Here is a 55689-nt window from a genome sequence, read left to right on the forward strand (position 1 = left end):
TGGCTCCACACCTACAATCACCACCGCGGACACACCGCACTCGCAGGCCAACCACCCGCCAGCCGCGTCCCCAACCTCACAGGGCAATACACCTAGGTGGCAGGCGGGAATGCCGGACGGCAGGATGGGCGTTCGTCGGAGCACAAGGATCCGGGAGGTTGGCATGTACGGCGATGAGGCGACGGTGGAGCGGTTGCTCACCGGGCTCGGGGACACCTGGGCGGTCGTGGGGCTGTCGAACAACGAGCGGCGGCCGGCGTTCGGCGTCGCGCGGGTGCTCCAGCGGTTCGGGAAGCGGATCGTGCCCGTGCACCCGAAGGCCGAGACCGTGCACGGCGAGACCGGCTACGCGCGCCTCGCCGACATCCCGTTCCCGGTCGACGTGGTGGACGTCTTCGTGAACAGCGAGCTGGCCGGCGCGGTGGCCGACGAGGCGGTGGGGATCGGGGCCAAGGGGGTGTGGTTCCAACTCGACGTGGTCGACGAGGCCGCCTACGAGCGCACCAGTGCGGCCGGCCTCGAGATGGTGATGGACCGCTGCCCGGCGATCGAGCTGCGGAACCCGAGGTACCAGGGGTGAGCGAAACTCCGTTGTGGGGCCGGAGCGCCGGGGGTTAGGGTCCTCGGGTGACTGCCGGGTCGGCCATGGGCCATGAGCGAGTGGGGCACCCGGCCACGGCGTGACCCCGGGGTGGGCACGAGGCCCGCCGTTCTCCGTCGAGTGTCAGTCAGCGGGCGGATCGCGTCGCGCGCCGCCGCCATCGACCACCTCGTCGGCCACCCACAACGGAGAACGAAACCCAGCATGCCCACGGACTTCAACCAGCGCGTCATCGAGGAGTTCCGCGCCAACGGCGGACGCGTCGGCGGCCCCTTCGAGGGTGCCCGCCTCCTCCTGCTCACCACCACCGGGGCCCGCTCCGGCGCCCGGCACACCACGCCGCTCGGCTATCTGCCGGACGGCGGGGAGCGGATCCTGGTGATCGCCTCGGCCGCCGGGGCGCCCCGCCATCCCGGCTGGTACCACAACCTGCTCGCCGACCCGCTCGTCACCGTCGAGGACGGGGTGTTCACCTACCAGGCCGAGGCCACCGTGCTGGCCGGCGCCGAGCGCGACCTGGTCTTCGCCCGCGCGGTGGAGGCCGATCCCGGGTGGGCCGAGTACCAGGCCGGGACCAGCCGGGTGCTGCCCGTCGTCGCCCTGCGTCCGACGGGCGCCGCGACCCCGGGCGGCGGTTCGGTCGGCGAGGGCCTGCGCCTGGTCCACGACGCGTTCCGCCGCGAACTCGCCCTGATCCGCCGGGAGATCGCCGAGTCCGAGGCGGCGGGGGTCGGTACCGGCGCCGGCCTCGGCGCGCAACTGCGCGTCAACTGCCTGACGTTCTGCCAGGGGCTCCGCGTCCACCACTCCGCCGAGGACCGCGGGATGTTCCCGCACTTCGAGCGGGTGCGCCCCGATCTCGCGCCGGCGCTGGCCCGGCTGCGGGCCGAACACCAGCGGATCGCGGCGCTGGTCGACGAGTTGCGGCGGGTGGTCTCGGCCGAACGTCCTGAGCCCGGACGCGCGCTGGCCGAGGTGGACCGGCTGGTCGCCGAGCTGGAGGCGCATCTCGCCTTCGAGGAGGCGGAGTTGATACCGCTGCTCGACGGGTGAGGTGATCGGCACGCCCGGGTCGGGCGTCGCGAGGCGACGCCCGACCCGGTGCCGGTGCCGGTGCCGGTGCCGGTGCCGGTGCCGGTGCCGGTCAGGACTCTTCGAGGACGGAGAGGAAGTTGCCCGCCGGATCGCGGAACCAGGCGATGGGCGGGCCGCCCTGGCCCCGGTGGATGCCCTTGGCGTCCGCGCCCTCGTACCGCTCGAAGGTGATCCCGCGCTCGGCGAGCTGGTCGACGGCCGCCTCGAGGTCGTCGACCGGGAAGTTGAGCAGGGTGCAGGAGGCCGGGGTGTGCTGGGGCTTCGGGTAGGCGAGGACGTCCCGGCCGCCGGCGATGTGGAGGACGAGCATGCCGTTCTCCTCCGAGACGTCGAGCCCCAGGGTGTCCCCGTAGAAGCTCCTGGCCCGGCCGATGTCGTCCACCGAGAACCCGCTGAACGCCTTGGTGTTCCTGAACATGCTGTCCCTCCCGGGAGGTCGCGCCGACGATGGTGTCGGAATTCGGAATGGGGACCGGCCGCGGGCCCGGATGTCATCGGTCCTGGGGCCGATCGGGCGGCGGGGGTCCACCGGACGGCCCCGCCGTTGCGCCTTGGGCCGAAGGACAGATGCTGATAATCCTTCTCGAATGACGCAGACCACCCGGGAGTCGCGCAACCGCTACGTGGATCTGGTGCGGATCACCGCGGTGTGCTTCGTGTGCGTCGGCCACTGGCTGGTGACCGACATCAGCTACCGCGGCGGGCGTCTGCACGGCGTCGACGCCCTCGACCAGGTGCCCTGGACGCACTGGCTGACCCTGATCTTCCAGGTGATGCCGCCGATCTTCCTGGCCGGCGGCTACGCCAACGCCGTCTCCTGGTCGGCCCACCGGCGGCGGGACGCCTGCGGCGGCTGGCTCGGCGAGCGGGCCCGCGGTCTCCTGGTGCCGACGGCGGTCTACGTGGCGGCGGCCACGGTGGCCGTGTCGGTCTGCCTCGTCGTCGGCGTCGACTCGCGGGTGCTCTCCGACCTGGGCTGGGCGATGGCGCTGCACCTGTGGTTCCTGCCGCTCTACCTGCTGCTGTTGGCGTTGACGCCACCGCTGCACGCGCTGCACCGGCGTCTGGGGCTCTGGCTGGTCGCGCTCTTCGTGGGGGTCGCGGCGGTGGTGAACGTGCTGGTGCTCGTCCCAGGACTGCCGATCGTGGGGTGGCTCAACTACCTGCTGGTGTGGGGTGGGATGTATCTGCTGGGCTTCGCCTGGCACGACGGGGAGCTGGGCGGGATCCGCCCGTGGCTGATGGTGGTGGGCGGGGCGGTGGCCTGGGTGCTGCTGGTGACGCTCGGCCCCTTCCCGGTGTCGCTGATCGGGGTGCCGGGGGCGCGGATCGAGAACGCCTCGCCGCCCTCGATGGCGCTGTACGCGCACGCGATCACGGTGATCGGGCTGCTGGTGGCGGCCGAGGGCCCGGTGAACCGGTGGCTGCGCGACCCGCGCCGCTGGCGCCGGGTGTCGGGCGCCAACAAGGCCGCGATGTTGCTCTACCTCTGGCACATGGCGCCGGCGATGGCGGCGGCCGCCGTGATCTATCCGCTCGGCCTGTTCCCCGAGGAGTCGGCGGGCTCGGGCGCCTGGTGGCTGCTGCGCGCCGCCTGGGTGGGGGTGCTGTGGGTGCTGCTCGTGCCGCTGGTGCTGGCGGTGGGGCTGCTGCCGCGGCCGCCGTCCCGGGCGGCGCGCGGCGCCTGGACGACCGGTCCCTGGCTGCTGCTCGTGGTGGGGCTGGGCGCGGCCGGTTTCGCGCTGGCCAGGATCGCGGTGCGGGGCTTCGCGCCTTCCGGCTGGCTGCCCTGGCCGATCCTGCTCTGCTTCCTGGCCGGCCTGCTGCTGGTGGTGGCCGCCTGCGGCCGGCGGCGGGACGTCGGCACCGCCGCCGCCCGGGGGTAGTCAGCCCTCGTTCGGGGCGGTGGCGCGGATCTGCGCGGCCGTCTCGCCCGCGGCGGCCAACCGGTCGGTGGCCAGCCGGAGTTGCTTGCCGGCGACCGCGGTGTCGACCTCGGGCACGCTGACCGAGATCAGGAAGGCCAGGGTGGCCTCCAGGGCCTGCGCGGTCTCGCCGGCCAGCCGCCAGATCTCGCCGACCCCGCCCTCGCCCACCGCCTCGCGCATCGCGGTGCCCAGCGGGGTGACGCCGTGGGCGAGCCGGATGGCCCGGTAGTGGGACATGATCAGCCGCTCCAGGACCACCTGGCCGCCGTCGGGCCCCGCGAGGTCGGGGAGCGCGGGCAGCGCGATCCGGCCGTCGACGGTCTCCTCGTTCCGCACCCGCACCTCCGTCGCCTCGAGCAGCAGGCGGGCCAGGTCGGGGGGCGAGGCGAGGCCGGCGTCGACGGGGAAGCCGAGTGCGGTCAGGGCGGCCGAGTAACGCTCGGCGTCCGTAGGCGAGTTCGCGGGGTCAGCTGGGGTCATCCGACATGCGTATCACGGTTCGCGGCCCGAGGGTTCGCCGGGCCAGGCCCGGCGAACCCCCGCTTGCTCATGGGGTGTCGGCTACTCGACCTCGGTCCAGGTGAAGGCGACCTCGTCGCCCGCGTCCAGCACGTACTGGCAGCCGCCGACCAGGGTGGCGACGCCGTTGACGGAGATCTCGTAGAAGTGGTCGGCGTCCTGGGTGAAGCCGTCGACGGAGGTGACCAGGTAGTCCTCGAAGGAGGCGTACCAGACGCCGTCCCAGTCGAAGCCGTTCGCGTCGGCGGCGTCGTCCAGGGCCGCGGTCGGGGTGGCGCCGGGCGCCGGGTTGGCGCCGAGGTTGGTGCCGTCGCAGAGGCGGGCCCCGCCGGTGAGCGGAGTGACGGTGTGACCCGTGGTGGTCACGTCGCCGTCGAAGATGACGCCGGCCGGCCCGGTGAGGGTGAGGCTCACGGTGACCGGGGCGGCCGCCGCCCGGCCGTCGGCGGCCGCGGTGGCGGACGGGGCGACGGCGAGCGCGGTGGCCAGTCCCGCGGTGGCGGCGAGGGCGAGGACGCGTCTGCGGCGGGTGGTGGTCGGGGCGATGGACATGCGTGACCCTCCTGGCTGGGGTTCCGTGGGTGACGGGTGGACCTGGATGGTGGTCGGCTCAGGTCGTGGTGCGGCGGCGGCGCGCGATCAGGTAGGCGGCGCAGCCGGTGAGCAGCAGTACGGCGGTGGCGGCCAGCATCGGCCGGGTGCCCGAGGAGCCGGTGGAGGCGAGGTTGCCGTCCGGCCCGAGGCCGCCGGAGCCGGTGGCCGTGGTGCTCGTGGTGCCGGTGGAGGTCGGGCCGCCGGTGGTGCCCGTGGACGTGGTGGCGCCGTCCGTCGTGGTGCCGTCCGCGGTGCCGCCGTCACTGGTGGCGCCGTCGGTGGCGCCCGAGGTGCCCGCGGTGTTCGCGCCGTCGGCCGAGGCGCCGTCGCTGGCGTCGCCGCTCGCCGCGCCGTCCGAGGTCACGCCCGCGTCCGCGCCGTCGGTGTCGGAACCGTCCACGTCGGAACCGTCGGCGTCAGAACCGTCGGTGTCGGAACCGTCCACCGCGCCGCCCGGCTGGCCGGTTGTCGCGTCGGGCCCACCGTCGTCCGGGGCGCAGTCGATGGGGCGGGGCTCGGGCGTCGCCGCGCCGGTGCCGTCGATGTCGCCGAGCGGCAGGCCGGCCAGCGCGGGTATCGCCTGGGCCGTGGCGCGCAGCGCCAGGCCGTTGGCGACGGGCTCCAGGTAGCCGACGGCGCCGCGGTCGGCGGCCGCGCCGGCGCAGCCGACCTGACGGGTGCGCAGCCAGTCGACGCCGCGGTCGGCCGCCGCGTCGCGGTCGCCGGCGTACAGGGCCTGGACGGCCAGGGCCGTGGAGTTGGAGTTGGGGGCGCTGGTGGTGTCGTAGGCGAAGCCGCCGTCCTCGCGCTGCCGGCTCTCCAGCCAGTCAAGGGCGGGTTCCGCGTCGGCGGTGCGGCCCACGGCCAGCAGCGCCTGCACGGCCATGCCGGTGCTGTCGGTGTCCGAGGTGCAGCGGTCGGGGTTGCGGCGCAGCGAGAGCGGGTAGCCGCCGTCGGCGCAGCGGGTGGAGGCGAGGAACTCGACCGCGGCGTCCGGCACGTCGTCGGTGCGTTCCAGGGCCAGCACGGCGAGGGACTGGGTGAACTGGTTCGACATGTCGCCGGCCGCGCCCGCGTCGGTGAAGCGGCCGGTGTCCTGGAGGCGGCCGAGCAGCGCGCCGGTCAGGTCCTGGCCGCCGAAGTCGCCGGGGTCGCGGCCCTCGATGGCCGCGACCAGCGCGAGCTTGGCGGCGCCGCCGGCGAAGACGGTGCCCTCGGTGCCCCGGGTGACGTAGTCGGCGGCGTTGTCGGCCAGCCAGTCGGTGGCCAGCTCCGCGGTGTCGCCCGCGGTGCCGGTCGCGGCCAGGCCCATGACGATGTCGGCGGTCAGGCCCTGGTCGCCGCTGGCGTGGGTGCCCTCGGTGAGCCTGCCGACGGTCCAGGTCGCCGCGGCGGCGGCCGGGTCGCGCAGCTCGGGGGGCGCGTCGGCGGCCGCGCCGCCGGTGGGCAGCGTCAGGGCGGCCGCCAGGAGCGCGCCGGCCAGCGCGACCCTGGTCGCCTGTCTCCTCGCCATCGGGCTTGTCTGGCTCATCGGGTGAATGCTCCTTCTTGCTGTTCTCGGTGCGGTCCTGAGGCGGACGCGGCTGCGGGTCGGAAGGTGACGGGGGCGTCGAACGCGGCCCGGCGGGCGGCGCGGCGCAGGGTGGTGAGCACGGCGGGGCCGAGCACGGTGACGGCCACGAGGTTGGTGAGGGCGCGTCCGGTGTCCCAGCCGAAGGTGGAGGTCGCCAGGGTGTAGAGGACGAAGGTGTGCAGGTTCTCCGGCGTCCCGGCCTCGGGGTCGATGGACAGCTGGGTGTCGGGTCCTGTGGCGTAGGGCCAGAACCAGAGGTTCATCATCAGCCCGTAGACGTAGGCGGCGAGCATCCCGTAGCCGGCGAGCAGCGCGATCTCGACCCGGCCCGTGGCGCGGCGCGGCAGCAGCCCGGCGCCGAGCCCGACCCAGCCGGCGGCCATCATCTGGAACGGCAGCCACGGGCCGACGCCGGCGGTGAGCAGCGCGGAGGCGAAGAGCGAGACCGCGCCGAGGGCGAAGCCGAAGCCGGGGCCGAAGACCCGGCCGGCGAGGATGAGCACGAAGAACACGGTCTCGATGCCGGCGGTGCCGGCGCCCAGCGGGCGGAGCGCCGCGTTGACCGCGGCCAGCACGCCGAGCAGGGCCAGGGTCTTCGGGTCGATGCCGCCCTCGGACATCTCGGCGAGCACCACGGCGAGGACGACCGGCAGCAGCAGCACGAAGAGCAGCGGCGCGTGGCCGGCGTGCGCCATGGCCTGCGGTTCGGGCGGGGAGAGCAGCGGCCAGCAGAACATGGCGAGCCCGATCAGGCTGGCCAGCGCGAGGACGGCTGCGGCGCGCGGGCCGACGCGCAGCGCGGTGGCGCGCCGCGGCGGTGTGGCGCTCGGACGGGTCATCCGGCGGCCTCCTGGAGGGTGAGCGCGCGGGCGACCTGCTCGGGGGTGAGCCAGGGTTCCGGGCGCAGGATCTTGGCGACCTGGGGTGCGAAGGCGGGCGAGGCGCAGACGACGTCGGCGGTGGGGCCGTCTGCCACCAGCTCGCCCTCGCCGAGCACGGTGACCCGGTCGGCGGTGGCCGCGACGAACTCCACGTCGTGGGTGGCGATGAGCACCGAGCGGCCGTCGGCCGCGAGTTCCCGCACCACCCGGCCGAAGTGCCGCTTGGCGTGGTAGTCGAGGCCCCTGGTGGGTTCGTCGAGGAGCATCACCCGGGGCGCCGCGGTGAGTTGGACGGCCAGCACCAGGGCGAGGCGCTGGCCCTCCGAGAGGTCGCGCGGGTGCCGGTCGTCGGGGATGCCGGGCGCCAGCCGGTCGAGCAGCGCGCGGCAGGTGCCGGCGTCGGCGGTGGACTCGCGGTCGGCCTGGGCGCACTCGGCGGCCACGGTCTGGAGGTAGAGCAGGTCGGCGGCGCTCTGCGGGACGAGGCCGACGAGTTCCCTGGCGCGCCGTGCGGTGGCCTCGCCCGGGTCGGCGCCGGCCACGGTGACGGTGCCGGAGCGCCGTGGTCCCGAGCCCTGGAGGGCCCAGAGCAGCGAGGACTTGCCCGAGCCGTTGCGGCCCATCAGCGCGGCCACCTCGCCTGGGCGCAGGTCGAGGTCGACCTCGCGGACGGCGACCGAGGACCCGTAGGTGACGGTGATCCGCCGGGCCGCCAGGGCGGGGGTCAGGTCGTCGGGGGCCGGGTCGGGCTCGGCCGGGCGGTGGCCCTCGAGACGGCGGCGCAGCTCGGGGGCGTGCCGGCGGGCGTCGCGGACCGAGAGGGGCAGCGGTCGCCAGCCGGCGACGCGGCCCAACTGGACGACGGGCGGCGCGACGTCGGAGTCGGTCATCAGCTCGGCCGGTTCGCCGTCGCGCACGGCGCCTTCGCCGGTGAGGTGGAGCAGCCGGTCCGCGTACTGGAGCACCCGCTCCATCCGGTGCTCGGCGATCAGCACCGTCGTCCCGAGGTCGTGCACCAGCCGCAGCACGGCGGCCAGCACCTCCTCGGCGGCGGTCGGGTCGAGCGCCGAGGTGGGCTCGTCGAGCACCAGGACGGCGGGGTGGGGGGTGAGGACCGCGCCGATGGCCACCCGCTGCTGCTGGCCGCCGGAGAGGGTGCGCAGCGGCCGGTGCCGGAGCTCGGCGATGCCCAGCAGGTCGAGGGTCTCCTCGACGCGCTTCCGCATGGTGCCGGGGTCGATGGCCAACTGCTCCATGCCGTAGGCGAGTTCCTCCTCGACGGTGTCGGTGACGAAGCCGGCGAGCGGGTCCTGGCCGACGACGCCGACGAGGTGGGCGAACTCCTGCGGCGCGGCGGCGTCGGTGCGCTGCCCGGCCACGGTGACGGTGCCGCGCAGGGTGCCGCCGGTGAAGCGGGGCACCAGGCCGTTGACGGCGCCGAGCAGCGTCGACTTGCCGGTGCCGGTGCGGCCGGTGACCAGGCAGAGCTCGCCCTCGCCGATGTCGAGTTCGACGTCGCGCAGGGTCGGGCGCTCGGCGTCCGGGTAGGTGAAGGTCACCTCGTGGAACGTGATCACGCCGGGGCCTTTCCGGTCTGCGCCAGGGAACGCGGGAGGGGTGGGGCCGGGGGCGGGGGCGGGGGCGGGGGCGGGGCGAGCACGGCGGGCAGCAGGCCGGCGAGCACGGCGAGGACCGGGAGGGCCGAGACCTCGGGCCAGGAGAGCGGGGAGAGCGACGGGTAGAGGTTGGCCGGGTCCACCCTGGACGACAGGTACATCCCCGCGGCCGTCGCCAACCCGGCCGCGGCGGTGAGGAGTTCGCCGGCGCGCCAGCGGTCGGGCCGGTAGCTGCTGCGGCGCACCCGGCGGCCGCCGAGCAGGAAGCCGAGGACCGCGACGCCGACGCCGGCCAGCAGCAGCGGCACCCCGAGGTAGCGCGGGGCCGAGCTGTCGAGCAGCCCGTAGAGGCCGGCGCTGATGCCCAGCAGGCCGGCGATCACCAGGGTGCCGACGAACAGCCTGGCGCGGGCCGGCACGCCGCCGGTGCGGCCGTAGCCCCGGGAGGCCATGGCGGCGGCGAGGGCCAGCGAGCGGCTGAGGGCGTCCTCGAGCACCGGGATCACGATGCCGCGCAGCGCCGCCGTGCCCCGCTCCCCCGCGCCGCGCAGCCGCCTGGCGCGCCGCACCCGCTGCACGCTCTCGACGAGTTGGGGGGCGACGGAGAGGGCGACGACCACCGAGGTGCCGATCTCGTACAGGGCGCCGGGCAGGGTCTTGAGCAGGCGCTTGGGGTTGGCGAGCGCGTTGGCGGCGCCGACGCAGATCACCATGGTGGCCAGTTGCAGCCCGTCGTAGACGCCGCCGAGCACCTCCTCGGCGCTGACCGGGCCGAGCAGCCGGATCCCTGCGGCGGCCTCCGGCAGGGGGATCTCGGGCAGCGTGAACAGGACGGTGTCGCCCTGCCCGCCGCCGAACACGATGCGGAACAGCACCCGGATGACGACGATGAAGGCGCCGAAGAGCAGGTACATCCGGAACGACAGGGCCCACGGCGCGTCGGTGCGCCGCCGCACCACCACGTAGCCGGCGACGGCGAGCACCAGGGCGAGCAGCACCGGGTTGGTGGTGCGGCTCGCGGCGATCGCGAGGCCGAGGGCCCAGAGCCACCAGGCACCGGGGTGCAGCGCGCGGGGCAGGGGGTTGACGGCGCGGTCCAGGACCCCCGCGCTCACGCGTCGCCGGCCGATCGGGCGGCGCGCCGCCGGCGCCAGGCGGTCAGTCCCGCGGCGCCGGCCAGGGCCGCGATCAGCCCGAGTGCGGCCACGGTGGAGACGGAGGGGCCCGATGACCGGTCGGCGGCGCGCTGCTCCTCGAACTCCGCGTCCTCGCCGCTCCAGTCGGCGTCCTCGGTGGGGGTGGGCCCGGGTTCGGCGTCGGCACCCTCCTCGCCGTCCGCGGTCCCCGGCTCGCCCGCCTCGTCGGTCGGTCGTTCCTCCTCGCCGGGCTCGGTGCCGTCCTGGTCCGCCTCTGGCGGGGTGGCGTCGTCGCCGGGTCCGGCGGACGCGCCGGGGTCGCCCGGGTCGGGCTGGCCGCCGGCCGAGGCGGCGCCGCCGTCCTGGCCGCCGGTTCCGCCGTCGACCGAACCGCCGTCGGTGCCACCGGAGTCGCCGGAACCGCCGGAACCACCGGAACCGCTGGAGCCGCCGCCCGACGAGCCGCCGCCGCCGGACGCGGTGCCGCTCGTCGAGCCGCTGCCGTCGCCCCCGTTGCCGCCGTTCGCGCCGCCGTTCGCGCCGCCGTCGTCAGCCGCGGGGCGCTGGGGCGCGACGCCCGGCACCGGGGACTCGCCGGTCTCCCGGTCGAGGGAGAACGACCAGCCCTCGAAGCTGCCCTCCGGCGGGGTGCGGTAGGTCGCCCCCAGTTGGCTGTAGGTCCACGAACCGCCGTTGTCCGCGTGCCAGTAGGACCAGTAGGCGGAGGCCGGCGGGGTGTCCACGCAGGGCTCGCTCTCCGGTGCGGGGCGGTTGTTGATCCGGCAGACGAACGAGTCGCCCCAGCGGCTCGTGCCGTTCACCTGGAAGCCCGCGTCGCGCAGCGCGGCGAGGCCGTCGGCCTGGCCGCCCGGCGCGCAGCGCACCACCCGGCCGCCGCCGAGCTCACGGAAGTCGACCACCACGGTCACGCCACCGGCGTCGGGACAGAATCCGGCGGTGCCGGCGAGCGAGGGCGCCGCGGCGCGGGCGCCGGCGGGCAGAAACGCCGTCAACAGGGCGAGCAGCGCGCCGAGAACGGCTGCGCGAACTCCGGCGCGGGGCATCGGGTCCCTTTCGGTGAGAGGCCGTCACGGCCTCCCTCACGGAACCGACGCACGGCGAACGGCGGGGCCGCGAGCGCGCATCTGGGCTCCACGCTGCGGACCGTGACAGTGAGAAGCAGTCCGCGTGCACGCCGAGCGATCCGACTCACGGCGCGCGGGGTGCCGTTCACGGTTGCAGGTCAGTGCCGGAATTCCACCGGCTTCCCTCGGTTGTGCACGCATTCGGTTGTCCATCCGCTCCAGGGCGGAATCGTCCCTCAGGATACGGCGGATTCGCACCCCTGACCAGCCGTGTGCGGGTGTTCTGCGCCTCACCCCGCCCCGCCGTGCCTCAGCGGCCGAGGTCCTCCAGGACGACGGCGCCGGGGAGTTGGAGGAACGCCTTGCCAGGGACGATCAGCTTGCCGCGGCGCCGGCCGCTGCCGACCAGGACGTGGGGCAGCGCGGTCACGGCCGCGTCGATCAGCAGCGGCCAGTCGGCGGGCAGGCCGACGGGGGTGATGCCGCCGTACTCCATGCCGGTCTCGCCGACCGCGACGTCGTGCGGCGCGAAGGACGCCTTGCGGGCGCCGAGTTGGCGGCGCACCGCGCCGTTGACGTCCACCCGGGTGGTGGAGAGGACCAGGCAGGCGGCGAGGGTGCTCTCGCCCGCGCGCTTGCCGTTGACGACGACGCAGTTGGCGGAGGCGTCCAACAGGTCGCGGCCGTACGTCTCGACGAAGACGGCGGTGTCGGCCTTCTCCGGGTCGGTGTCGACGTAGAGCAGCTCCTCGGCCGGCACCGGCCCGCCCCAGTGCCTGACGGCCGCCGCGACGGGCTCGGTCAGCAGGTCGAGGGAGTCGGGGGCGGGGCGGACGTCGTCGAAGTCACCGATGGGGGCGCGCATGGGCCGCACGCTACCGCACGGGGCCGGCGCCTCCGGGCTCAGTGGGAGTAGCCGGGGACGGAGATGGCCATGGTCATGTCGACCGGCTCGGCGCCTTCGTTCCGGTAGCCGTGCGGGACGTGGGACTCGAAGGAGGCGGAGGCGCCGGTGGGCACCTCGTGGTCGGCGCCGTCCACCGGAGGGTCAGCACGCCGGCGGTGACGTGCACCAGTTCCGTGGTGCCGGCCGGGTGCGGGTCGGAGTCGCTGCCCTCGCCCGGCATCAGCCGCCAGCGCCGGAGTTCGAGCGGCCCCGGCGCCTCGGTGCCGGCCAGCAGGGTGCTGTGACTGCCGGCCTCGGTGGACCAGAGCCGGACCGCCCGGTCGGCGGGGACCAGCCGCACCTTGGGGGCCTGGTCGAAGTCGAGCCCACCTTCACGACGGTGCCCACGCCGGGGTTGGTCCTCGCCTGCTCGATCTGGATGAGCATGCCGCGGCTGATGCCGGCGCGGGCGGCCAGGGCGTCCAGGGTGAGCCCGCGCTCGGTGCGCAGTCACCTGAGGTTGCGGGCTGCTCGCACGACGCGTCCCGGCGCTCACGGTCACGGTGGTCTCGCAGTCGCTCGCGGTCGTGGTGCTCGGGGTGATCGTCGTGGCCACCTCGGCCTGGACGGAGTTCGGCTGGCGGCTCTGGTTCGCGGTGGCGGCCGGTCTGATCGGCCCGCTGGTGCTGCTCTGCTTCTACCGGGCCCTGGCGCAGGGGCCGATGGGCGTGGTGTCCCCGCTGGCCGCCACGGCGGTCGTGGTGGCGTTCGCCGGCGTGGCGCTGGCCAGCGGGCCGCAGCTGCGCGGCGCCCCCGTCCAACGGGAGACGATGCCGCTGACGCTGGTGGCCGCGCTCGGCTTCGGCGCGGTGCTGGCGCTGATCTCGGCGGCGTCGACGACGCTGACCGGGCTGTTCCTCGCGCTCTTCGTCCAGCGCCTCCGCAACGCGCTGGCCGGCGGCACCGCCCTCTGGGTCGCCGCGCGGCGCGGCTCACCGACCCTGCCCCCCGAGGGGGCGCGGGCGGTCACGGCCGCGCTGCCCGCGCTGCTCTTCGTGGGGCTCGCCGACGTGGCGGCCAACGCCACCTACACGCTGGCCACCCGGATCGGGCCGGTGACGGTGGCCGCGATGCTGGCCTCGCTCTATCCGGTGGTGACGGCACTCGCCGCCTGCGGAATGCTCCGCGAACGCCTGCGCGCCGTCCAGGCGGCCGGCGCGGGCCTGGCGATGACGGGCACCCTGCTGCTGGCCGCCGGCTAACCGGCCACGGCCGGCGGGTCGTTCGGGCGCAGCGTCCACACCACCGTCATCTCGCCGGTGACGGCGCCGTCCGCCCGGGTGATGGCGATGGCGATGGGGAACTCGGGCCGCTGCCCGGCGTCGAGTTCGGCGACGACGTCGGCGGCGGGCCGGCCCAGGGTGGCGACGGCGGTGACCTGCCCCCTGGCCACCTTCCGGAACGCGATGTCGGCCCTGACCGGCAGCGGCACCGCGCGCGACAGCTGCGCGCCGAAGGCCGCCAGGACGACGGCGCCGCTGGCGGACTCGGCCAGCGTGAACATGGCGCCGGCGTGCGGGCCACCGAGGTGGTTGGCGTACTCCGGCTGGTCCGGCAGCCGGAGCACGGCGCGCTCCGGCGTGACCTCGTCGTACTGGAGGTTGAGCGTCCGGACCATGGGCACCGTGGCGGTGAGTAGTTCGGCGATGGACGGCTCGGCGGCGGGCGTGGCGTCAGTCATACCGCGAGGTTACCAGCGGGTAATGAAGCCGGGGAAGGGCCGCGGGACGCCCTCAGGCCAGGTCGAAGGCGCCGGCCGGCGGGCGGGGCGAGGGGATGCCGGCGTCGGCCGTCACGGGGGCGGTGTCGCCGATCAGCCGGGTGAGTTCGGCGCCGTGCACCACCCGGGCCGGGAACGGGTCGGCGGCGGCCAGCCGGGTCAACTCGGCTACCGGCAACGGGGCCCGGGAGGCGACGAGGACCAGGTTGCCGAAGCGCCGGCCACGCAGCACGGCGGGCTCGGCGATCAGGCACAGCTCGGCGAAGTGGAGGCGGAGCGTGGCCAGCCGGGCGCGCGTGAAGTCGAGCGGCGCGGCGTCGGCCAGATTGGCCGCGTAGACGCCGCCGGGACGCAACACCCTGGCCGCCTCGGCGACATGGCCGGCGCCCGTGAGGTGGGCGGGGATCGCGGAGCCGCGGAAGACGTCGGCCACGACGACGTCCGTGCCGGCCGAGGGCGCCGCGGCGAGCAGCGCGCCGGCGTCGCCGACGGTCACCTCGATGCCCGAGCCGGCCGCCGTCGGCAGCCGCTCCGCGACCAGTTCGACCAGGCCCCGGTCGACCTCGGCCACCCGCTGCCGCGAGCCGGGGCGCCGAAAGGCCGCGTACCTGGGCAGGGTGAGCGCCCCGCCGCCCAGGTGCACCAGGTCGAGCGGGACGCCGGGCGGCGCCGCGGTGTCCAGCACGTGCGCGAGCCGCCTGGCGTACTCGAACTCCAGGTGGCCGGGATCGTCCAGGTCGAGGTGGGACTGGGGCGCGCCGTCGACCGTGAGCAACCAGGCGCGCGGCCGGTCCAGGTCGGGCAGCAGCCGGGCGGTGCCCAGGTCGACGGCCCTGACCACGGGCGTCGACTCGTCGGGGGCGGGCTCGTCGTGCACCGTCCCATTGTGGCGCGTCGGCCAGGGGGCGTGTGCCCTGGCCGACGCGCCGCCGGCGTCAGTCCGCCACGACGGCGGTGACGGTGCCGGCGCCGACGGTCCTGCCGCCCTCGCGGACGGCGAAGCCGAGGCCGACCTCCAACGGCACCGGGTGGCCGAGTTCGACGCGGATGGTGACGGTGTCGCCGGGCAGCGCCACCGCGCCGCCGACCAGCGCGATGTCGCCGACCACGTCCGCGGTCCTGAGGTAGAACTGCGGCCGGTAGCCGGTGGCGACCGCGGTGCGCCGGCCGCCCTCGGCCGCCGACAGCAGGTACACCTCGGCGGTGAAGACGGACCGCGGGGTGACGCTGCCCGGGTGGGCCACCACGTGCCCGCGGCGCACCGCGTCCCTCGGCACGCCGCGCAGCAGCAGCGCCACGTTGTCCCCGGCCTGGGCCTCGGCCATCGGCTTGCCGAAGGTCTCGAGGCCGGTGACCACGGTCTCGGTGTCCGCGCCGAACACCGCCACCCGGTCGCCGACCCGCACCGTGCCGCGCTCGACCGCGCCGGTGACGACCGTGCCGCGGCCGGTGATGGTGAGGACGTTCTCCACCGGCAGCAGGAACGGGGCGTCGAGATAGCGCTCCGGCACCGGGACGTAGGTGTCCACGGCGTCGAGCAGCGCCTCGATGGCCGCGGTCCAGCGCGGCTCGCCGTTCAGCGCGCCGAGCCCGGAGACCCGGACCACCGGGAGCAGGTCCCCCGGGTAGCCCTGCTTGGTCAGCAGCTCGCGGACCTCGAGCTCGACCAGGTCCGTCAGCTCGTCGTCACCGGCGTCGGCCTTGTTGAGGGCCACCACGATGTGTTCGACGCCGACCTGGCGGGCCAGCAGCACGTGCTCCGCGGTCTGCGGCATCACGCCGTCGAGCGCCGAGACGACCAGGATCGCCCCGTCGAGCTGGGCCGCGCCGGTGATCATGTTCTTGACGTAGTCGGCGTGGCCTGGCATGTCGACGTGCGCGTAGTGCCGGGTCCCGGTCTCGTACTCGACGTGCGCGATGGTGATGGTGATGCCGCGGGCCGCCTCTTCGGGGGCCTTGTCGATGCGGTCGAAGGGCACGAAGGAGCCGGTGCCGCGGTCGCTGAGCACCTTGGTGATGGCGGCGGTCAGGGTGGTCTTGCCGTGGTCGACGTGGCCCATGGTGCCGATGTTGAGATGCGGTTTGGTGCGCGTGTACGCCTGCTTGGGCATGGCGGGGTGCTTCCTCGCTGCTGGGTGCGGGTCCCGGGGCGGGCCGTGGGGCCCGGGGCCGGGACGCGGACCCCGTGGTTCACCGGCCGACCCTCCCCCTGCGGGGCCCGCGGTGTTGTCCGGGAAGGGTCAGCTTCGGGCGCCGTCGGCGGTGGCCCGGCAGGGCGCTGCGAGGAGCGGGGCAGCCTTCGGCGCGTCCGCCTGGGCGGACGGCGCGGATGCGAAGGCGAGCCGGAACATGGGCACCATGATCGGGCCGGTGGGGGGTCGCCGTCGAACGGTTTTCGGCGGCCCGAGTTACGGCGCACCCGAGGCTCTGGCTTAGAGTGCCGTCTTGAACGAGGTGGGGCGGCCGTTCGCCGCTCGCGCTCACCTGTGGCGCGTTCCTCGTCTCACCACTCTTCCCCGTCCTTCCTCACGCCCCGGGATGTCGCAGAGTCCATGTCTTGGTTCGAATCGATCATCCTCGGGCTCGTCCAGGGGCTGACGGAGTTCCTTCCGATCTCGTCCAGCGCCCACCTGCGGCTGACCGCCGTCGCCTTCGACTGGCCCGACCCGGGCGCCGCGTTCACCGCGGTCACCCAGATCGGCACCGAGGCCGCGGTGCTCATCTACTTCCGGCACGACATCGTGCGCATCGTCTCGGCCTGGGCACGGTCGCTGACCGACAAGGCGATGCGTTCCGACCCCGACGCGCGGATGGGGTGGCTGGTCATCATCGGCTCCATCCCGATCGGCGTGCTCGGCCTGACGCTGCAGGACGCCATCGACGGCCCGTTCCGCGACCTGAGGCTGATCGCGGTGAACCTCATCGTGCTCGGCGTGATACTCGGCGTCGCCGACCGGCTGGCGGCACGCGACGCCACGGGCGGCAAGCACCGGGCGATCCGGGAGCGCAAGTCGCTCGACCAGCTGAGCGTCAGGGACGGCCTGCTCTTCGGGTTCGCCCAGGCGATGGCACTGGTGCCCGGCGTCTCCAGGTCCGGCGCGACCATCACCGGCGGTCTGTTCCTCGGCTACCGGCGCGAGGCGGCGGCCCGCTACTCCTTCCTGCTCGCCATCCCCGCGGTGATCGCGTCCGGCGGCTACGAGCTGACCTCGATCGGCGAGGAGGGGTCGCACGTCTCCTGGGGGCCGACGATCCTGGCCACGGTGGTGGCCTTCCTGATCGGGTACGCGATCATCGCCTGGTTCATGAAGTGGATCAGCACCCGCAGCTTCATGCCGTTCGTCTGGTACCGCATCGCCATCGGGCTCGTGCTGCTCGGGCTGATCTTCTTCGGGGTGGTCGACCCGGAGGCCGGCGCGGACATCGGTTCTGGCGACGACGTCAGCACCTCGGAGGAGGGCTGACCGCATGACCGACCCGGTCGCGTCGGTCTCCGAGTCCTGGGCCCGCATCGACGGCTGGCTGGCCGCCAACGCGCCGGCCAGCCTGGCCCGGCTCCGCCCGGGCGCCGACCCAGCCGCGCTGGCCGCCGCCGAGGCGGCGCTCGGCAGACCGCTGCCCGCCGACCTGGCCGCCTCGCTGGCCTGCCACGACGGCAGCGAGCCGGACTCGCGGCTGCTGCCACACCTCGTCGACCTGCTGTCGGCCGCGGGGGTCGTCGAGCAGTGGGAGCTGTGGAACGACGTGATGACGGAGTTCGACGAGGGCGAGGAACCCTGGGGGGTGCTCTCCGGCGAGACCCACTGGCACCGGCTCTGGGTCCCCGTCACCATCTTCCAGGGGGACCTCGAGGTCATCGACATGCGGCCGGGCCCGGGACAGGGCCGGCTTGGTTCGAGCCCCCACGACGGCCCCGGCCACTTCGGGGACGGGGCCTGGCCGTCGCTCGCCGCCTATCTGGCGGCGGTCGCCGACGTGCTGACCACCGGCCGGATGCCGGCCCCGGCCCCGTTCGACGCCCCGCACGTCAACGCCGCCGGCGAGCTGGAGTGGGGCTAGCCCCAGGACGCCAGGCCCAGGGCGCTCCTCCCCCAGGCGGCTAGTCGTGGCCGAGCGCGGCCCGCACCACCCGTTCGCACAGCTCGTGGGAGCGCAGCGCGTCGCGGGCGCTGAGGGTGCGCCCGGCGCGCACCGCGTCGAGGAAGCCGACGGCCGCCTGTTCGATGCCGCGCTGCCGGGCGACCGGCACCCAGTCGCCACGGCGTCGGACGCTCGGCTGGCCCTTGTGGTCGGTGATCTCGGCGAGGTTGCGGATCTCCCGCTTGCTGTCCTGTCCCGAGATCTCCAGGATCTCCTCGGCCGATCCCGACACCCGGTTCATCACGCCGAGCGCGGTGAACCCGTCGCCGGCCAGCTGGAGCACCACGTGGTGCAGCAGTCCTTGGCGCGTCCGGGTGGAGACGTCGACCCGGTCGACGTCCCCCGGCACCAGGAAGCGCAGGGTGTCCACGACATGGATGAAGTCGTCGAAGACGGTGCGGCGCGGATCCTCTGGCAGTGACCTGCGGTGTTTCTGCAGCACGATCAGGTCGCGCGGATGCTCGAGGCAGTGGGCGTAGGCGGGGGCGTGGCGGCGGTTGAAGCCGACGGCCAGCGGGACGCCGCGCTGCTCGGCCAGCTCCACCAGGCGCTGGGCGGCGCCGAGTTCCGAGGCCAGCGGTTTGTCGACATAGGTGGGTATCCCGGCGGTGAGCAGCCGGCTGACGATCGCGGGGTGGGCCGCCGTCGGGGCATGCACGAAGGCGGCGTCCGGGCGGGCGGCGATCAGCCCGTCGAGGTCGGGGTGGCAGTGCTCGGGCGGCACCCGGTGGGCGTGGGCGATCCGTTCCAGGGTGGCGGGGCTGCGGGTGTGCAGCAGCGGCCGCACCCCTGGTTGGGTGGTGATCACCGGCAGGTACGCCTTCTGGGCGATGTCGCCGAGACCGATCACGCCGACCTTCACTCGTGGCCCCCTGGTGTCCTCGCGGTGGTCGCGGGCCGGGATCGCCGCCCGCCGGTCGCTGACCGGCAGCATAGGCGGGGCGTCGCGCGCCGCGGTCGGCGGCCGCCGGTCAGCGGTAGCGGTCGGCCAGCTCGTGGACGGCGGCCACGAGGGCGGCGCGCAGCTCGGGCGGGCCGAGCACCTCCGCGTCGGCGCCGAGGCGGAGCAGGTCGGCGACGGCGATCGGCGTGTTCTCCACGGGCAGGGTCACCTCCGCCCAGCCGTCCGGCTGGGGATCGCCCGCCTCCCCTGCGGCCCTGGCGCCGGCGGTGCCGAACATCATCGGCAGCAGCGCGCGGCCGCGCGGGGAGACCCGGAGCCGCGCCTCGCCCTGGTAGCGGGCGGCCTCCAGGGCCCGGGCCGAGACGGCCCAGTAGTCGGCCAGGTCGAAGCCGGCCGGCCGCTCGGCGGGCCCGTCGAGCGGCTCGACGGCGAGCAGCCTGGAGACCCGGTAGGTGCGCGGCGCGCCGTCGGCGGCGGCCACCAGGTACCAGATGCCGCCCTTGAGCACCAGGCCGAGCGGGTCGAGGTCCCGCCGCACCTCGCCGCGCCAGCGGCGGTAGCTGACCCGGAGCCGGCCGGCCTCCCAGACGGCGGTGGCGACCTGGGCGAGGAAGGGCACCGGGTCGGCGTCGCGGAACCAGCCTGGCGCGTCCAGGTGGAAGCGCTCCTGGATCCGGCGGGCCCGGTCGCCGAGTTCGGCGGGGAGCGCGGCGGCCAGCTTGAGCGAGGCCGTGGCCAGGTCGGCGCCGAGGCCGAGGTCGGCCGCGGCGGCCGGCATGCCGGCGAGGGCGAGCGACTCGGCCTCGTCGCCGGTGAGGCCGGTGAGCCGGGTGCGGTAGCCGCCGAGCAGCCGGAAGCCGCCGGCCGGGCCGCGGTCGGCGTAGACCGGGACGCCGGACGCCGCCAGCGCCTCGATGTCGCGGTAGACGGTGCGGACCGAGACCTCGAGCTCGGCGGCGAGCTGCGGGGCGGTGAGCCGGCCGCGGTTCTGCAGCAGGAGCAGGGTCTGGAGGAGCCGGTCGGCACGCATGCCCCCATTGTGCCGCCGTACCTGACAGAAGGTGTCAGGTACGGCGTTCAGAGTGGGGCCCGCACCACGTCAGACCTATCGAGGAGCACCTCATGACCAGCACGACCACCTCGGACGCCGGCACCTTCACCTACCGGGACTGGCAGGAGAGCGTGGTGGCGGGCGACGAGGGCGGGGCCAGGCTGGCCAGGGCCACCGTCGTCAACACCTTCTCCGGCGCGATCGAGGCCGCGGCCACCGCCTGCGCCTACGCGATCACCTACGCCACCGGCGGCACCGGCTCGTTCACCGGCTTCGAGCGGATCGAGGGCGCGGTGGACGGGCGCTCCGGCACCTTCACGCTGCGGGAGTGGGGCACCTTCGACGGGGAGCTCGGCCGGGTGCACTGCTCGTTCGAGGTCGTCGCCGGCTCGGGCACCGGCGAACTCGCCGGGCTGCGCGGCACCGGTGGCTTCGTCACGGAGCCCGGCCGGACGACCTTCCCCTACTCCTTCGAGCACGAGCTGGCCTGAACGGGCGGGCGCGCTCCCCGTCCGTCACTTCCCGAGGTCGGGGATCCGCCAGTCGATCGGCTCGTGGCCCTGGGCGGCGATCGCCGCGTCGATCTGGGTGAAGGGCTTGGAGCCGAAGAACTTCTTGGCCGAGAGCGGCGAGGGGTGCGCGCCCTCCACCACCGCGTGCCGCTCGGTGTCGATCAGCGGCAGCTTCTTGCGGGCGTGGGCGCCCCAGAGCACGAACACCGCCGGATCCTGGCGGCTCACCACGGCGCGGATCACCGCGTCGGTGAACTGCTCCCAGCCCTTCCCCTTGTGGGAGTTGGGCTCGGCCTCCCGGACGGTGAGCACCGCGTTGAGCAGCAGCACGCCCTGCTCGGCCCACGGCATCAGGTAGCCGTTGTCCGGGACCGGGAGGCCGAGTTCGGCGTGCAGTTCCTTGTAGATGTTGCGCAGCGAGGGCGGGACGCGGACGCCGGGGCGCACGGAGAAGCAGAGGCCGTGGCCCTGGCCGGCGCCGTGGTACGGGTCCTGGCCGAGGACCAGGACCTTGACCCGGTCGAAGGGGGTGGCGGCCAGAGCCGCGAACACCTCGTCGCGCGGCGGGTACACCGGCCCCTTCGCCCGCTCCTCCTCGACGAACTCGGTGAGCTCCTTGAAGTAGGGCTTGTCGAGCTCCTCGCCGAGAACGCCCTGCCAGGACTCGGGCAGCATGCCGGTCACGTCGTCAACCTCCGAGGGTTCGCGATCAGTTGTCGCCTGAAACGTACCGGCAGCCACTGACAGCGGGCACCTCGGTCCAGCCCCTAGGGCCTGTCTTTTGGGTCTTCGTGGATCAGGCCGCGGCGTCAGATGCGGTGCATCGCAAGGCGCCGGATCGCAGCTCATACTTGGCCGTATTCGCGCGATTCGGTAACGCAGCGAGGTGCCGTAGCTGGCGTCGCGGCCCCACGAAGATCCGGAAGACAGGCCCTAGTCCAGCGGGCCGCCGGCCACGTAGAGCACCTGCCCGGAGACGAAGCCGGCGGCGTCGCCGGTGAGGTAGGCGATGGCGCCCGCGACGTCCTCGGGGCGGCCGACGCGGCGCACCGGGATCGACTCGGCGGCGGCCCGCTGGAAGTCCTCGAAGCCCATGCCGACGCGGGCGGCGGTCTGGGCGGTCATGTCGGTGACGATGAAGCCGGGGGCGACCGCGTTGGCGGTCACGCCGAACTTGCCGAGCTCCAGGGCGAGGGTCTTGGTGAAGCCCTGCAGACCGGCCTTGGCCGCCGAGTAGTTGGCCTGCCCCCGGTTGCCCTGCGCGGAGCTGGACGACAGGCTGACGACGCGTCCGAAGCCGGCGTCCACCATGTGCTTCTGGCAGGCGCGGGACATCAGGAAGGCACCGCGCAGGTGGACGTTCATCACCGTGTCCCAGTCCGCCTCGCTCATCTTGAACAGCAGGTTGTCGCGGAGCACGCCGGCGTTGTTGACCAGGATCACCGGCGGGCCGAGCTCCTCGGCGACCCGGGCGACGGCGCGTTCCACGGCGGTCGCGTCGGCGACGTCGCAGCCGACGGCGAGCGCCCGGCCGCCGGCCGCGGTGATCTCGGCGACGGTGCCGGCGCAGCTCTCCTCGGCGAGGTCGAGCACGGCGACCGCCCGGCCCTCGGCGGCGAGCCGGACGGCGGTGGCGGCGCCGATCCCCCGGGCCGCCCCGGTGACGATGGCGACGCGCTGCTCGGTGGTGGACATGCTGGCTTCTCCTCGCCGTCGAGTGTGCCGACCGGTGCTACTCGTTGGTAACGAGCGCACGGGCGACGGTAGAAGGGGGCGAACCCACTGTCAACGCACCAGCACGTCGAGCAGTCGGTCGAGTTCGGCGACCGGGTCGGCGGTGAGCCCGGAGTGCACGGGGCCCGGCTGGACGACGGTACTGCGCGGCGCGATCAGCCAGCGGAACCGCCGGCCCACGTCGTCACCGGCGGCCTGTCCGGCGCCCGGGCCGCCGTGGCAGACGCGCTCGGCGGCGCGCAGCGCGGCCCGCACGCCGGCCACGTCGGCGCCGGGGTCGAGGGCGTGCAGCCGCTCGGTGTCCAGGTGGACGCGGGCGCCGAGGAAGGAGCCGGCCCGGCAGTAGAGGACCACGCCGGCGTTCATGGTCTCGCCGCGCTCCATCCGCGGCACGACGCGCAGCAGGGCGTACTCGAAGACGTCGCGCCCTTCGTGTGGTGCGCTGCTCATCGGGCGGCTCCGCTGGGCTGGTCGGGACGGCGGGGCTGGTCGGGACGGCCGGTGAGCCAGCCGGGGGCCTGGGAGGGGCGGTCGGCGGTGGGGGCGCCGACCGAGACCCGCTCGCCGATGGTGGCGGCGCGGTCGGCCAGGAGGTCGGCGTAGGCGGCGCGCAGTTCGTCGGGGGTGGCGAAGCCGGGCTCGTCGGCCAGCCACTCGTCGGGCACCTGGGCGAGCACCTCGGCGAGCAGGGCGGGGGTGACCCGCGGGGCCAACTCGGCGGCGGCTGCGGGCACGTCGGGGCCGAAGGGCGCGAGCGCGTGGTCGGAGGCGTCGTAGCCGCGGGCCGCCGAGGCGGCCGCCGTCGGCCAGTTGTGGTGCCAGATCAGCGCGGCGCCGTGGTCGATCAGCCAGAGGTCCCCGTGCCAGACCAGCAGGTTGGGGTTGCGCCAGGACCGGTCGACGTTGTTGACCAGCGCGTCGAACCAGACGATCCGGCCGGCCTGGGCGGCGTCCACCCGGTAGGCCAGCGGGTCGAAGCCGATGGAACCCGGCAGGTAGTCCATGCCGAGGTTGAGCCCGCCGCTGGCCTTGAGCAGCTCCTGCACCTCCTGGTCGGGCTCGCCGCGGCCGATGACGGGGTCGAGCCGGATCCGGATCAGCTCGGGCACCCGCAGCCCGAGGCGGCGGGCGAGTTCGCCGCAGATCACCTCGGCGACCAGGGACTTGCGGCCCTGACCCGCGCCGGTGAACTTCATCACATAGGTGCCGAGATCGTCGGCCTCGACGATGCCGGGCAGCGAACCCCCCTCCCTGAGGGGGGTCACATACCGGATCGCGCAGGTTTCGCGCAGCATTCCCCCAGGTTATCCGCCACCGGCCCGTCCACCCGCTCCCGCGATACCGCTCCCCGGGGGCTCCAACTCCTCGAACAGCGAACCCATCCACCGGTATTGACGATCATCATGCACCAATTGCATGCTGCTTGCAGAATGTGGAGGCAAGCCCGCTTCCGCACCCTCGTCCGGCAACTCTGGTGGCAAGTCTTGGCGCACATAGCCGACATACGAGCCTTCGTCCTCAAACTCTCGCATGATCAGGTCTACCTGGGGCGCCTGACGGACGGCAGCGAACTCACCGACGACCGCGGCTATGTGGTGCGCGCCCCGTGGCGCAGCCTCTATTCCTCCCGCTTCGAGACGCTGCTGGTCAGGATCACGGCCTCGGACGGGACGATCGGCTGGGGCGAGGCCCTGGCGCCGGTCGGCCCAGAGGTGCCCGCCACGATCGTCGCGAAGCTGCTGCGGCCCTCGCTGCTTGGCGCGCCGGTCGGAGCGGTGCGGCCGGCGTGGCACCGACTGCGCGACCTGATGCGGGAGCGCGGCCACCTGACGGGACACCAGGCGGACGCGTTGGCCGCGGTCGACATCGCGCTGTGGGACCTGGCCGGCCGCCGCGCGAAGCTGCCCGTCGCCGAGCTCCTGGGTGGGGCCTTCCGCACCACCGTGCCCGCCTATGTCTCCGGGCTGCCGGTGGAGACGAACGCCGAGCGCGCCGCCCTGGCGGCAAACTGGGCGGCACAGGGCGTCTCGCTGATCAAACTGCACCTGGGACAGGGGATCGACGCCGACCTGGACGCCGTGGACACCGTGCTCGCCGCCGACGACCGGTTGCGGGTGGCCGTGGACGCGCACTGGGCGTACTCCTTCCCTGAGGCGGCGCGACTCGGCGAAGCCCTGGGCCGGCGGGGCCGGGTGGCGTTCCTCGAGGCGCCGCTCGCGCCGGAGGACGTCGAGGGGCACCGGGAGCTGCAGCGCAGGCTCGGCCTGCCCGTCGCCGTCGGCGAAACCCTGCGCACCGCCTACGAGTTCCGGCACTGGCTGGAGCGCCGCTCGCTCCAGCTCGCCCAGCCCGACGTGGCCAGGACCGGCCTGACGGAGGCGGTGTCGATCGCCGAACTCGCCGCGGCCCACCATGTGCCGGTGGCGCCACACCACTCCGTCGGCCTTGGCGTCGCCACCGCCGCCGGGCTGCACCTGGCGGCCGCGTTGCCCGCCATGCCGCACTTCGAGTTCCAGCCCACGACGTGGCGTGCGGCGAACCGCACGCTGCGCACCGAACTCACGGGCGGGCCCGGCGCTGGCCTTTCCCTGCCGCCCGGCCCGGGGCTCGGGATCGAGGTCGACGAGGAGTTCGTGTTCCACCACGCCGAGGAGGTCATGTGAGCAACCCCGTTCGCGGTCTGGTGCCGATTCTGGCCACGCCGTTCCACCCCGACGGCACCCTGGACCGGCCGTCGCTGCGCGCACTCACCAGGTTCCAGCTCGACAGCGGCGCGGACGGGGTGGCGGTGTTCGGAATGGCCAGCGAGGGCTTCGCCCTCACCGCGGCCGACCGGGACGCCATCCTCACGGATGTGACGGACGTGACGGCGGGCGCGGTGCCCGTGGTCGCGGGGATCAGCCCGACCAGCCTCGCCACCGCGCTCGAGCAGGCCGAGCAGGCGGTGCGAGGGGGCGCCGGCGCGCTGATGGTGCTGCCGCCCTACCTGGCCAAGCCCACTCCGGCGCAACTCCTGGAGTTCTACGGGGTCCTCGGGGAGCGCACCGGTGTCTCGGTGATGGTGCAGGACGCCGCCGCGACCACGGGTGTCGCCCTTCCCACGCCGCTGCTCGCGGAGATCGGGGCCCTGCCGGGCGTGGACTCGGTGAAGGTGGAGGCTCCTCCCACCCCGCTCAAGACGGAGGCCGTGGTCGCGGCCGCACCGGCCGGGTTCGAGGTGCTCGGCGGGCAGAACGCCCTGTTCCTGCTCGACGAGCTGGCCGCCGGGGCGGTGGGCACCATGCCGGCCTGCGAGTTCACCGATCTGCTGCGCACGGTGCTCGACGACTGGGAGAAGGGGCACGTCGAACGGGCGCACGCCGCTTTCGAGCGTCTGCTTCCGCTCATCCGCTTCGGCATGCAGCCCGGCCTCGCCTGGGCGGTGCACAAGGAGGTGCTGGTCCACCGGGGCGTCATCGCCTCCGCCGCGGTCCGGCTGCCGGCCGCCGCCCTGCCGGAGTCCACACGGACCAGGCTGCGGGGGATCCTGCGACGGCTGGGGATGGCCACGTCGGCGCCCGGCGGCATCGCGTGAGCGGCCCTCGCCCGCGTGGCGCCCTCGTCGTCGGCGGCGGTTCACCCATCGGGATCGCCGTCGCCCGGGCTCTGACCGAGGACGGCCTGGCCGTCGCGGGTTGTGGACTGGAGCGGGCGAGCGCTCCGGTGTTCGCCTCGTACACCGTCGCCGACTGCGCGGAGCCGGACGGCGCGCGGCGGGCCGTCGAGGCGGCGCTACGGGACCTGGGCTCCCTGGACGTGCTGGTGACGGCCGCCGCCGCGATGCCGGTCGCCCGGGCCGCCGACACCACGGACGAGCAGTGGCGGACGTCCCAGGCCGCCACGCTCGACACCGCCTTCTACACCGTCCGCGCCGCGCTCCCCCACCTCGGCGAGGGGGCGGCGATCACGGCCGTCACCTCGGTGAACGCGTTCCTGGCCGCGCCGGGGCTACCGGGGTACGCGGCGGCGAAGGCCGGCGTGGAGGGCCTGGTACGGCAACTGGCCCTGGACTACGGGCCGCGCGGCATCCGCGTCAACGCCGTCGCCCCGGGGATGATCGACGGCGAGCGGCTCGGGCTCGTCAACGTCGCCGAGGGCTATCCGCTGGGACGCACCGGACGTCCCGAGGAGGTGGCGCAGGCGGTGCGCTTCCTCTCGTCACCGGCGGCGTCGTTCGTCACGGGGGTCGTGCTGCCGGTCGACGGCGGACTGTCCATCGCCTCGCCGGCCGCCTGGCTCCGCCCCGACCTGCGGGCCCGCTTCCTGCCGGGGCAGGACCGCGCGGAGTGACCGTCCGGCCCGCCGGACCGATCGGCCCCGCCTCCCTCCCCCCTCGCTCACCTTTTCCCGCCATGAGGGTTGACGATCGAGCAAAATGCGGCGGAGGATCCCACATGTTGCAAGCGAGATCCACAGGAGTGGCGTCGCCCCGCGGTACCGCCGACCGGCCACGTTCCCGTGTCCAGAAGAGGAGCAAGCCATGAGCGCGCTGTCCGGCGCCGGCCCCCGCCGCGGTGAACGCCTGTCCCACACGGCCTTCGCCCTGTTGCTCACCCTTCCCGGCCTCGCGCTGCTCGCCGCCGTCGTGCTGTACCCGCTGGTGGCGGCGCTGAACACCGGCTTCTTCGAGCAGTCGCTCGTGGAACCCGGCCGTGACTTCGTGGGCCTGCGGAACTACCGCGAGGCCCTGTCGGACGACTTCTGGCCGGTGCTGCGCCACACGCTGGTCTTCACCGTCGGCGCGACCGTGCTGCCGTTCCTCGTCGGCTTCGCCCTGGCGCTCGCGCTCGACTCGGGCATCAGGGCGAGCGGGTTCCTGCGCGGGCTCCTCCTCTTCCCCTGGGTCATCCCCGGCGTCGTCGTCTCCTTCCTCTGGATGTGGATCTTCAACGCCAACTACGGGGTACTCAACGGCCTGCTGGTGCGGGCCGGGATCATCGAGGAGGGCGTCAGCTGGCTCGGCGACCCGACCACCGCCATGATCGCGGTGATCGTCACCAAGTCCTGGGCGAGCTTCCCCTGGATGATGGTGATGCTGCTGGCCGGCCTGCAGACGGTGCCCCGGGAACTGCACGAGGCGGCGTCCGTCGAGGGGGCGGGCGCGGTTCGCCGCTTCTTCACGGTCACCTGGCCCGCCGTGCGCGGCATCGCCGCGATCGCCCTGCTGCTGGAGTTCATCTGGAACTTCCAGCACTTCGACACCATCTACGTGCTCACCGGCGGCGGACCGGCCGGTGCCACGGAGACGTTCTCGGTCGCCGTCTACCAGGAGGCCTTCCGCGGCTTCGACCTGGGACGTGCCACCGCCCTCGGCGGGCTGTGGATGCTGCTGCTCCTGCTCCTCGTCGGGGTGTACCTCAGGATCTCCGAGCGGGAGAACAGGTGATCACACGATGAGCGCCACACAGACGGCCACCGGCAGCCGGCGGAAGAGCCACCACGGAGGCGCGCCGCCCCCGCCCGGGCGCGGACCCGGGCCTCGGCCGAGGCGCCGCCGTCCCGATCGGGTCCGCTCCGGCGTGGCGGCCTGGACGACGGTGACGGTGTTCGGCCTCTTCGGGATGCTCCCGGTGTACTGGATGCTGGTCACCGCGGTCACCCCCGACAGCCAGGCGTTCCGGTTCCCGCCCCGGCTGTTCCCGACCGACGTCACGCTGGAGCACTTCAGGGCCTTCGCCCGCAACGAACAGCTCTTCCAGTACATGGTCAACAGCGTGATCGTCTCGCTGATCACCGCGGTGCTCAGCGTCCTGGTGTCCGCGTACATGGCGTACTCGTTCTCGAAGTTCCGCTACCGGGGCCGGGTTTCGCTGATGAACCTCGTGCTCGCCTCGCAGATGTTCCCCCAGGCGCTGCTGCTGATCACGCTGTACGCGGTGTTCGCCGAGTTCGGCCTGCTCAACACCTATGCGGCGCTGATCCTCTCCTTCACCACCTTCACCATGCCGCTGTGCGTGTGGATGCTGAAGGGCGTCTTCGACACGGTGCCGGACGCGCTCCTGGAAGCCGCGTCCATGGACGGGGCCTCGCGTTGGCGGACCCTGCACACCATCGTCCTGCCACTGGCCGCGCCCGGCCTGGTCGCGGCGGGTCTTTTCGCCTTCGTCCGCGGCTGGAACGACTTCGTCTTCGCGCTGACGCTGGCCGACGAGGAGACCCAGACCCTGCCGCCCGGCCTGGTGCGCACCTACCTGGGCGAGTTCCAGACGTCCTGGCCCGCGCTCATGGCGGCCTCCCTGATCGTCTCGCTCCCCGTCGTCGTCGCCTTCATGTTCCTGCAGCGCTACCTGGTCGGCGGGCTGACCGCCGGCGCCGTCAAGAGCTGAACCGCCACCCGCGTCCTCGTCGCACCGCGTCACACCAGCAAGGAGCAACCATGCCCACGACCGGGATCAACCGCCGCGCCGCGCTGAGGCTCCTCGGTCTCGGGGCCGCGGCGAGCGTCGGAACCGGCGCCCTCACGTCCTGCGTCCCGAGCGGCGGGGTCACGACCGGCGGCGGCGACACCGCGGCCAGGAACTTCCAGTTCACCTCCTGGTCGCTGAACGAGGAGGCGGCCTCGGCGACCGTCGAGCGGATCGTGCGGGCCTGGGAGACCGACCACGGCGCCACCGTGGACGCCGTCTCCTACCCGTACAACGACTACCTCGCCCAGCTCACGTTGAAGCTGCGCGGCGGCCAGGTGTCGGGCGCGGTGCAACTCGACGTCGCCTGGCTCGGCGCGGTCGCCCCCATGGGCCGGCTGCTCGACGTCTCGGCGGCGGCGGCCCGGGGCGGCTACACCGACGTCGCCCTCGCCAGTGGTCGGCTGGACGGCGTCCAGTACGGGCTGCCGTGGACCACCGGATCGATCGGCCTGATCGGCAACGCCGCGCTGCTCGAGGAGGCGGGCGTGGCCGAACCGCCCTCCACCATCGCCCAGTTCGAGGACGCGCTGCGCGCCGTCAAGGAACTCGACGGCGTCGTCCCCTATGCCGCGGCCACCAAGGTCGCCCAGCTGAAGGACGTCTTCCCCTGGATGCGGACCTTCGGCTGCCCCCTCGTCGCGGACGGCGCCGTCGCCATCGGCGACGACGCGTCGATCGACGCCATCACCTGGTACAAGTCGCTCTACGACGAGGGGCTGATCGCCCCCGACGTCGACCGGTTCGACGCCCGCGCGCTGTTCTCCCAGGGCCGGGTCGCCTTCTACGACGACGCGGTGGTCGGGAAGGGCGCCACGGCGGCGCAGGCCCCGGACCCGGCGCTCGCCGACGCGATGGTCCCGCTGGCCCGGCCCGTGCTGACGGCCGGTGACACCCCCCAGGCGCTGCTGTGGGGCCATGTCATCGTCATCGCCGAGGGGGACGGCTCGGACAGCGCCACCGAGTTCGCGCTGCACGCCACCACCGACCCGGCCACCACGGCGGAGGTCTTCGAGCGGCTCGCCCTGCCCCCGTCCACCGAGCGCGGGCTGGCCGATCCGGTGGTCGCCGACGACACGTTCACCGTCGAATGGACCGAGAGGATCACCGGCACGGCGACCGCCGGGCCGTTCTGGCACTCCCCGAGGAACGCCCAGATCGAGGAGGCCGTCGCGCGTCGGGTACAGGCCGTGCTCGTCGGCCAGTCATCGGCGCGGGACGCCATGCGGGCCGCCGGGGACGAGGCCGCCTCGCTGCTCGACGCCTGAGCGAACCCGCGTCGACGCGCGGCCGACCCGCCGGCCGTCCGGCTCAGTGCAGGTAGCCGAGGCCCGTCGAGACCAGGTCGGCGTACTCGATGGCCCTGCTCGCCAACTCGGCCTGTCGCTCCGGCAGTCCGAGCGCCGACAGCGAACCCGAGACGGACAGCGCCGCCACGATCTCCCCCGACCGGTCCCTGATGGGCGCCGCCAGGCAGGCCCGGCCGAAGGCCAGCTCCTCGACCTCGGTGGCGTACCCCCGCCCGCGCACCTCCTGGAGCGCGGCCAGCAGCCCGTCGATGTCCGTGATGGTGCCGGGCGTGTACGACGGGTAGGCGGTTCCCAGGAGCTCCGCCACGCGTGCCTCAGGGAGGCCCGAGAGCAGCGCCTTGCCCATCGCGGTGGCGTGCAGCGGGGCCTGCCGGCCCATCAGCGTGAAGGATCGCGGCGCCTGGGGCCCCTCGAAGTGACAGAGGTAGAACAGCGCGGCGCCATGGCGCTCGGCGACGTTGGCGCCGAGGCCCGTCTCGTGGGCGAGGTTCTGCGCGACCTGGCGGGCCGCGCGGTGCACGGGCGACTGGTTGAGCGCGACGCCCGCCAGCGAGACCAGCCGGGGGCCGAGCCGGTGCAGCGCGCTGCGCGGATCCCGGGAGAGGTAGCCGAGCGACTCCAGGACGCTGACCAGCCGGGAGACGGTGGACTGGCCGAGCCCGCTGAGCTCGACGAGCTCCGCGATGCGCCGCTCGGGCTGCTCGTCCGTGAAGAACGCCAACAGGGACAACGCCCGTTCGATGCTCTGGGTGCCGGCCACCGCCGAGCCCGCGGAAGCGTTCCCGCGCGCCACCATCGCTCACCCCCGTTCCGAAGGCCTCCAGAAGGGCCATCCACATGCTGGATGCTACATCGGAGACAGGGGGGCCGCTCGGCGCACGACGACAGCGGTCGGGCCCCGGGGTCCGACCGCGGCGCGGGGCGCCGATCTAAGCGCATAACATGGCGCCGGGGCGAGGAAAGGTGGGAGCGTGGCGAAGGCTGCGACGGTGTACGACGTGGCGCAACGGGCAGGGGTGTCCATCGCCACCGTGTCGATGACCTTTCGTCGTCCCCACAAGGTGAAGGCGGAGACCCGGGAGCTCGTCCTGGCCGCCGCCGAGGCACTGAACTACGTGCCGAGCGCGAGCGCGCGCGGGCTGGCACACGGGCGCACCGGGGCGCTTGGCCTGTACTCGTTCGACTACTTCTTCCCCGAGTCGTTCGACGAACCCGCCGCTGTCGAGGAGATCGGCCAGCTGCCGGCGCGGCGGGAGGTCGCCGTGGTCCGCGAGGACCGGGACGAGGACCACCGTCTGTACCCGCTGTACACCGACGAGGTGCAGCGCGGCGTGGAGCTCGCCTGCTGGCGCCGCGGCTACGCCCTGCTCATGGGGGGCGGCAGCCAGGTCGACAGCGCCGCCGCGGTCACCGACATCGTCGGACGCGTCGACGGCCTGGCGGTGTTCCCCCGTACCGTTCCCGACGACGTGCTGGAGCGGATCTCGCAGCGGATACCGGTGGTGGCGCTCTCCGAGGAGCCCCAGCACGAGGGGCTGAGCATCGTCTCGGCCGACAACCGCGGCGGGACGCGCGCGCTCACGGAGCATCTGATCGCCGAGCACCGACTGCGTGACCTGCGGTTCTTCGGCGAGGTGAGCATCTTCGACTTCGAGGAACGCTTCGCGGGCTTCCAGGCGGCCCGTCAAGCCGCCGGGCTCCGGGCGGCGCGCCCGGATCCGGTCAGGCTGGCGGCGGAACGGAAGGACCCGGGGGGCCTCGTCGCCCGGCTGCTGGCGGACGGCGACCTGCCGGAGGCGTTCGTGTGCGTCACCGACCTGGACGCGATCCGGCTGATGGCGGCGCTGGCCGAGCACGGGGTCCGAGTCCCGGAACAGGTCGTCGTGACGGGCTTCGACGGGGTCGTGGCCGGGCGGGTCGTCCGGCCGACGCTGACGACCGTGCGCCAGCCGATGCAGGCGATGGGAAGCGCCGCCGTGGACATCCTGGTGAGCCGGATCACCAGCCCCGAGACGCCGCCGATCGTGCGCCGCCTGCCGGTACAGGTCGTGCTGCGCGAAAGCTGTGGTTGCACGAGGCCCTGAGGTCTCGGCGCTCGGGATCACCCTGCCCCGGACCACGGAGCGGGCTCGGGGACCCATATCCGTAACGTCCCGGGAATCGACCCTTTACAGCCTCGCATCTAAGCGCTTAGAGTCCGTCCACACCCACAGAATCTAAGCGCTTAGATCACCATGGGATCGGGCGTCGCGCTGCCCGCTCGGGCGGCGGTTTGACGAGAGGAGCAGCGTGATGCGGAGACGGGCTTTCGTCGCGGCCGTGTGCGGATCCATCCCGGTGGTGTTGACCGGGTGCGGACGGGGCGGCACCGGCGCCGACTCGTCGGCGTCCACCGGCGCGATCCCGTCGGGTGAGGTCACCGGCACGATACGCGTGTGGGCGCAGGGCACCGAGGCGGAACTCCTGCCGGAGCTGGCCAGGGGCTTCGAGGAGGAGAACCCCGGGGCGACGGTCGAGGTCACCGCCGTGCCCTGGGAGAGCGCGCACGACAAGTACCAGACCGCGATCGCGGGTGGCACGGTGCCGGACATCGGGATGATGGGCACGACCTGGATGCCCGACTTCGCGAGCGCCTTCCAGTCGGTGCCCGACGGGCTCGACACCGGCGACATCTTCCCCAACGTGATGGGGCCGACCGTGGTGAACGGCGCCACGGTGGGCGTGCCGTGGTACGTGGACGTGCGGGTCATCTACTACCGCACCGACCTGGCCGAGCGGGCCGGCTACTCGAGACCGCCGGGGACCTGGGCGGACTTCCAGGAGATGACCCGGGCCCTACAGACCCGCGCCGGCGCGGACTGGGGCATCGCGCTGCTTCCGCGTGGCACCGACTCCTTCCAGGGCGCCCTGCCGTGGGTCTGGTCGGCCGGCGGGTCGCTGATGAACGGCGACGGCACCGCCTGGACGCTGGACACCCCGGCGACGGTCGAGGCGCTCGAGTTCTACCAGAGCTTCTTCGCCGAGGGCATCGCCGACCCCAACATGTCGACCGAGGCGGGAACGGCCGAGTCGGCGTTCGTCGACGGCCGCACCCCGGTGCTCATCGCCGGCGGTTACGAGATGAGCCTGCTCAGGGAGGCCGGCGGCGACGACTTCGACAGCTCGTACGGCGTGATGACGTTCCCGAGGAACCAGAGCGGCACCTCGTTCGTCGGCGGCTCCGACCTGGTCGTCTTCCGCGCCGCCGGGAACAGCGGCCCGGCCTGGAAGCTGATCGAGTACCTGATCCGGCCCGACGTCCAGGCGGAGTGGTACGAGCTCACCGGCGACCTGCCGGCCTCGCAGTCGGCCTGGGACGACTCGCGGCTGACCGGGAACCCGAAGCTCGCGGTGTTCAGGGAACAGATGGACGACGCCATGTCGCCCCCGGCCAACACGGCCTGGACCCAGGTCGGCGCCGCGGGCGACACCCAGCTGGAACGCGTCGTCAGGGGGACAGAGCCCGCCGAGGCGCTGGGCGAACTGCAGCGCGCCGCGGACTCGATAGGCACCGGGGACTGACCGATGGCGCACAGCACGACGCTCCGGCCCCCGACCGGCGGGCGCCGCGCCGGCCGGGGCCCGGGGAAGCGGGGCCGCGGGAGCCGGGGCGGCCGTGGATCGGCCGCGCGGCGCCGGCAGGGACTGGCCGCGTGGTTGTTCGCGCTGCCGTTCATGGTGGTCTTCGGCTTCTTCATGCTGGTCCCGCTCGTCTCCTCGTTCCTGATGTCGTTCACCGACTTCCGCGGCGCGGACGTGCAGACCCCGTTCGCGGTGAACTTCGTCGGTCTCGACCAGTACGCGGAGTTGTTCGGGGACGCGCAGTTCCGCAGGTCGATGCTCAACACCGCGTACGTCGTCGTCGTGGGCATCCCGCTGACCATCGCGGTCGCCCTCGCGCTCGCCGTGGCGCTCGACAGCGGCATCACCCGGTTCCGCACCCTGTTCCGCACGGGCTTCTACACCCCCGTGGTGACCAGCATCGTCGCCGTCGCCGTGGTGTGGCGCTTCGTCCTGCAACCCGACGGGCTGATCAACACGATGCTCGGTTGGGTCGGAATCGCCGGCCCCGACTGGCTGCACAGCACCACCTGGGCGTTGCCGTCGCTGATCGGCATGACGGCGTGGCGGAACATGGGCACCCTCATGGTCATCTTCCTGGCCGGCCTGCAGAACGTTCCGCCGGAGCTCCAGGAGGCGGCCGTCGTGGACGGCGCGGGACCGTGGCAGCGCTTCCGGCAGATCACCCTTCCCCTGCTGCGTCCCACCCTGTTGCTGGGTGCCGTGCTGCTGTCGGTCGCCTACCTGCAGTTCTTCGAGGAGTCGTTCGTCATGACGCAGGGCGGACCGCTGGACTCCACGTTGTCGGTGAGCTACTTCACCTACAACCAGTTCGGCTTCGGCGAGTACGGATACGCCGCGGCCGCCAGCTACGTGCTGTTCACCGTGGTCGCCGCGCTCAGCGTGATCCAGTTCCGACTGCTGCGCTCCAAGGACTGAGGTGCACGACATGCGAACCGACGCCGCTCCCCGCTCCGGAACCGCTGCCGGCTCCCGACGCTTCCGCGCGCTGACCTACCTGGTGCTCGCCCTCGCGCTCGCCGCGACGCTGTTGCCGTTCGTCTGGATGCTGCTTTCGTCCTTCAAGACCCAGGGGGAGCTGCTGCGCGACCCCGGCGGCTGGCTCCCGCAGTCGCCGACGCTGGACAACTACACGGCCTGGCTCGGCGAGCTGGACATCGGCCGCTACTTCCTCAACAGCCTCGTCGTCGCCGTCGTCACCGTGCTGGGCAACCTGGTGTTCTGCTCGATGGTCGGCTACGCGCTGGCCAAGCTCGACTTCCCCGGCAAGCGCCTGCTGTTCGCCATGGTGATGATCATGCTCATGGTTCCCGGGGTGGTCACCTTCGTGCCGCTGTTCGTCATGGTGGCCAAGCTGCGACTGATCGACACCTATCCGGCTCTGATCCTGCCGTACCTGGCCACCCCGCTCGGGGTCTTCCTCATGCGCCAGTTCATGCTCGGCATCCCCGACTCGCTGCTCGAGGCGGCCAGGATCGACGGCGCCGGGCAGGTGCGGACCTTCGCCCGGATCGTGCTGCCGCTGTGCGGTCCGCCGCTGGCGACCCTCACGATCCTGACCGCGCTCAGCTCCTGGAACAACTTCCTGTGGCCGCTGGTCGCGGCCCAGAGTGAGGACAGATACACCCTTCCGGTCGCCCTGGCCCTGTACTCCCAGGGCCAGAACGCCACGGACTACGGCCTGCTGCTCGCCGGAGCCGTCCTGGTCGTCGCGCCCGTGGTGGCCCTGTTCATGTTCCTGCAACGCTTCTTCGTCCAAGGCGTCGCCACCGTCGGCATCAAGTAACAGCCCTGGCCTTCCCACGCCGATCCCGAACCACAGCCCTGTCCCCGCACCAAGGACTCGCCATGCCTCCGAACCAGCCGTCCCTCCCCGCCGACTTCCTGTGGGGCGCCGCCACCGCCGCGCACCAGATCGAGGGCAACAACACCAACAGCGACTGGTGGCACAGGGAACACAGCGGAAGCCCGCACATATCGGCGCCGAGCCTGGACGCCTGCGACAGCTACCACCGGTGGCGCGAGGACATGGACCTGCTGGCCGAGCTGGGCTTCACCGACTATCGCTTCAGCATCGAGTGGGCCCGCATCGAGCCGGCCCCCGGCCACTTCTCACCGGCCGAGCTGGCCCACTACCGCCGCATGGTCGAGGGCGCACTCGAACGCGGGTTGCGCCCGATGGTCACGCTCCACCACTTCACCGTTCCCCGCTGGTTCGAGGAGCGCGGCGGCTGGACCGCCGAGGGCGCCGTCGACCTGTTCGCCCGCTACGCGGCCGCGACCGCGCCGGTCATCGGCAGCGGCGTACGGCACGTGTGCACCATCAACGAGCCCAACATGGTCGCCGTGACGGCGGGAGCCAGGAAGGCCGGCGACATCGCCTGGGGCCCGGCGGGCCTGCCGACACCCGACGAAGCGACCACCGAGGCCGTCATCGCCGCCCACCGAGCCGCCGTGCGGGCCGTGAAGGAGATCAACCCGGAGGTCCGGGTCGGCTGGACCGTCGCCAACCAGAACTACCAGGCCCTGCCGGGCGCCGAGGACGTCGCCGCGGCCTACCGGCACCCGCGCGAGGACGTGTTCCTCGAAGCGGCCCGTGGCGACGACTTCCTCGGCGTCCAGGCGTACACCCGCACCAGGTTCGGCCCCGAAGGGCCGCTCCCCACCGCGGAGGCCGCCGAGCGCACCCTCACCGACTGGGAGTACTACCCGCCGGCCATCGGCGGGGCCCTGCGGCACTCGGCGAAGGTCGTGGGCGACGTCCCGCTCGTCGTCACCGAGAACGGCGTCGCCACCGACGACGACAACCGCCGGATCGCCTACTACACCGGAGCCCTGTCCGAGGTCGCCGCCGCGCTCGACGACGGGCTCGACATCCGTGGCTACTACGCGTGGAGCGCCCTGGACAACTACGAGTGGGGCTCCTACGAACCCACCTTCGGCCTCATCGCGGTCGACCCGGTCACCTTCGAGCGCCGCCCGAAGCCCTCCGCGGCGTGGCTCGGCTCCATCGGCCGCACGCGGGAACTCCCGCGCGTGGGCTCCTGATGCCGCGGGCGTCCCCCGGCACCCCCCGGGGCGCCGGTGCGCCATGACGCCACCGCCCCCGGGGCCCGAGAACAACCGCACAGGCACGGCACCATCCCCACCGTTCGGCCCTCATCGAGGAGTGAGCCCCATGAACCGTCGCCGTCTGCTCACGGCCGCCACAACGGCGGCAGCGGCCGTCTACGCCGCCGGCCCCAGCGCCTCGGCGGCCCCCTCGGGGGCGAACCGTCGCCGCCTCGCCTCCGACTCCCCCACGCTCAGCGCCGTGTTCGCGGCGACGTACCGGTCCATCGAGGCCATGACCACGGACTTCGGCCTGACCGCGGACAAGATCGACGTGAGCCGACCGGGAGTCCCCGCGCCCTCCCGCCAGACGTCACCGACCAACATCGGCTGCGGACTGTGGTCCACCGTGGCCGCGGCCGGTCTCGGCGTGATCTCCCCCGCCACCATGCGCGACCGCCTCAGCCGCACCGTGGCGGCCGTGGAGCGGCTGGAACGCGCCCACGGGTTCTGGTTCAACTGGTACGACGCGCACGACGGTTCACTCCTGACGGCCTGGCCCGAGACGGGCGATCCCCTCCGCCCCTTCCTGTCGAGCGTCGACAACGCCTGGCTGGTCACGGGCCTGCTGATCGCCGCCGACGCGGACGGCGCCCTGCGCCCGCGCGTCGCGGCCCTCCTCGACGGCGCCGACTGGTCGTACTACTACACGCCCTACGACCCGGCCGATCCGGTGGCGGGCCCCGGTCAGCTGCGGGGCGGCTTCTGGCCCGACAGGCCGGGGAAGGGCGAACCCACGGGACACCACTACGGCGCCCTCAACACCGAGCCCCGCATGGCCAGTTACCTCGGGATCGCGGATGGCACCCTGCCCGGTGAGCACTACTGGCACATGTTCCGCACGCTGCTGCCCGGCATGGGCCAGGAACAGGAGCCCGAGGGAGCGTACGTGACGATCGACGGCGTTCGGGTCTGGCAGGGGCACTACACCCATCGCGGCCGCGCCCTCGTCCCGACCTGGGGCGGGTCGATGTTCGAGGCCCTGATGGTGCCGCTGTTCGTCCCCGAGGCCGAATGGTCCCCCCGCTCCTGGGGCACCAACCACCGGCGCTACGTCCGCAGCCAGATCGAGCACGGCCTGATCGAGGAGGAGTACGGCTACTGGGGCTTCTCCCCCGCCAACATCCCGGAAGGCGGCTACCGCGAGTACGGCGTCGACGCGATCGGCATGCAGGAGGACGGCTACCACTCCCTCGGCGTGGTCACCCCGCACGCCTCCTTCCTCGCCCTCCCCTACGCCGAACAGGAGGTGCTCGCCAACCTCCGCGCCCTGGACCGGGACTTCGGCGCGTACGACGACCGCTACGGCTTCCGCGACTCCGTGAACGTGGCCACGGGCCGCGTCAGCGACTTCGTGCTCGCCCTCGACCAGGGCATGATCGCCGCCGCGCTGGCCCAACGCTTGCGGCCGGGGCTCCTGCAACGCCCGTTCCGCACCGGCGGGTTCCGCTCCCAGGTGCGTCCGCTGCTGACCAGGGAGCGCTTCAGCGTCTGACCGGGCCCGGTGGCGCCGGCCGCGCCCACCCGACGCGACAACCGGGCCAGGCACCTGCCCGTGATCGACCCGACCGAGGCCGTCAGTCGTAGCGCCGGACGGCCGGTGGGCGGACGGCCGCGGCGACGGCGGCGGCGAGCGGCTCGACGTCCGCCGCGGCCAGCGGGGAGACCGTGAGCCGCATGCCTGGCGGGGCCGCGATCCGGAACCGGGCGCCGGGCGCCGCGGCCCAACCGGCGCGCAGCAGGCGGGTGATGGCCGCCGTCTCGTCGGGCACCGGCACCCAGACGTTGAGCCCGCTGCGGCCGTGGGCGGCGACCCCGTGCGCGGCGAGGGCCCCTAGCAGCGCGGCCCGGCGCTCATCGTAGCTACGGGCGGTGTCGGCGCCGGCGCCGACCCGCCAGAGCTCGGCCACCGCGTCCTGCAGGAGGTGGCTGACCCAGCCGGGCCCGAGCCGCAGCCGGCCCTGCACCCGGTCGACGGTGACCGGGTCGCCGGTGCAGACGGCGACCCGCAGGTCGGGGCCGAGCGCCTTGGCGCTCGACCGGACCACGGCCCAGCGGCCGCCGCCGCCGACCAGCGGGTGGTACGGCACGCCGACGATGCCGTGCCCGTGGTCGTCCTCGATGACCAGCACGTCGGGGTGTTCGGCAAGCTCGGCCCGCAACTCGGCGGCGCGCGCCGCCGAGACGGCGGCGCCCGTCGGGTTCTGGGCGCGCGAGGTGACGATCAGCGCGCGGGCGCCGTTCCGCAGGGCGCGGCGGACCGATCCGGGCAGCGGCCCCTCGTCGTCCACCGAGACCGGAAGCGGGCGGAGGCCGAGCGGCGCGACGAGGTCGAGCAGGCTGCCCCAGCCCGGGTCCTCGACGGCCACCGCGTCGCCAGGGCGCAGCCAGGCTTCGAGCACCCGCTCGACCGTGTCGAGGGCGCCGGAGGTGACGACCAGGGGGCCGGCCGGGACGCCGTCCGCGTCGAAGGAGGCGCGGGCGGCCGTGGCCAGCTCGGCGGCCATCGGCGGGCCGCCGTAGAGCATGGGCGAGCGGCCGGCGCGCGCCGCGGCGGCGGCGAGGGCCGGGCCGAGCGGCGGCAGCAGGGCCGGGTCCGGGTTGCCCTGGGAGAGGTCGCGGACGCCTGGCGGCACCTCGACGGCGATGGCGTCACGGGGACTGCTGGCGGGGCGGGCCCGCACCCGGGTGCCGCGGCGGCCGGCGGTCTCCACCACCCCGCGGTCCCGCAGGGCGCGGTAGGCGGCGGCCACGGTGTTGGGGTTGACCCCGAGCTGGTCGGCCAACTCGCGCAGCGAGGGCAGCGGTTGGCCGGGCAGCAACGCGCCGTCACGGACTCCGCGTTCGACGCTGGCGAAAATCTCGGCGGCGCGCCGCCCCTCGATCCGATACTCTCCTAGCACAGACACAATTTTGCACTAATGCATTCGGCTTCGCAAGCCGACGAGCAGGGAGGTCCCGTGGCGGCCATCGACAGTTCCTCAGACTCCCCACGGAGCTATCCGCGGACCGAGCGGACCACTCCGACGCGCGCCCGGGAGCGGGTCGGCTACGACCGGGCGCTGGTGCACGGCATCCTCGACGACGGCTACCTGTGCCATCTGGGCTTCGTCAGGGACGGCTCGCCCGTGGTGCTGCCCACCCTCTACGCGCGGCTCGGCGAGCGGCTCTACCTGCACGGCTCCACCGGGTCCCGGGCGGCGCGCACCGCGACCGAGGAGCCGGTCGGCCTCGAGGTCTGCGTGACCGTGACCCACGTGGACGGCCTGGTGCTGGCCAGGTCGGCCTTCCACCACTCCGTCAACTACCGCTCGGTGGTGGTGCACGGCGTCGCCAGGCCGGTCACGGACCCGGCGGAGAAGCGCCGGGCGCTCGACGTGGTCGTGGACCAGGTGCTGCCGGGCCGGGCGGCGGACTGCCGGCCGGCCAGCGCCAGGGAGTCGGCCGCCACGGCCCTGCTCTCGCTCGACCTGTCCGAGGTGTCGGCCAAGGTCCGCACCGGCGGCCCGAAGGACGAGCCGGCGGACCTGGCGCTGCCGCACTGGAGCGGCGTGGTCCCGGTGCGCCCGGGTTACGGGCCGCCCGAGCCGGCGGGCGACGAGCCGACGCCCGACTATCTCGGGCGCCTCGTGGGAGCCTGACCACCCGGACGGGTGGTGTGGCGGCGCCGGCGGGCGGGAACCTGGCTCGTTGCCCGGGCGTCCAAGCCCGCGCGGTGTGTGTTTACCTGCAGAACCCCCCACATCCGGCCGAACTCCCCACATTCGGAGGCGATCGTGGCCATTCGTCCGCTCCGCTCGGCAGCGGTACTCACCCTCAGCATTCTCGCGCTCGCCGCCTGCGGCGGGTCCAACGGCACAGCACAGGACGGCGGTTCGGCCGCCGAGGACTCCCAGGCCGGCGAGCGAGCGCCCGACGGCGGGGAGGCGAACACCCTCCCCGACACCGACCCGGGCACCGATCCCGACCCCGGCGAGGATCCGGGCGCCGATGCCGACGAGCGGGACACCGATCCCGGCGCCGAGGCCGGCTCCACCGACGACCAGGGCTCGACGCGGGCCGACCCGGCCTGGTGCTCGACCGACGCGCTCGCCGCCTCGTTGAACCCGCTGAACGCGGCGGCGGGCCAGCGCTATGCGGCGCTGGTGCTCACCAACACCTCGGAGGCGGCCTGCCGCACCCAGGGCTGGCCCGGCCTCACGCTGGAGTCGGGCGACGGCGCGGCGCTGCCCACCACCACGGTCAGGGACGACTCGCGGGCCCCGGACCAGCTCACCATCGCGCCGGGCGCCAGCGCCTGGGCCCAACTGCACTGGACGGTGGTGGCGGGCGACAACGACGCCGACGACGGCACGTGCGGCCCCGACCCGGCCAGGCTCGAGGTGATCCCGCCCGACCAGGAGGCGGCGACGCCGGCCGACTGGGCGTTCGGCCAGGTCTGCGGCGCCGGCCGGATCGAGGCCCTGCCGCTGGCCGACGGCAGCGGCCCCACGGAGTAGTACCCCGCGGCGTGGCCGGGCCCGGCGGGGCCCGGCCATGCCCTACGCGGTGGGCAGCCAGTCGACCCGGCCGGCGAGGAGCGCGTAGCCCACGAAGGCCACGATGTCGATCAGCGCGTGGGCCACCACGAGCGGCATCACCCGGCCCCACCGCCGGTACAGCCAGACGAAGATCACGCCCATCGCGACGTTGCCGAAGAAGCCGCCGACGCCCTGGTAGAGGTGGTAGGTGCCGCGCAGCACCGAGCTGCCGACCAGCACGGCCGTCGGCGACCAGCCGAGCTGCCCGAGCCGCAGCACCAGGAAGCCCAGCACGATCACCTCCTCGACGACCGCGTTCTGGATCGCGGCGAGGATCAGCACCGGCATCTTCCACCAGACGTCCGGCAGCGACTCGGGGACGACGGTGAGGTTGGCGCCGGCCGCGTGCGCGCCGAGGTAGAGCAGCAGCCCGGTGCCGCCAATGCCGGCCGCCACGACGGCGCCCCAGGCGAGGTCGAAGCGTGGCCGGGTGGCGTCGAAGCCGAGGGCGCGCAGCCCGGGCCCAGGCCGGAGGGCGCCGTCGCCCGCCGGGCCGTGCCCCGCGGGGAGGCCACCGCCCCAGGTGAGGCCCCTTCCCCACGTGAGGAGGTACGCCACCAACAGCACCGGCACCAGCGCGGTGGTGATCCCGAACAGCTGCCAGGCCAGGTCGAGCCAGGGCCGGTCGGGGGCGCGGGAGGAGTTGAGGTTGGCCGCGTGGTCGCCGAGGCCGCCGGGGCGGGTCAGCACCCCGGTGAAGCTGATCAGCGCGCTCACCGCGCTGGCGCCGAGCGAGAGCCCGAGCACCAGCAGCAGTTCGTCGCGAGGCACCCGCCGCGGCGGCCGCTCACCGGCCCCGGTGAGCGGCACGTCGAGCGCCGCCCCTTCGCCGTCCGGCTTCAACGCCACTCCGCCTCCCGTCCGGCGGGATCGGACGCCGGCCGGGCCGCCGACGGCCGGTCAGACGCCGGCCGGCCAGCTGTGCACGGGGGTGTCCGTCCGCGCCAGATCGCAGTATCGCCGGACGAGCTCGCGAAGGGCGGTCGGCCGGTCAGCTCCACTGGCCACCAGTTGGTGGTAGGTCCGAGTCTGCCAGCCCGCCCCGGTGACCCGACGCCGGCACCGCCCCTCGATCACGGAGAGGTAGTGCTCGCGGTCGGGTGCCGCCACGCCGGCGGCCGCCAGGCCCTGGGCGGCGAGCGGCAGCAGCCGCTCGGCTATCAGCCGGTGGGCGGGTAGCCTGGCGATGCCCGTGCCGTCCTCGGCCGGCCAGCCGAACTCGGCGTCGATCCCGTGTCGGCAGGCGGCCTGGAAGTTCTCCTCGGCGACGGCGAACGGCAGCCGCCGCCACACCGGCTCCGGCTGGTCGGCCAGCGCCCGCACCAGCCCGTAGTAGAAGGCGGCGTTGGCGATGGTGTCGGTGACGGTGGGCCCGGTGGACAGCACCCGGTTCTCCACCCGGAGGTGCGGCACGCCGTCGACGACGGCGTAGACCGGCCGGTTCCAGCGGTAGACCGTGCCGTTGTGCAGGGCGAGTTCGCCGAGCGTGGGCACGCCGCCGGCCTCGACCACGGAGAGCGGGTCCTCCTCGTCGCGGAGCGGCAGCAGCGCCGGGTAGTAGCGGACGTTCTCCTCGAACAGCTCGAGCACCGAGTCGATCCAGCGCTCGCCGAACCAGGCGCGCGGGCGCACGCCCTGGGCGGCCATCTCGGGCGGCCGGCTGTCGGTGGCCTGGAGGAAGAGCTGGAGCCTGGACTCCTGCCAGAGCTCGTGGCCGAAAACGAACGGGGAGTTGGCGCCGACCGCGATCTGCGCGGCGGCGGTCACCTGGGCGGCGTTCCAGGTGTCGGCGAACCGGTCGGGGGTGACCTGGAGGTGGAACTGGACGGAGGTGCAGGCGGACTCGGCGGCGATCGAGTCGAAGCTCTGCGAGAGGGTCTCGGTGCCGGTGATGTCGAGGTGGATGGCCTCGCCGCGGGCGGCGAGGATCTGGTCGTTGAGGAGCGTGTAGCGGTCGCCTGGCGACAGGCTGCCTGGCGCCATCTCCTCCGGGGTGATCGTCGGCAGCACCCCGGTGAGCACCAGGCCGGCGCCGAATTCGGCCGCCATTCGGTCCGCGTATCCGATCGCGATGCGCAGTTCTTCGGCCAGATCGTCGAAGACCCGGCCGAACAGGCGCCGCGGTGGCATATTGAGTTCTATAGTGAATTGACCTAGCTCCGACTGGAAATCCCGGGTGGCCATTCGGGCGAGCACTTCGTCGTTCACCATTCGCGGCGAGCCGCCGGAATCCGCCATGGACAGTTCGACCTCGAGGCCGATCAGATCGCGCGGTCCGTCGAAGCGCTCCTCGCGCAGCAGCCTCTCCAGCGCCGTCAGGCAGTCGTGCAGCCGGGCGCGGTACTCCTGACGGGCCGCCAGATCGAAGCGATCGGCCACGAACTTCTCCCCCATGGGGGTACCTCCTCCGTCGAGCGGTGCCCCGATCCTGCCCAGCGTGGCAGGTGGGAGAACCCGGTCCCACGGCGGCCGGGGCCGCGGGCCCGGCATATTCCTGCGGAATATTCACTGCCCGAACACATCGGGCGGCGTCCGGATTTCTCCTTGCCGAAACACGTGGGGGCAGCTAGTCGAAACATGGGGTGAACACGCAGGGTATAAAATTCGCAGTGGCGTGTCTCCCATTCCAGAGGCCACCTACTCCAAAGCGAGAGGCGACCCATCATGCCCCTGCGTATCCCCTCGGCCCCGGCTTTGGCCGAACAAACTGTCGTCGCCGCACTGCGCGAGGACACCCCGCGGAAACCGCGTCCAGCGCACCTCGCCGGGGGGACCCCCCGCCCGGTGCTTCCGCTCCCCCTGCACCGGCTGGCGCCGGTCACCTCGCTCGCCGAGCCGCCGCGGGCCAGGCTGACGGGCTGGCGCTTCCTGCTCGAGGCCGACGGCCGGGCGGTGGGCGCCGCCGAGACCGCGCTCACGGCGGACGGCTGGGTGTTCTCCCACTTCCTGGCGGGGCCGTTCATCGCCTCGACCGAACGGGGCGTCGGGTTGGCCGAATCCCTGCCGACGCCGTACCAGCCCCGGCTGCTCTCGATCCCCGAGTTGTACATGCTCACGCTGTGGCTGCACGCCGATCTGGACGCGGACCCGACCACGGGAGACCCGCTCCCCGACGACCTGTTGGTGCCGCTCGCGCCGGCGCCGCCCGGCATCGCGGCCGACCGGCCGATGCGCACCGACGCGCTGCTGCCGCTGGTGACCAGCCGGGTGGCGCCGCTCGGCCTGGCCAGTTAGGGGCCGGGCCTCACGTCCCGGCCGCATGCCGGGCACGCACGACGGCGCCCGGGGTGGTGGCGATCCACCACCCCGGGCGCCGGAACGCGCGGCGGCTCAGCCCGCGTAGTCGGCCACCGGCGGGCAGGAGCAGACCAGGTTCCGGTCGCCGAAGGCGCCGTCGATGCGGCGCACGGGCGGCCAGTACTTGTCCTGCCGCTCGCCGTCGGCCGGGAACGCCGCCTCGGCCCGGGTGTAGGGGTGCGGCCAGTCACCGGTCAACTGCTCGGCGGTGTGCGGGGCGTTGCGCAGCGGATTGTCGCCCTTCGGCCACTCACCCGTGCCGACCCGGTCGATCTCGGCGCGGATGGCGATCATCGCCTCGCAGAACCGGTCGAGTTCCGCCAGGTCCTCGCTCTCGGTGGGCTCGATCATCAGCGTGCCCGCGACGGGGAACGACATGGTCGGCGCGTGGAAGCCGTGGTCGATCAGCCGCTTGGCGATGTCGTCGACGGTCACGCCGGTCGCCTTGGTCAGCGGCCGGACGTCGATGATGCACTCGTGCGCCACCAGACCGCCCGGGCCCGTGTAGAGCACCGGGTAGTGCGGCTCCAGGCGCTTGGCGACGTAGTTCGCGCCGAGTACGGCGACCTGGGTGGCGCGGCGTAGCCCGTCGGCGCCCATCAGCCGCAGGTAGGCCCAGGAGATCGGCAGGATACCGGCCGATCCCCAGGGCGCGGCCGCGATCGGGCCGATGCCGCCGCCCTCGGGGCCGGCGGCCGGCTGCAGCGGGTGGCCGGGCAGGTAGGGCGCCAGGTGGGAGCGGACGGCGACCGGGCCGACGCCTGGGCCGCCGCCGCCGTGCGGGATGCAGAAGGTCTTGTGCAGGTTCAGGTGCGAGACGTCGGCGCCGAAGTGCCCGGGCCTGGCGAGCCCGACCAGCGCGTTGAGGTTGGCGCCGTCCACGTAGACCTGGCCGCCGGCCTCGTGCACCGCGGCGCAGATGGCGGCGATGTCCTCCTCGAACACGCCGTGCGTGGAGGGGTAGGTGACCATCAGGACGGCCAACTCGTCGCGGTGCCGGTCGATCTTGGCGCGCAGGTCGGCCGCGTCCACGTCGCCGTTCTCGCCGGTGGCGACGACCACCACGCGCATGCCGGCCATCACGGCGCTGGCCGCGTTGGTGCCGTGCGCCGAGGAGGGGATCAGGCAGACGGTGCGCCCGGGCTCGCCGTTGGCGCGGTGGTAGGCGCGGACCGCGAGCAGCCCGGCGAGCTCGCCCTGCGAGCCCGCGTTGGGCTGCAGCGAGACCCGGTCGTAGCCGGTGATCTCGGCCAGCCGGTCCTCGAGTTCGCGGATCAGGGTGAGGAAGCCCTCGGCCTGCTCGACGGGCGCGAAGGGGTGAAGACCGGCGAACTCCGGCCAGGTGACCGGCTCCATCTCGGCCGTGGCGTTGAGCTTCATGGTGCACGAGCCCAGCGGGATCATGCCGCGGTCGAGGGCGTAGTCGCGGTCGGCCAGCCGCCGCAGGTAACGCAGCAACGAGGTCTCGGAGCGGTGCCGGTGGAAGACCGGGTGGGTGAGGTACTCGTCGTCGCGGAGCAGCGCGGCGGGCAGCGCGTCCGGGGTCACGGCGTCCAGCTCCGCGATCCGCCCGGCGTCCGCGTCGACGCCGAAGGCGCCCCAGACGGCGGCCAGTTGGGCCCGCGTCGTGGTCTCGTCGCAGGAGATGCCGAGGTGGTCGGCGTCGGTCTCGCGCAGGTTGATCCCGGCCGCGCGGGCGGCCGCGGCGATCTCGGCCGCCCGGCCGGGCACCCGGGCGGTGACGGTGTCGAAGAACGCGTCGTGGACGGTCTCGACGCCGCCCGCGCGCAGCCCGGCGGCCAGCAGCGCGGCGTAGCGGTGGGTGCGGCGGGCGATGGCGGCCAGCCCGTCGGGGCCGTGGTGGACGGCGTACATGCCGGCCATCACGGCCAACAGCACCTGGGCGGTGCAGATGTTGCTGGTGGCCTTCTCCCGGCGGATGTGCTGCTCCCTGGTCTGGAGCGCCAGCCGGTAGGCGGGCCGGCCGTCGGCGTCCCTGGAGACGCCGACCAGCCGGCCGGGCAGGCTGCGGGCGTAGGCGTCGCGGACGGACATGTAGCCCGCGTGCGGCCCGCCGAAGCCCATCGGGACGCCGAAGCGCTGGCTGGAGCCGACGGCGATGTCGGCGCCCAGCTCGCCGGGCGAGGTGAGCAGGGTGAGGGCGAGCAGGTCGGCGGCGACGGCGACCACCGCGCCGAGCTCGTGCGCCCGCTCGATGACCGCCCGGTGGTCGCGCACCGCGCCGGAGGCGCCCGGGTACTGGAGCAGCACGCCGAAGACGCCGCGCTCGGCCACCTCGGCCGGCACCCCGGCGTCGAGGTCGGCGACGACGACCTCGACGCCCGTCGGCTCGGCCCTGGTGCGCACGACCTCGATGGTCTGCGGCAGACAGTCGGCGTCGACCAGGAAGACGCCGTCCCGCACCTTGCCGACCCGGCGGGCCAGGGCCATCGCCTCGGCGGCCGCGGTGCCCTCGTCGAGGAGCGAGGCGCCGGCGGTGGGCAGCCCGGTGAGGTCGGCGACGACGGTCTGGAAGTTGAGCAGCGCCTCCAGGCGCCCCTGCGAGATCTCCGGCTGGTAGGGCGTGTAGGCCGTGTACCAGGCCGGGTTCTCCATGACGTTGCGGAGGATGACCGGCGGCGTGAAGGTGCCGTGGTAGCCGAGGCCGATCATCGAGTGCGCCACCTGGTTGCGCCCGGCGAGCGCGCGGAGCTCGGCGAGGACCTCGGCCTCGCTCGCCGCGTCCGGCAGGCGCAGCGCCTCGGCGCTGCGGATCGCCTCGGGGACGGCGGCGGCGGTGAGTTCGTCGAGCGAGCCGTAGCCGACCTGGGCCAGCATCTTGGCCTGGGCGGCGGCGTCCGGGCCGATGTGCCGGGCGGCGAACGGGGTACCACGCTCGAGCTCGGTGAGCGGGGTGCGGGAGACGGTCATGGGTGGAGGCTCCTCCTGGTCGCGGCGACCTCGGGGGTTCGGGCGGCACTGCCCGACCGGCCTCCCCCTCTGTCATCCGGTCTGTCGCCCGGACCTGAGAGCTTCACCGCGGCGCCCGGGGGGCCACGGCTTGCACCGTCGGTGAGGGTGGCCGTGCGGCGCACCCTGCTTTCCAGAGTGGTCTCACTCGCGCGGTACGTGGGCCTGAGAGATTCCGGGGAGGATTTGCTCCTTCGGCGCTCGCCGCCCGACGGGCGGCGGGACTCTCCCGCGCGGGATCGTCAACCGTCTTCGAGCCTACCAGCGGACTTCCCACCCCGAACGTCCCGTGCGTGCTCCCGGACGCCGTCGCTAGCCGCCGTCCTCCTGGGGGACGTCGAGGCCGTAGTGGTGGTACAGCTGCAACTCCTGTTCGGGCGACAGGTGGCGGCCGACGCCGAAGTCCGGCGCGTCCCGGATCAGCGAGCGCTCGAAGGGCACCCGCAGGGCGTCCTCCACCAGTTCGCTCGGCTCCAGCGGGACGAACGCGTCACGGCTGAACAGGCCGGTCCGCACCGCCGCCCACTCCGGGGTGCCGGTCGCGTCGTCGAGGTACACCTCGTCCACGGTGCCGATCTTGGTGCCGTCGCGGTCGAACGCCTTGCGGCCGATCAGGCTACGCGGGTCGATGTCGGTCTGCACGCTTCCTCCCACTGCTCGCCGCCCGTCACGAAGAGGCGGTGCCACCTCCTACGAAAGAGCACAATCCGGCGGTCGGCCAGTCGAGCACGGAGCGTCGGGGACCAGCGGGAGGGGCGCCGAGTGGGTCAGCTCGGGGTCGTCGAGGAGGAAGGTCCTGGCGCGTCCTGGCGGGGATCCGGGCTGTTCGAAGCGGACGGTGACGCGGCCGACGCCGCTGCCCTGGATCCAGCCGGGCCCGTAGTGGCGGTGGGACACGTCGAGGCCGGGCAGCCAGCGACGCTCGGGCGCGGCCTCGGCGCCGGCCGCCGCCGGGGGCGCGGCGGGCGGCGGCTCGGGCGGGACGGCCTGGGCGAACAGGTCCTCCTGGGTGAAGTCGGCGAGACCGCTGACGCCGACGCCGAGCAGCCGGACGCCCGCCGTGGTGTCCACGCCCTCCAGCAGCCGCCCGGCGGCCTCGGCGATCACCGCCGGGTCGTCCGTGGGACCGCGCAGCGTCTCGGAGCGGGTCAGGGTGGTGAAGTCGTACCGCCTGACCTTCAGCACCACGGTGCGGCCCGAGCGGCCGGCGGAGCGCAGCCGCTCGACGCAGCGGTCGGCGAGCCTGGCGACCTCGAACCTGACCCTGGCCCGGTCGGTGACGTCGGTGTCGAAGGTGTCCTCGACGGAGATCGACTTGGCGTCCCGGTCGGGCACCACCGCGCGGTCGTCGAGGCCGAGCGCCATCGCGTACACCGCGTGGCCGTGCGCCCTGCCGAGCAGCCGCAGCAGTTCGTCCTCGCCGGCCTCGGCGGCCTCCCCCACGGTGCTCAGCCCGGCCCGGCGCAGCGTCTCGGCGGTGGCCGGGCCGACCCCGGGCAGGGTGCGCACCGGCATCGGGGCGAGCAGCGCGCGCTCGGTGCCGGGCTGGATCAGGGTGAGCCCGTCCGGCTTGGCCTGCTCGGAGGCGATCTTGGCGAGCATCTTGGAGCCGGCGAGCCCCACGGAGCCGGTCAGCGCGGTGGCGGCCAGGATCCGGGCGCGCAGCTCCTCGCCGACCCGGCGCGCGGCCTCGGCCGAGGTGGGCGGCCGCGGGCCGGCGGCGAGGTCGACGAACGCCTCGTCGAGGCTGAGCGGCTCGACCAGCGGCGAGAGCTGGGCGAGCAGGGCCATCACCCGCTCGCTGATCTCCCGGTAGACGGCGAAGCGCGGCACCAGGAACGCCGCGTGCGGCGACAGCCGGCGGGCCTGGCCCATCGGCATCGCCGAGTGCACCCCGAAGCGCCTGGCCTCGTAGGAGGCGGTGGCGACGACGCCGCGCGGGCCCAGGCCGCCCACGATCACCGGCTTGCCCCGCAGGCTCGGCTTGGCCGCCTGCTCCACCGAAGCGTAGAAGGCGTCCATGTCGAGGTGCAGGATGCTCGGCTGGCCTCTCACAGCTCCGATGGTGCCGCAGGGCACCGACAGTGGCCCCGCGAACCCGCCTCAGCCGCGGCCGCGGCGCCTGGCGAGCTCGTCCCCCGGGTGCTCGGCCGGCACCGCCTCGCCGGTGTCGACCCGCTCGGCCTGGAGCTGCGCGAGGGCGCTCTCCACGTCCGCCCAGACGGCGCCGACCGCGATCCCGAAGACGCCACGGCCACCGCGCAGCAGCTCCGCCAGGTCGTCGGGCGACGCGCAGCGGTAGACGGCCGCGCCGTCGCTCATCAGGGTCGTCTCGGCCAGCTCGGCGAGATCGGCGGCGCGCAGCGCCTGGGCCGCGGTCCTGATGCTCTGCAGCGACACCCCGGCGTCCAGCAGGCGCTTGACGATCTTGAGGACGAGGACGTCCCGGAAGCTGTAGAGCCGCTGACTGCCCGAGCCGTGCGCCGGGCGCACGCTGGGCGGGACCAGGCCGGTGCGGGCCCAGTAGTCGAGCTGGCGGTAGGTGATCCCCGCCGCCGCGCAGGCGCTGGGGCCGCGATATCCGAGCTCCTCGACCCCGGCCCGCCCCTGCGGGGCCACCGATTGCCGCAGCCCCGGCCTCGGCGGCGCCCCCGGGAGGGCGGACACCCCACCCACCGCTCTGGTGTCGCCGTTACCTGTCACGCCGGCCTCCGTTCCGCATGCCCCGACTGTGCCTTCGTCGCTCACCGGCTGTCACGATGAGCACGCACACAGCGCTCCTCCCAAGACATGCCCCATCGAAGCTAGGCATCCACCCGCAACGCGTCAACGATCGCCACGCGCCCCCTACTGGCTGGTGCCGAAGTCCTCCGGAGAGATCTGGTCGAGGAACTCGCGGAACCTCTCCACCTCGTCCTCCTGCTCGTCCGGGATGATGATCCCCGCGTCGTCGAGCACGGCATCACTGCCATAGATCGGTGTTCCGACGCGCAGCGCGAGGGCTATCGCGTCGGATGGACGAGCACTGACCTCAACCCCGCTGGCGAACACGAGCTCGGCATAGAAAACCCCGTCGCGCAGATCGGTGATCCGCACCGCGCTGAGCTCCTGCCCCACCGCCTCGAGCACGTTCTTGAAGAGGTCGTGCGTCAGCGGCCGAGCAGGGGTCATGCCCTGCTGGGCGAACGCGATGGCGGTCGCCTCTCCCGGTCCGATCCAGATCGGGAGATAGCGATCACCGCCGACTTCACGGAGAAGCACGATGGGCTGGTTGTTGGGCATTTCCACCCGCACGCCCACGACGTCGAGCTGATTCACACAGCAACCCTAGGCCGTGCCCGGGGCATTTGGATAGTCGAGCACCACCAAGCGGCCGGCACGCGACCCTCGCCGGTCAGAATCCGTGCCTTCCAACGAAGAAAACCAGCCGGTACTTGCCGATCTGCACCTCGTCACCGTTGGTGAGCACCACGGAGTCGATGGGCTCGCGGTTCACGTAGGTGCCGTTGAGGCTGCCGACGTCACTGGCCGTGAACCCGCCGTCGGGGGTGCGGCGGAACTCCACGTGCCGCCGGGAGACCGTGACGTCGTCCAGGAAGATGTCGCTCTGCGGGTGACGGCCGGCGGTGGTCAGGTCGCCGTCCAGCAGGAAGCGGCTGCCCGAGTTGGGCCCGCGGCGGACGATCAGCAGGGCGGAGCCGACGGGCAGGGCGTCGACGGCGGCCTGGGCCTCGGCCGAGAGCGCGGGCGCCGGGTGCTGGCCGGTGATCTCCGCCTCGTAGGCCTCGAGCCCGGAGATGGAGATCGTGGAGGTGGTCTCGGATGAGCCCTCGAGGCCGACGCGCAGCGCGTTGCCGCAGTTGGAGCAGAACCGGCTGGTGGCGGGGTTGCGGTGGCCGCAGCGGCCACAGGGCGAACCGCCGGCGGCCGGCTGGGAGCCTATGCCGCCCGCCCCGCCGACCTCGTCACGGAACAACGGGCGCCCCTGGTCCGCACCGGACGCCGACGCTGGCGTGTCGCCATGCTGGCGGGCGCGGGGGCGTGCGGCACTGTGACTGCCGCTCTTACGCCTGCCGAACAAACGAGCGAAAAAACTCACCAGCGATCCCCTCGCGCGTAGCCCGCCCCATCGGTGGACGGGGCGGTCCATTTTCTATCACCGGCCGCTCATGACGTCGTGACAACGTCCACGGCCTCCGTCCAGTTTCCCTCACCGAGCGCCACACGGAGCCGCCGCCCCCCTGACGCCGCCTCAGGTCACGATGACGACTGAGCGTAGTCAGGCTGCTCGGCCGATCGCAAGGCGTCGACCAGCACGGTCTCCGGGCGGTCCATGGTGACGCCGACCCCCTCGTTCTCCAGGGACTGCACCACTCCCCCGGGAATGTTGAGCGCCGGTTCCAGGTCCTGCGGGCGGCCTATGGCCGAGACCAGGTACGGCGCCCCGACCGGCTGACCGTCGATGCGCACCCCGCCGTTCTGGTCCACGAAGGAGGTGTCGGCCACGATCCGCACATCGTTGATCTGGATCGCCTCGGCGCCGGCGGCGCGCAGTTCCTGCACCGCGTCGAGCAGCATATCCGCCTCCACCGCCCCTCGCGGATCGCTGACGCGCAGCGTGATCCCCAGGCCCTCGGCGGCCACCGTACCGGCCAGGACGCCCAGCTGGCGCTCCCTCTCCCGGGTCTGCCTGCGGGCCTCCTCGGCCTGGTCGGAGCTGGTCTCCAGGTCGGTGCGCTGCTCCTCGAGCCTCGCCCGCTCCTCCTCCAGGCGCGCGGTCCTGTCGTCCAGGTCGCTGAGGATCCTGACCAGGTCCTCGGGGCGGGCGTTGCGCAGCGCCGTCTCCTCGCTGCTCGCGGCCCGCACCTGGATCGCGAGACCGAGGCCGAGGGCGAACAGCAGCGCGGCGGCGAGCAGCTGGCTGCGGGTCACCCGGGGCGGCCAGAGCGCGTCGAGCAGGGCCCTTGGCCCGGCCGGCTCGGGGACGTCGGGTGTGGTGTCGGCCGGCGGCCGCGGCGTTCCCTCGGTCATCGGCGTCACGCCCGGAAGACGTGGCGGCGGATGGCGGCCGCGTTGGAGAAGATCCGGATCCCGAGGACCACCACCACGCCGGTGGAGAGCTGGGCGCCCACGCCCAGCTTGTCCCCGAGGAAGACGATCAGCGCGGCCACCGTGACGTTGGAGAGGAAGGACACCACGAAGACCTTGTCGTCGAACACCCCGTCGAGCATCGCGCGGACCCCGCCGAAGACCGCGTCGAGCGCGGCGACCACGGCGATCGGCAGATACGGCTCGACGCCGGTGGGCACCACGGGTCGGGTGAGTATTCCGGCCACGACTCCCAGGACGAGCCCCAGAACGGCGATCACTACGGGTTACCTTCTCCTGTTTACTCGGTCGCGGGCTCGGCCGCGCCCACGGGGCTGGCCGAACGTATGGTCAGGCTCGGCGCGGCGGGCAGCCGCAGCTGGTCGCCGACCTCGGTGCTGAAGCCGATGCCGTGGTCGTCGGCGAGGAGCTGGAGGTAGCGGCCCTCGGGAGTGGCGGCGAAGGCGGCGGCCAGCTCCTCGCCCCCGCCGACCACCCGCAGCGTGTAGGGCGGGACGAGGGGCCGGTTGTCGACCAGCACCGCGTCCCCGGCGGCGCGGATCGCGGAGAGCGCGGTCAGCCGCTGGTCGTTGACGGAGATCGCCTCGGCGCCGGCCCCCCAGAGGCCGTTGACGATCCGTTGCAGGTCCCGGTCGCGCACCCGGCCGCTCTCCCCGAAGCCGCCGTCCCTCGGGCTGCCGGGGGCCGCCTGCCCGGTGCCCTCGGCGTCGTCGACGGTGAGCACGAGGCCGGGGCCCGACACGGCGGTGGCGCCGGCGAGCAGGGCCACCAGGTCGGCCCGGGCGGCGTGGTCGTCGGGGAGCGCGGCCCGCTGTCGGGCCGCCACGTCGGCGCGCAGCGCGTCGACGGTGCCCTGGAGCCGGTCGAGGTCGTCGGTGCCGGCCTCGACCCGCTCCAGCAGTTCCTCGCGCTCCCTGGCGACCGTGGGGGCGGCGTCCCTGGCGTGCGCGGCGCCCAGGGTGACCACCAGGGCGGCCAGCGCGAGACCGGCGGCCAGCCAGATCCTGGCGCGCGCGCCGGCCGGCAGCCCGGCCCGGCCGGCCGCGCGCCGCCTGGCGGCCGCCTGGGCGTACCCCTCGTCGAGCGAGTGGTCCATGACGGTGGTCAACAACGACATGGAGGCGTCGGGGCGCGCCCCTCGGCGACCTCGTCCGGGAGACGCCCCCGGCCGGCGCGGGCCCGGCTCCTGGGATGGCATGGCGGGCATGATTGCACGCCATGCCCGCGAAGATCGAAACGGGCCCGGGGATCGGCCCACCCGCCCCGGCCGGCGGGTGAGCCCGACCCGGCGGGCTCAGCGTTCGGCGCTGTCCACGATCACCGACCACTCGTCGAGCAGTTCGGAGGCGGTGGCGTCGTCGGGGCCCTCGGCCCACAGGTGGGTGACGGCCTCCGCCGGGTCCGGCAGCACCAGGACCCACCGGCCGTCCGGCTCGACCACCCGCACGCCGTCGGTGGTGTCCACCGACCGCTCGCCGGCCGCCTCCACGACGCGGCGCATCACCAGGCCCTTGATGGCCCAGGGAGTGATGACGTCACGCTTGAGGACGTGGGCGCGCGGGATGCGGGCGTCGATCTGACTGAGCGACAGCTGGGTGCGGGCCACCAGGCCGATCAGCCGGGCGAAGGCCGCGGTGGCGTCGAACACGCTGGAGAACTCGGGGACGATGAAGCCGCCCTGGCCGTCGCCGCCGAAGACGGATCCCTCCTTGTGCGCGACGCGGGTGAGGTCGTCGGGGGACGTCGTCGTCCACTCGACCTGGGTGCCGTGGTAGGCGGCGACCTGCTCGGCGATCCGGGTGGTGGTGACCGGCAGCGCGACCCGGCCGCTGCGCCGCTCGGCGGCGATCAGGTCGAGCATGACGAGCAGCGCGCGCTGGTCCTCGACGATCCGGCCGCGCTCGTCCACCAGGGAGAGCCGCTCGCCCACCGGGTCGAAGCGGACGCCGAAGGCGGCGCGCGCCGAGGAGACGATCTCGCCGAGCCTGACCAGGCCGGCCCTGCGGGCCTCGGCGGTCTCGGTGGGCCGCGCCTCGTTGAGGCCGGGGTTGATGGTGAGGGCGTCGACGCCGAGCCGGCCGAGCAGGCTCGGCAGCACGAGGCCCGCGCTGCCGTTGGCGGCGTCGACCACGATCTTGAGCCCGGACTCGGCGACCCCCGTGGTGTCCACCTCGCGCATCACCGAGCCGGTGTACGCGTCGAACACGCTGGCGGGGAACCGCAGGTCGCCGATCTCGCCCGGGAAGGCCCTGCGGTACTCCTGGCGGGCGTACACGCGGTCCAGCTTGCGCTGCCCGGCCTGCGAGAGGTCGGCGCCGCGCTCGTCGAAGAACATGATGTCGACGGAGTCGGGCACCCCCGGGGTGGTGCGGATCATCACGCCGCCGGCGCTGCCGCGTGCGGTCTGCTGGCGGGCGACGGGCAGCGGCACGTTCTCCAGGTCGCGGACGTCGATGGCGCTGGCCTGGAGGGCGGAGATCACGGCGCGCTTCAGGGCCCTGGCGCCCCGGGAGTGGTCGCGGGCGGTGGTGACCGTGGAGCCCTTCTTGAGGGTGGTCGCGTAGGCGCTGGCCAGCCGGACGGCGAGTTCTGGGGTGATCTCGACGTTGAGGATCCCGGAGACGCCGCGGGCGCCGAAGAGCTGGGCCTGCCCGCGGGCCTCCCAGATCACCGAGGTGTTGACGAAGGCGCCGGCCTCGATCGTCTTGAAGGGGTAGACGCGGACGTTGCCCTGGACGATCGACTCCTCGCCGACCAGACACTCGTCGCCGATGACGGCGCCGTCCTCGATCCTGGCGGCGCGCATCACGTCGGTGTTCTTGCCGATGACGCAGCCGCGCAGGTTGGTCTGGGGCCCGATGTAGACGTTGTCGTGGACGACGGCCCGGTGCAGGAAGGCGTCGGCCTTGACGACCACGTTGGAGCCGATGACGGTGTGTTCGCGGATCTCGGCGCCGGCCTCGATCTTGGCGTAGTCGCCGACGTAGAGCGGGCCGCGGAGCTTGGCGTCGGCGTGCACCTCGGCCCCCTCGGCGATCCACACGCCGGGCGAGATCTCGAAGCCGTCGATCTCGACCTCGACCTTCCCTTCGAGCACGTCGGCCTGGGCCTTCACATAGCTCTCGTGGGTGCCGACGTCCTCCCAGTAGCCCTCGGCGACATAGCCGAAAATGGGCTTGCCCTCCTTCATCAGCTTGGGGAAGACGTCGCCCG

54 protein-coding genes, 1 pseudogene and 1 riboswitch (1 of these 56 only partly in view) are annotated in these 55689 nt (G+C 73.7%); of the genes and pseudogenes, 22 read left to right on the forward strand and 33 right to left on the reverse strand.

The window, feature by feature from the left end; all coding sequences use genetic code 11:
* The first annotated feature begins 163 nt into the window (after nt 1-163).
* Both ACYVPE_RS16815 and ACYVPE_RS16820 read left to right on the forward strand, forming a co-directional pair.
* Nucleotides 164-580: a CoA-binding protein gene (locus ACYVPE_RS16815; RefSeq protein ID WP_461034414.1), complete on the forward strand. Its 417-nt coding sequence runs from the start codon at nt 164-166 to the stop codon at nt 578-580.
* 225 nt (nt 581-805) lie between these two features.
* Entirely contained in the window at nt 806-1654 is an 849-nt protein-coding gene (locus ACYVPE_RS16820) for a nitroreductase/quinone reductase family protein (protein ID WP_461034415.1), read from the forward strand.
* 91 nt (nt 1655-1745) lie between these two features.
* Here ACYVPE_RS16820 and ACYVPE_RS16825 read toward each other — a convergent pair whose 3' ends face one another.
* Nucleotides 1746-2114 (reverse strand): VOC family protein, encoded by a 369-nt coding sequence (locus tag ACYVPE_RS16825; RefSeq protein WP_461034416.1) that lies wholly within the window; start codon nt 2112-2114, stop codon nt 1746-1748.
* A gap of 169 nt (nt 2115-2283) precedes the next feature.
* Between ACYVPE_RS16825 and ACYVPE_RS16830 the strand changes: the two genes are divergently transcribed.
* A complete protein-coding gene (locus ACYVPE_RS16830; RefSeq protein WP_461034417.1) occupies nt 2284-3582 on the forward strand; it encodes an acyltransferase family protein in 1299 nt (432 codons plus the stop codon).
* Here the strand turns inward: ACYVPE_RS16830 and ACYVPE_RS16835 are convergent, their stop codons facing one another.
* The 9 genes and pseudogenes from ACYVPE_RS16835 to ACYVPE_RS16875 form a co-directional block, all read right to left on the reverse strand.
* A complete protein-coding gene (locus tag ACYVPE_RS16835) occupies nt 3583-4104 on the reverse strand; it encodes a hypothetical protein (protein WP_461034418.1) in 522 nt (173 codons plus the stop codon).
* A gap of 81 nt (nt 4105-4185) precedes the next feature.
* Nucleotides 4186-4695 carry a DUF4430 domain-containing protein gene (locus ACYVPE_RS16840; protein WP_461034419.1) on the reverse strand — a complete coding sequence of 170 codons (510 nt, stop codon included), beginning with the start codon at nt 4693-4695 and terminating at the stop codon, nt 4186-4188.
* A 58-nt stretch (nt 4696-4753) separates the two neighbouring features.
* On the reverse strand, nt 4754-6268 hold the full coding sequence (locus ACYVPE_RS16845; protein ID WP_461034420.1) for a hypothetical protein: 1515 nt from the start codon (nt 6266-6268) through the stop codon (nt 4754-4756).
* Nucleotides 6265-7149 carry an ECF transporter S component gene (locus ACYVPE_RS16850; protein WP_461034421.1) on the reverse strand — a complete coding sequence of 295 codons (885 nt, stop codon included), beginning with the start codon at nt 7147-7149 and terminating at the stop codon, nt 6265-6267. The genes ACYVPE_RS16845 and ACYVPE_RS16850 overlap by 4 nt, the downstream gene beginning before the upstream one ends.
* On the reverse strand, nt 7146-8768 hold the full coding sequence (locus tag ACYVPE_RS16855) for an ABC transporter ATP-binding protein (protein ID WP_461034422.1): 1623 nt from the start codon (nt 8766-8768) through the stop codon (nt 7146-7148). The genes ACYVPE_RS16850 and ACYVPE_RS16855 overlap by 4 nt, the downstream gene beginning before the upstream one ends.
* Nucleotides 8765-9922: a CbiQ family ECF transporter T component gene (locus ACYVPE_RS16860; RefSeq protein WP_461034423.1), complete on the reverse strand. Its 1158-nt coding sequence runs from the start codon at nt 9920-9922 to the stop codon at nt 8765-8767. The genes ACYVPE_RS16855 and ACYVPE_RS16860 overlap by 4 nt, the downstream gene beginning before the upstream one ends.
* Nucleotides 9919-11007: a hypothetical protein gene (locus ACYVPE_RS16865; protein ID WP_461034424.1), complete on the reverse strand. Its 1089-nt coding sequence runs from the start codon at nt 11005-11007 to the stop codon at nt 9919-9921. Before ACYVPE_RS16865 ends, ACYVPE_RS16860 begins: the two co-directional genes overlap by 4 nt.
* Nucleotides 11008-11338: 331 nt before the next feature.
* A complete protein-coding gene (locus ACYVPE_RS16870) occupies nt 11339-11893 on the reverse strand; it encodes a YbaK/EbsC family protein (protein ID WP_461034425.1) in 555 nt (184 codons plus the stop codon).
* 38 nt (nt 11894-11931) lie between these two features.
* A pseudogene (locus ACYVPE_RS16875) lies at nt 11932-12424 on the reverse strand (helix-turn-helix domain-containing protein).
* A gap of 53 nt (nt 12425-12477) precedes the next feature.
* On the opposite strand from ACYVPE_RS16875, the gene ACYVPE_RS16880 reads away from it, so the two are divergent.
* Complete coding sequence (locus ACYVPE_RS16880) at nt 12478-13176, forward strand: EamA family transporter (protein WP_461034426.1); 699 nt, start codon at nt 12478-12480, stop codon at nt 13174-13176.
* Here the strand turns inward: ACYVPE_RS16880 and ACYVPE_RS16885 are convergent.
* The 3 genes from ACYVPE_RS16885 to tuf are packed head-to-tail and all read right to left on the reverse strand — an operon-like array spanning nt 13173 to nt 15805.
* Nucleotides 13173-13655, reverse strand: coding sequence for a DUF4442 domain-containing protein (locus ACYVPE_RS16885; protein ID WP_461034427.1), 483 nt, complete (start codon nt 13653-13655; stop codon nt 13173-13175). The two genes, ACYVPE_RS16880 and ACYVPE_RS16885, sit on opposite strands and share 4 nt — an antisense overlap.
* A gap of 52 nt (nt 13656-13707) precedes the next feature.
* Nucleotides 13708-14571: a spermidine synthase gene (locus ACYVPE_RS16890; protein ID WP_461034428.1), complete on the reverse strand. Its 864-nt coding sequence runs from the start codon at nt 14569-14571 to the stop codon at nt 13708-13710.
* Between the two features lie 58 nt (nt 14572-14629).
* A complete protein-coding gene (gene tuf, locus ACYVPE_RS16895; protein WP_461034429.1) occupies nt 14630-15805 on the reverse strand; it encodes an elongation factor Tu in 1176 nt (391 codons plus the stop codon).
* Between the two features lie 441 nt (nt 15806-16246).
* Here tuf and ACYVPE_RS16900 point away from each other — a divergent pair, with 441 nt between their 5' ends.
* A complete protein-coding gene (locus ACYVPE_RS16900; RefSeq protein ID WP_461034430.1) occupies nt 16247-17158 on the forward strand; it encodes an undecaprenyl-diphosphate phosphatase in 912 nt (303 codons plus the stop codon).
* Between the two features lie 4 nt (nt 17159-17162).
* Nucleotides 17163-17753: an SMI1/KNR4 family protein gene (locus tag ACYVPE_RS16905; RefSeq protein WP_461034431.1), complete on the forward strand. Its 591-nt coding sequence runs from the start codon at nt 17163-17165 to the stop codon at nt 17751-17753.
* A gap of 40 nt (nt 17754-17793) precedes the next feature.
* On the opposite strand, the gene ACYVPE_RS16910 is transcribed toward ACYVPE_RS16905, so the two are convergent.
* Together ACYVPE_RS16910 and ACYVPE_RS16915 are read right to left on the reverse strand one after the other, a co-directional pair.
* Nucleotides 17794-18696, reverse strand: a complete 903-nt coding sequence (locus tag ACYVPE_RS16910) for a Gfo/Idh/MocA family protein (RefSeq protein ID WP_461034473.1) — start codon at nt 18694-18696, stop codon at nt 17794-17796.
* 109 nt (nt 18697-18805) lie between these two features.
* Nucleotides 18806-19768: a helix-turn-helix transcriptional regulator gene (locus tag ACYVPE_RS16915; RefSeq protein WP_461034432.1), complete on the reverse strand. Its 963-nt coding sequence runs from the start codon at nt 19766-19768 to the stop codon at nt 18806-18808.
* 92 nt (nt 19769-19860) lie between these two features.
* On the opposite strand from ACYVPE_RS16915, the gene ACYVPE_RS16920 reads away from it, so the two are divergent.
* The gene (locus ACYVPE_RS16920; protein ID WP_461034433.1) at nt 19861-20280 is read left to right on the forward strand and encodes a DUF3224 domain-containing protein; all 420 of its coding nucleotides are present in this window, start codon (nt 19861-19863) and stop codon (nt 20278-20280) included.
* A gap of 24 nt (nt 20281-20304) precedes the next feature.
* Here the strand turns inward: ACYVPE_RS16920 and ung are convergent, their stop codons facing one another.
* The 4 genes from ung to ACYVPE_RS16940 form a co-directional block, all read right to left on the reverse strand.
* Nucleotides 20305-20985 (reverse strand): uracil-DNA glycosylase, encoded by a 681-nt coding sequence (ung, locus tag ACYVPE_RS16925; RefSeq protein ID WP_461034434.1) that lies wholly within the window; start codon nt 20983-20985, stop codon nt 20305-20307.
* A gap of 249 nt (nt 20986-21234) precedes the next feature.
* On the reverse strand, nt 21235-21996 hold the full coding sequence (fabG, locus tag ACYVPE_RS16930; protein WP_461034435.1) for a 3-oxoacyl-ACP reductase FabG: 762 nt from the start codon (nt 21994-21996) through the stop codon (nt 21235-21237).
* 90 nt (nt 21997-22086) lie between these two features.
* A complete protein-coding gene (locus ACYVPE_RS16935) occupies nt 22087-22485 on the reverse strand; it encodes a DUF3037 domain-containing protein (protein ID WP_461034436.1) in 399 nt (132 codons plus the stop codon).
* Entirely contained in the window at nt 22482-23330 is an 849-nt protein-coding gene (locus ACYVPE_RS16940; protein ID WP_461034437.1) for a HipA family kinase, read from the reverse strand. The genes ACYVPE_RS16935 and ACYVPE_RS16940 overlap by 4 nt, the downstream gene beginning before the upstream one ends.
* 189 nt (nt 23331-23519) lie before the next feature.
* On the opposite strand from ACYVPE_RS16940, the gene ACYVPE_RS16945 reads away from it, so the two are divergent.
* The 6 genes from ACYVPE_RS16945 to ACYVPE_RS16970 all read left to right on the forward strand — a co-directional run bounded on the left by ACYVPE_RS16945 (nt 23520) and on the right by ACYVPE_RS16970 (nt 29746).
* The gene (locus ACYVPE_RS16945) at nt 23520-24698 is read left to right on the forward strand and encodes a mandelate racemase/muconate lactonizing enzyme family protein (RefSeq protein ID WP_461034438.1); all 1179 of its coding nucleotides are present in this window, start codon (nt 23520-23522) and stop codon (nt 24696-24698) included.
* Nucleotides 24695-25609 (forward strand): dihydrodipicolinate synthase family protein, encoded by a 915-nt coding sequence (locus ACYVPE_RS16950; protein WP_461034439.1) that lies wholly within the window; start codon nt 24695-24697, stop codon nt 25607-25609. The genes ACYVPE_RS16945 and ACYVPE_RS16950 overlap by 4 nt, the downstream gene beginning before the upstream one ends.
* On the forward strand, nt 25606-26364 hold the full coding sequence (locus tag ACYVPE_RS16955; protein ID WP_461034440.1) for an SDR family NAD(P)-dependent oxidoreductase: 759 nt from the start codon (nt 25606-25608) through the stop codon (nt 26362-26364). Before ACYVPE_RS16950 ends, ACYVPE_RS16955 begins: the two co-directional genes overlap by 4 nt.
* A gap of 190 nt (nt 26365-26554) precedes the next feature.
* Entirely contained in the window at nt 26555-27460 is a 906-nt protein-coding gene (locus ACYVPE_RS16960) for a carbohydrate ABC transporter permease (RefSeq protein ID WP_461034441.1), read from the forward strand.
* A gap of 7 nt (nt 27461-27467) precedes the next feature.
* Nucleotides 27468-28400: a carbohydrate ABC transporter permease gene (locus ACYVPE_RS16965; RefSeq protein ID WP_461034442.1), complete on the forward strand. Its 933-nt coding sequence runs from the start codon at nt 27468-27470 to the stop codon at nt 28398-28400.
* A gap of 50 nt (nt 28401-28450) precedes the next feature.
* A complete protein-coding gene (locus ACYVPE_RS16970; RefSeq protein WP_461034443.1) occupies nt 28451-29746 on the forward strand; it encodes an ABC transporter substrate-binding protein in 1296 nt (431 codons plus the stop codon).
* A 43-nt stretch (nt 29747-29789) separates the two neighbouring features.
* Here the strand turns inward: ACYVPE_RS16970 and ACYVPE_RS16975 are convergent, their stop codons facing one another.
* Nucleotides 29790-30584: an IclR family transcriptional regulator gene (locus ACYVPE_RS16975; RefSeq protein WP_461034444.1), complete on the reverse strand. Its 795-nt coding sequence runs from the start codon at nt 30582-30584 to the stop codon at nt 29790-29792.
* Nucleotides 30585-30759: 175 nt separating this feature from the next.
* On the opposite strand from ACYVPE_RS16975, the gene ACYVPE_RS16980 reads away from it, so the two are divergent.
* From ACYVPE_RS16980 to ACYVPE_RS17005, 6 genes are all read left to right on the forward strand, one after another.
* On the forward strand, nt 30760-31872 hold the full coding sequence (locus tag ACYVPE_RS16980; RefSeq protein WP_461034445.1) for a LacI family DNA-binding transcriptional regulator: 1113 nt from the start codon (nt 30760-30762) through the stop codon (nt 31870-31872).
* A 208-nt stretch (nt 31873-32080) separates the two neighbouring features.
* Entirely contained in the window at nt 32081-33349 is a 1269-nt protein-coding gene (locus ACYVPE_RS16985; RefSeq protein ID WP_461034446.1) for an extracellular solute-binding protein, read from the forward strand.
* Between the two features lie 3 nt (nt 33350-33352).
* A complete protein-coding gene (locus ACYVPE_RS16990; protein WP_461034447.1) occupies nt 33353-34327 on the forward strand; it encodes a carbohydrate ABC transporter permease in 975 nt (324 codons plus the stop codon).
* A gap of 10 nt (nt 34328-34337) precedes the next feature.
* Entirely contained in the window at nt 34338-35195 is an 858-nt protein-coding gene (locus tag ACYVPE_RS16995; RefSeq protein ID WP_461034448.1) for a carbohydrate ABC transporter permease, read from the forward strand.
* Nucleotides 35196-35257: 62 nt separating this feature from the next.
* The gene (locus ACYVPE_RS17000; protein ID WP_461034449.1) at nt 35258-36457 is read left to right on the forward strand and encodes a glycoside hydrolase family 1 protein; all 1200 of its coding nucleotides are present in this window, start codon (nt 35258-35260) and stop codon (nt 36455-36457) included.
* A 130-nt stretch (nt 36458-36587) separates the two neighbouring features.
* A complete protein-coding gene (locus tag ACYVPE_RS17005) occupies nt 36588-38015 on the forward strand; it encodes a glucoamylase family protein (protein WP_461034450.1) in 1428 nt (475 codons plus the stop codon).
* A gap of 82 nt (nt 38016-38097) precedes the next feature.
* On the opposite strand, the gene ACYVPE_RS17010 is transcribed toward ACYVPE_RS17005, so the two are convergent.
* Nucleotides 38098-39423, reverse strand: a complete 1326-nt coding sequence (locus ACYVPE_RS17010; RefSeq protein WP_461034451.1) for an aminotransferase class I/II-fold pyridoxal phosphate-dependent enzyme — start codon at nt 39421-39423, stop codon at nt 38098-38100.
* 18 nt (nt 39424-39441) lie between these two features.
* On the opposite strand from ACYVPE_RS17010, the gene ACYVPE_RS17015 reads away from it, so the two are divergent.
* Together ACYVPE_RS17015 and ACYVPE_RS17020 are read left to right on the forward strand one after the other, a co-directional pair.
* Entirely contained in the window at nt 39442-40161 is a 720-nt protein-coding gene (locus ACYVPE_RS17015; RefSeq protein WP_461034452.1) for a pyridoxamine 5'-phosphate oxidase family protein, read from the forward strand.
* A 135-nt stretch (nt 40162-40296) separates the two neighbouring features.
* Nucleotides 40297-41019, forward strand: coding sequence for a DUF4232 domain-containing protein (locus tag ACYVPE_RS17020; RefSeq protein ID WP_461034453.1), 723 nt, complete (start codon nt 40297-40299; stop codon nt 41017-41019).
* A gap of 42 nt (nt 41020-41061) precedes the next feature.
* Here ACYVPE_RS17020 and ACYVPE_RS17025 read toward each other — a convergent pair whose 3' ends face one another.
* Both ACYVPE_RS17025 and ACYVPE_RS17030 read right to left on the reverse strand, forming a co-directional pair.
* Nucleotides 41062-41910 carry a CPBP family intramembrane glutamic endopeptidase gene (locus ACYVPE_RS17025; RefSeq protein WP_461034474.1) on the reverse strand — a complete coding sequence of 283 codons (849 nt, stop codon included), beginning with the start codon at nt 41908-41910 and terminating at the stop codon, nt 41062-41064.
* 90 nt (nt 41911-42000) lie between these two features.
* The gene (locus ACYVPE_RS17030) at nt 42001-43494 is read right to left on the reverse strand and encodes a glutamate--cysteine ligase (protein WP_461034454.1); all 1494 of its coding nucleotides are present in this window, start codon (nt 43492-43494) and stop codon (nt 42001-42003) included.
* Between the two features lie 270 nt (nt 43495-43764).
* Here ACYVPE_RS17030 and ACYVPE_RS17035 point away from each other — a divergent pair, with 270 nt between their 5' ends.
* Complete coding sequence (locus ACYVPE_RS17035) at nt 43765-44334, forward strand: hypothetical protein (protein WP_461034455.1); 570 nt, start codon at nt 43765-43767, stop codon at nt 44332-44334.
* A 96-nt stretch (nt 44335-44430) separates the two neighbouring features.
* On the opposite strand, the gene gcvP is transcribed toward ACYVPE_RS17035, so the two are convergent.
* From gcvP to ACYVPE_RS17085, 10 genes are all read right to left on the reverse strand, one after another.
* Entirely contained in the window at nt 44431-47328 is a 2898-nt protein-coding gene (gene gcvP, locus ACYVPE_RS17040) for an aminomethyl-transferring glycine dehydrogenase (protein WP_461034456.1), read from the reverse strand.
* A gap of 182 nt (nt 47329-47510) precedes the next feature.
* A riboswitch (glycine riboswitch) is annotated at nt 47511-47609 on the reverse strand.
* A gap of 70 nt (nt 47610-47679) precedes the next feature.
* Entirely contained in the window at nt 47680-48009 is a 330-nt protein-coding gene (locus ACYVPE_RS17045; RefSeq protein WP_461034457.1) for a PRC-barrel domain-containing protein, read from the reverse strand.
* 48 nt (nt 48010-48057) lie between these two features.
* Nucleotides 48058-49422, reverse strand: coding sequence for a DNA polymerase IV (locus ACYVPE_RS17050; protein WP_461034458.1), 1365 nt, complete (start codon nt 49420-49422; stop codon nt 48058-48060).
* A gap of 48 nt (nt 49423-49470) precedes the next feature.
* Nucleotides 49471-50070, reverse strand: a complete 600-nt coding sequence (locus tag ACYVPE_RS17055) for a MerR family transcriptional regulator (RefSeq protein WP_461034459.1) — start codon at nt 50068-50070, stop codon at nt 49471-49473.
* A gap of 144 nt (nt 50071-50214) precedes the next feature.
* Nucleotides 50215-50685 carry a bifunctional nuclease family protein gene (locus ACYVPE_RS17060; RefSeq protein ID WP_132818669.1) on the reverse strand — a complete coding sequence of 157 codons (471 nt, stop codon included), beginning with the start codon at nt 50683-50685 and terminating at the stop codon, nt 50215-50217.
* A 76-nt stretch (nt 50686-50761) separates the two neighbouring features.
* A complete protein-coding gene (locus tag ACYVPE_RS17065; protein WP_461034460.1) occupies nt 50762-51466 on the reverse strand; it encodes an FHA domain-containing protein in 705 nt (234 codons plus the stop codon).
* Nucleotides 51467-51624: 158 nt separating this feature from the next.
* Nucleotides 51625-52398 carry a DUF881 domain-containing protein gene (locus tag ACYVPE_RS17070; protein WP_461034461.1) on the reverse strand — a complete coding sequence of 258 codons (774 nt, stop codon included), beginning with the start codon at nt 52396-52398 and terminating at the stop codon, nt 51625-51627.
* Between the two features lie 5 nt (nt 52399-52403).
* Nucleotides 52404-52736 carry a small basic family protein gene (locus ACYVPE_RS17075; protein WP_461034462.1) on the reverse strand — a complete coding sequence of 111 codons (333 nt, stop codon included), beginning with the start codon at nt 52734-52736 and terminating at the stop codon, nt 52404-52406.
* 20 nt (nt 52737-52756) lie between these two features.
* On the reverse strand, nt 52757-53683 hold the full coding sequence (locus tag ACYVPE_RS17080) for a DUF881 domain-containing protein (RefSeq protein WP_461034463.1): 927 nt from the start codon (nt 53681-53683) through the stop codon (nt 52757-52759).
* A gap of 87 nt (nt 53684-53770) precedes the next feature.
* On the reverse strand, nt 53771-55689 hold the 3' portion of the coding sequence (locus ACYVPE_RS17085) for a sugar phosphate nucleotidyltransferase (protein WP_461034464.1). Its footprint extends 577 nt past the window's final position; only the last 1919 of its 2496 coding nucleotides appear in the window; its start codon lies off the right edge, out of view; it ends in the stop codon at nt 53771-53773.

The organism is Streptomyces mayteni, assembly GCF_054783955.1.

Excerpts from the sequence above, each read along its gene's own strand:
- ACYVPE_RS16960 (WP_461034441.1), top strand. The coding sequence starts at position 26,555 with ATGAGCGCGCTGTCCGGCGCCGGCCCCCGCCGCGGTGAACGCCTGTCC.
- ACYVPE_RS17070 (WP_461034461.1), bottom strand. The coding sequence starts at position 52,398 with ATGACCGAGGGAACGCCGCGGCCGCCGGCCGACACCACACCCGACGTC.
- ACYVPE_RS17080 (WP_461034463.1), bottom strand. The coding sequence starts at position 53,683 with ATGCCCGCCATGCCATCCCAGGAGCCGGGCCCGCGCCGGCCGGGGGCG.
- ACYVPE_RS16965 (WP_461034442.1), top strand. The coding sequence starts at position 27,468 with ATGAGCGCCACACAGACGGCCACCGGCAGCCGGCGGAAGAGCCACCAC.
- ACYVPE_RS17000 (WP_461034449.1), top strand. The coding sequence starts at position 35,258 with ATGCCTCCGAACCAGCCGTCCCTCCCCGCCGACTTCCTGTGGGGCGCC.
- ACYVPE_RS16865 (WP_461034424.1), bottom strand. The coding sequence starts at position 11,007 with ATGCCCCGCGCCGGAGTTCGCGCAGCCGTTCTCGGCGCGCTGCTCGCC.
- ACYVPE_RS16985 (WP_461034446.1), top strand. The coding sequence starts at position 32,081 with ATGCGGAGACGGGCTTTCGTCGCGGCCGTGTGCGGATCCATCCCGGTG.
- ACYVPE_RS16885 (WP_461034427.1), bottom strand. The coding sequence starts at position 13,655 with ATGACTGACGCCACGCCCGCCGCCGAGCCGTCCATCGCCGAACTACTC.
- ACYVPE_RS16940 (WP_461034437.1), bottom strand. The coding sequence starts at position 23,330 with ATGCTGCGCGAAACCTGCGCGATCCGGTATGTGACCCCCCTCAGGGAG.
- ACYVPE_RS16815 (WP_461034414.1), top strand. The coding sequence starts at position 164 with ATGTACGGCGATGAGGCGACGGTGGAGCGGTTGCTCACCGGGCTCGGG.
- ACYVPE_RS16900 (WP_461034430.1), top strand. The coding sequence starts at position 16,247 with ATGTCTTGGTTCGAATCGATCATCCTCGGGCTCGTCCAGGGGCTGACG.
- ACYVPE_RS17035 (WP_461034455.1), top strand. The coding sequence starts at position 43,765 with ATGCCCCTGCGTATCCCCTCGGCCCCGGCTTTGGCCGAACAAACTGTC.
- fabG (WP_461034435.1), bottom strand. The coding sequence starts at position 21,996 with ATGTCCACCACCGAGCAGCGCGTCGCCATCGTCACCGGGGCGGCCCGG.
- ACYVPE_RS16820 (WP_461034415.1), top strand. The coding sequence starts at position 806 with ATGCCCACGGACTTCAACCAGCGCGTCATCGAGGAGTTCCGCGCCAAC.
- ACYVPE_RS16995 (WP_461034448.1), top strand. The coding sequence starts at position 34,338 with ATGCGAACCGACGCCGCTCCCCGCTCCGGAACCGCTGCCGGCTCCCGA.
- ACYVPE_RS16975 (WP_461034444.1), bottom strand. The coding sequence starts at position 30,584 with ATGGTGGCGCGCGGGAACGCTTCCGCGGGCTCGGCGGTGGCCGGCACC.
- ACYVPE_RS16905 (WP_461034431.1), top strand. The coding sequence starts at position 17,163 with ATGACCGACCCGGTCGCGTCGGTCTCCGAGTCCTGGGCCCGCATCGAC.
- tuf (WP_461034429.1), bottom strand. The coding sequence starts at position 15,805 with ATGCCCAAGCAGGCGTACACGCGCACCAAACCGCATCTCAACATCGGC.
- ACYVPE_RS16845 (WP_461034420.1), bottom strand. The coding sequence starts at position 6,268 with ATGAGCCAGACAAGCCCGATGGCGAGGAGACAGGCGACCAGGGTCGCG.
- ACYVPE_RS16935 (WP_461034436.1), bottom strand. The coding sequence starts at position 22,485 with ATGAGCAGCGCACCACACGAAGGGCGCGACGTCTTCGAGTACGCCCTG.
- ACYVPE_RS17005 (WP_461034450.1), top strand. The coding sequence starts at position 36,588 with ATGAACCGTCGCCGTCTGCTCACGGCCGCCACAACGGCGGCAGCGGCC.
- gcvP (WP_461034456.1), bottom strand. The coding sequence starts at position 47,328 with ATGACCGTCTCCCGCACCCCGCTCACCGAGCTCGAGCGTGGTACCCCG.
- ACYVPE_RS16970 (WP_461034443.1), top strand. The coding sequence starts at position 28,451 with ATGCCCACGACCGGGATCAACCGCCGCGCCGCGCTGAGGCTCCTCGGT.
- ACYVPE_RS17015 (WP_461034452.1), top strand. The coding sequence starts at position 39,442 with ATGCATTCGGCTTCGCAAGCCGACGAGCAGGGAGGTCCCGTGGCGGCC.
- ACYVPE_RS16850 (WP_461034421.1), bottom strand. The coding sequence starts at position 7,149 with ATGACCCGTCCGAGCGCCACACCGCCGCGGCGCGCCACCGCGCTGCGC.
- ACYVPE_RS16920 (WP_461034433.1), top strand. The coding sequence starts at position 19,861 with ATGACCAGCACGACCACCTCGGACGCCGGCACCTTCACCTACCGGGAC.
- ACYVPE_RS17030 (WP_461034454.1), bottom strand. The coding sequence starts at position 43,494 with ATGGGGGAGAAGTTCGTGGCCGATCGCTTCGATCTGGCGGCCCGTCAG.
- ACYVPE_RS16990 (WP_461034447.1), top strand. The coding sequence starts at position 33,353 with ATGGCGCACAGCACGACGCTCCGGCCCCCGACCGGCGGGCGCCGCGCC.
- ACYVPE_RS16825 (WP_461034416.1), bottom strand. The coding sequence starts at position 2,114 with ATGTTCAGGAACACCAAGGCGTTCAGCGGGTTCTCGGTGGACGACATC.
- ACYVPE_RS16870 (WP_461034425.1), bottom strand. The coding sequence starts at position 11,893 with ATGCGCGCCCCCATCGGTGACTTCGACGACGTCCGCCCCGCCCCCGAC.
- ACYVPE_RS16830 (WP_461034417.1), top strand. The coding sequence starts at position 2,284 with ATGACGCAGACCACCCGGGAGTCGCGCAACCGCTACGTGGATCTGGTG.
- ACYVPE_RS16915 (WP_461034432.1), bottom strand. The coding sequence starts at position 19,768 with ATGCGTGCCGACCGGCTCCTCCAGACCCTGCTCCTGCTGCAGAACCGC.
- ACYVPE_RS16840 (WP_461034419.1), bottom strand. The coding sequence starts at position 4,695 with ATGTCCATCGCCCCGACCACCACCCGCCGCAGACGCGTCCTCGCCCTC.
- ACYVPE_RS16835 (WP_461034418.1), bottom strand. The coding sequence starts at position 4,104 with ATGACCCCAGCTGACCCCGCGAACTCGCCTACGGACGCCGAGCGTTAC.